Genomic DNA, 53,931 nt, shown 5'->3' with positions numbered 1-53,931 from the left:
CTATGGCGTCTGCGTCAACGGCGACAATGCCGGCAATTTCGACTATATCGCCGGCGTCGAAGTTTCGGATTTCTCGGACCTGCCGAAGGAGCTTTCGCGGGTGCGGGTGCCGGCGCAGAAATACGCCGTGTTCACCCATGCCGAGCACATCTCCACGATCCGCCGCACCGTCAACACGATCTGGAACAAATGGCTGCCGGCCTCGGGGCACGATATAGCCGACGGCCCCGAATTCGAACGCTACGGCCCGGAGTTCGATCCGCGCAGTGGCAATGGCGGGCTGGAGATATGGATTCCGGTTAGAGTGTGAGAGCGTTTGCGCGCGATCTTGCCTTCTTCCGGTGAAAAGGCGCTACAGCTCCAGCTTCCAGTTCTGGCCGACCAGATCCTTGCCGAAGGTGTGATGGCGCTCTTCGTCCACCAGCCTGAAGCCCGCACTCTCATAGATGTGCCGGGCGGCGGTCAAAATGTCGTTGGTCCACAGGGTCAGCGTCTTGTAGCCCCTGGCGCGGGCGAAGCCGATGCACTCCTCGACCAGCCGTTTGCCGATGCCGAGGCCGCGCGCCGAAGGCTCGACATAGAGCAGGCGCAATTTTGCCACCTCGTCGGACTTGCGCACGACGAAGACCGAGCCGACTACCTCCTCTTGCCGCTCGGCAATCCAGCTGCGTTCCCATTCTGGATCGAAGGATTTTACGAAGGCGCCGAGGATTTCGGCGACCAGCGCCTCGTAGGTTTCGTCCCAGCCATATTCCTGTGCGTAGATCTGTCCTTGGCGGCGCACGACCCAGCCGATGTCGCCGACCTGCAAGGGGCGCAGCACATACGGCACTTTGGGCTCGGCGTCCTCGCCCAGGAGCTGCTGCACCGTCTGCATGGCCTTGGCCAGCCGGTCCTGTTCGGCAGCGGGAAGCCGCGCCAGCAAGGCGGCGACCTGGTCGTGCGAAGCCCGGTTCAGCGGCACGAAGGCCTGCCGCCCCGCCGGCGTCAGCGTGATCGACGATTGCCGCGCATCCGACGCCAGCGCCGCGCGCGAAATCAGCTGCAGGTGCTCGAACTTCTTCAGGAGCCGGCTGACATAACCGGCATCGAGGCCGAGATCGCGAATGAGATCGCTGGCGGTCAGGCCATCGCGATGCGCCAGTTCGTAGAGCACCCGCGCCTCGGTCAGCGAGAAGGCGCTTTTCAGCAGGCCTTCGTCGAGCAGACCTATCTGGCGGGTGTAGAAGCGGTTGAAAGCCCGCACCGCGTCGATGCGCTCCTTGCCGGGCTGATGATGGATCGTCATGGGAAGCCTCCTGCCCATCAACGATCGGCCATTTATTTGACTTAGTCAAGTATGTACGAGATGCTCACGCGGTCGCTTCTCAGGCGATCGCGCGGCGGCGCCGCGCGATCAGGACGAACAGGCCGAGCAGCACGACGCTGGCCGCCGCACTGGCGGCGGCAAATTCCGGCACCGGGCGAAAATCCTTGCCGTCGATCAGCAGCGATGCCGCGACCGGGCCGATCGCCAGACCGAAAAGCTGGGCCGCCGGCACCAGAAGCACGGCCGTGCGCGTCTCGTCGGNGCGACCGGGCCGATCGCCAGACCGAAAAGCTGGGCCGCCGGCACCAGAAGCACGGCCGTGCGCGTCTCGTCGGCGGTGATCGCCAGCCGGATCTGATAGGGCACGATGAACAGAAGGATGAAGCCCATGATCAAGGCCGCGACCCAGAAAACCGTCAGGCCGGGGCTGCCGGCGAGCACCACGGAACTGGCGACGGCGACCACGCCGATCGCCACGATCGCGAAGCGGTAATCGATGCGCGCCTCGAAGACGGTAGCCGTCATTGCGCCCAGCACCTGCAATGCGAGGTTGGCCGAGACGATCAGGCCGACGGTGCGGCCATCGATGCCGTATTGTGCGCCAAGTGGCTCGAGAAACGCCCAGACCGAGCCGAAGAACATGAAGTAGCAGAAGACGCTCAGCAAAGCGGCAAGCGAAGGAACGGTCAGCACATTGCTGAACTGTTCCTCCTTGGGCAGGTCGGCATAGCTATCCGGGACGATGAAGGCGACGGCCACCGAGGCGATGCAGACGACGGCAAGAACGATGAAGCCGCCCGCCGATCCGGCGGCCGGGATGACGTAAAGCGCCAGCAGCAGGGCAAGGGCGCATTGCGCCAGGGTCTGAAGGGTGACGAAGAAGCCGCCGATGCGCTCGGCCCGGCGCGAACGGGCTATCAGTTCCGTGGCGACCGCCACCAGCCCACCCTCGGCGAGGCCCGCCACCGCGCGGGCGGCAATCAGCGAGGTCGAGGTCAGCGCATAGGCGGTCGCCCCGTTCGCCAGCGCCAGCAAGAGCAGAAGGACGGCACTTTTCAAGCGCATATTGTGGGCGGACAGCATCATGGCGATGGCCGCCGATCCGATGCCGATGGCGATCATCTCCGCCGTGGCGACCAGCGCGAGTTCGTCACCGCTGACATGCCCTTCGGTGTAGAGCGCGCCGAGAAGCACCGGCTGCAGCCCGAGAATGAGCAGGCCGACCGAGCCGATCCACAATGCCGAGGCGAGCTGCGCCCCAGTCGGGTTGCCGACCAGCCAGTCGCCGTTCCCGGCATCCGCGTTACCAGCAGAAGTCACGGTCGCCTCCCAACGTCCTTGCCTGTCGGCAAAAAAACTGACAGTCTGTCAGCATTTAGAAACTGATACTCGATCATATTCGTTTGTCAATCAGTAGCGGGACTTGGCACCAACAAGGCTGGGGATGGTCTTGGCGATCGAATGGTCTGGGCGATCGAGAGGATGGCGGCATGAACGAAGCAGTGCAGATGACGACCGAACCGAGGCGCAGGCCCAAACAGGAGCGCAGCCGCGAGCGCATCGACGCCATCCTGTCGACGACCATGCGGCTGATCGGCGAGAAAGGCATCGACGCCGTCACCATGAAGGAAGTCGGCGCACAGGCCGGCGGGCCGATCGCCACCGTCTATCATTACTTCCCCAACAAGTCGGCGATCCTGGCGATGCTCTACGAGCGATTCTCCGAAGTGAGCCGCGCCCGGCTTGCCGCGATCGTTGCCGAGGTCGGCGGGCTGAGCGACGTTATCGCTGCGGCCGACCGGCTGCTCGACGACTACTATGAGCGCGTCGCCGGCGACCCCGCCATTCAGGACCTGCAAAACGCCATCCAGGCTGACAAGGCGCTGAAGAATCTCGACATCGCCGAAACCCGGCACCAGGCGACGATGTTCTGCGACCATGTCGGCCCCTTTCTCGCGCCAGAGCGACGCAATGAGTTCGGCCGTATGGTTTTCCTGATCTTCCAGCTGGCCGGCGGCGTCGTGCGCATGGCGCTGACCCAGGACCAGGAGGAAAGCCGCCACACCATCGAGGACTACCGGTCGATCATCCATACGCAGTTGGGACTGTTTCTCTAGCGCCCGATTCGACCCCGTCCGGTCTGGTGGATGAGGTTTTCGAAGCCGTCGGCCAGGTTGGCGGCGCCGGCGGCGACGATCTTCGACAGGTTTCTGGCGCGACCCGGGGTCTTGTTGGCATCGAGCAGCACGGCCCTGCCCTCATGCACGACAAAGTCGAATTTGCCATAGTCGAAGCCCAGCTTCCGACGCAGGGCGCGCAATTCGTCGGGAACCGCAACCGGCTCCCGGCGGATGGTGTCGTCGCCCTTGACCAGGCGCTGTGGCGAGACATAGCGGGTGCAGCGCTCCCGATCGCCGCAGAATATCCAGAACCGCGCCGCAAACCCGTCGGGCTCGATTTCGGGAATGAATTTTTCCACGATCAGGTCGGCACGCCTGAAAATCTCCGGCGCCACATCGGCCAGCGAGGCATGCACCTGATAACGGTCGAAGGTCTGCGCGCCCGGGAAAGGCACTGCCTTGCCGGCGCGAACGGATTTTCGGTTGAGCTGCTCCTCGGGCGTCCCCCAATGATTGAGGTTGCTCTTGACGATGACCTGGCCGCTCCAGTTGGCACCCTCCTCGAGGATCGCACCGCTGATGCGGCGCTTGGAAATGTCGGTCGCACCAAGATTGAGACAAATCGGAAATCCGCGCGCGTAGTCGACATAGTCCGATGGCGTCACTGTCGCGTCGACATGCAGGACGGCAATATCGGCGTTATGACTTGCCGAGGGTCCACGCATGATCTGCACGGAGTGACCGCGCCGTTTCAGCTCCGCCAGGACGTCGAACAGCATGTAGGGGCTGTCCTGGCGCAGCAGGAGGCCCCGCCGGCTCTGGAAGCGGTCAAATTCATGCGTTATGACGGCAATGCGGGCCATGGCCTTTCCATGCATGAGGTAACTCGCAAGGCAACCAACAGCCTGGAAGGAAATATGTCCAGCCTTTCCCCAAACCGTTCCGCATGACTGAGCATTGGGACGCAATTCGCCGTCACTGGCGGCTTCTCGGGTCGCCGCTGTGTCCGCCCCCGGAAGCTGTCGCCGCCTATGAGCGCGAACTTAGCCTGCAATCGGTCGATGTGGTGCTGCTCGGGGTCACGCCGGAGCTTGCCGGCCTCGGAAGGACCATGCTCGCGATCGACGAGTCCACTGCCATGATATCGGGCATCTGGCCGGGCGATACCGCCTCACGCAAGGCGGTGATCGGCAACTGGCTGGAGTTGCCGCTGGGCGACGAAAGCGCCGGGGCGGTGATCGGCGACGGCTGCCTGTCGGCGCTGGACTCCTCGGTTGCACGGCAGGCGCTGCTTGCCGAGATCGCGCGTGTGCTGAAGTCCGATGGGCGGGCTGCATTGCGCGCCTATGCAAGCCCTCAGGTGCCGGACGATCTGCAGGAGGTCCGGGCGCTGACGCTGTCCGGTGGTGTCGCGACCTTCCACGAACTCAAATGGCGCATTGCCATGGCTTGTGCCGGCGGCGATCCCGACCGCGCCATTCCGGTGCGGGCGATCCTCGACGCCTTCGATGCGCTGTTTGCCGACCGGGAGGCCCTTGCCGCGACGACCGGATGGGAGATGCCGGTCATCGGCACCATCGATGTCTATGCGAATTCGCAGACTGTCTACAGTTTCGCCCCGGCGGCGACGCTGGTCGAAGAGGCGAGCCGGTTTTTTGACAGGGTCCGCCTCGCGCCGACAGGGACCTATGGGCTGGCTGAACGCTGTCCGCTTCTGGTGCTTAAATCGCCGCGGCGCCGGTAGGGTCTGCCGTCGGATCGCGGCACGGCTCCAATTGGCACAATTGTGCTCACCGTTCGCCTTGACTCTCGAAAGCCACGCGCTTATTTCAGCGCACGTTAGCACTCTCCCCAGGCGAGTGCTAACGCACATCCGGCACCGCCGGATCGAGGAACAGCTCTCACCGTTCTCATTCGAGGAAGAAAAAATGGCAAAGTCGAAGTTCCGCCCGCTTCATGACCGCGTGGTCGTACGCCGGGTCGAATCCGAATCCAAGACCGCCGGCGGGATCATCATCCCGGATACGNTCATGACCGCGTGGTCGTACGCCGGGTCGAATCCGAATCCAAGACCGCCGGCGGGATCATCATCCCGGATACGGCAAAGGAAAAGCCGCAGGAAGGCGAGATCATCGCCGTCGGCTCCGGCGCTCGCGACGAAGCCGGCAAGCTGGTCCCGCTGGACGTCAAGGCCGGCGACCGCATCCTGTTCGGCAAGTGGTCGGGCACCGAAGTCAAGCTCAATGGCGAAGACCTTCTGATCATGAAGGAATCCGACATTATGGGCATCATCGGCTGATCATCGGCCTCACCGTCAACTAATTTCGGGCTTGATCGCAAGCCCCCTGCCAGGAGCTAAAAAATGGCTGCTAAAGACGTAAAATTCTCCCGCGACGCCCGCGAGCGCATGCTGCGCGGGGTCAACATCCTCGCCGACGCAGTGAAGGTCACGCTCGGCCCCAAGGGCCGCAACGTCGTCATCGACAAGTCGTTCGGCGCACCGCGCATCACCAAGGACGGCGTCACCGTCGCCAAGGAAATCGAGCTTGAAGACAAGTTCGAAAACATGGGCGCGCAGATGGTCCGCGAAGTTGCTTCGAAGACCAACGACATCGCCGGCGACGGCACCACGACCGCGACCGTTCTGGCGCAGTCGATCGTCCAGGAAGGCCACAAGGCCGTTGCCGCCGGCATGAACCCGATGGATCTGAAGCGCGGCATCGACCTGGCCGTGACCGAAGTCGTCGCGGCTCTCGGCAAGGCTGCCAAGAAGATCAAGACCTCCGAGGAAGTTGCCCAGGTCGGCACGATCTCGGCCAATGGCGACGAGTCGGTCGGCGCCATGATCGCCGAAGCGATGCAGAAGGTCGGCAATGAAGGCGTCATCACGGTTGAAGAAGCCAAGACCGCCGAGACCGAGCTGGAAGTCGTCGAAGGCATGCAGTTCGACCGCGGCTATCTCTCGCCCTACTTCGTCACCAACGCCGACAAGATGGTTGCCGAGCTCGAGGACGTCTACATCCTNGATCAAGCAGCAGATCGAAGAGACCACGTCGGACTACGACAAGGAGAAGCTGCAGGAACGTCTGGCGAAGCTCGCCGGCGGCGTTGCGGTGATCCGTGTCGGCGGCGCGACGGAAGTCGAAGTCAAGGAAAAGAAGGACCGCGTCGATGACGCCCTCAACGCGACCCGTGCGGCCGTGGAAGAAGGCATCGTTGCAGGCGGCGGCGTCGCTCTCCTGCGCGCTTCGGCCAACATCAAGNGTCGGCCTCAACATGCTCGGCCGCGCCAAGAAGGTGTCGATCTCCAAGGAGAACACCACCATCGTCGACGGCGCCGGCAAGAAGGCCGAGATCCAGGGCCGCGTTGCCCAGATCAAGCAGCAGATCGAAGAGACCACGTCGGACTACGACAAGGAGAAGCTGCAGGAACGTCTGGCGAAGCTCGCGGGCGGCGTCGCGGTGATCCGTGTCGGCGGCGCGACGGAAGTCGAAGTCAAGGAAAAGAAGGACCGCGTCGACGACGCCCTCAACGCGACCCGCGCGGCCGTGGAAGAAGGCATCGTTGCAGGCGGCGGCGTCGCTCTCCTGCGCGCTTCGGCCAACATCAAGGTCACCGGCGTCAATGCCGACCAGGCTGCCGGCATCAACATCGTTCGTCGTGCACTGCAGGCTCCGGCCCGTCAGATCGCTTCGAACGCAGGTGCTGAAGCTTCGATCGTCGCCGGCAAGATCCTCGACAACAAGGGCGCGACCTACGGCTACAACGCCCAGACCGGCGAGTATGGCGACATGATCGCCATGGGCATCGTCGACCCGGTCAAGGTCGTTCGCACCGCTCTCCAGGACGCGGCTTCGGTCGCCGGCCTGCTCGTCACCACCGAAGCCATGATCGCGGAGGCTCCCAAGAAGGAGTCGGCNACCCGTGCGGCCGTGGAAGAAGGCATCGTTGCAGGCGGCGGCGTCGCTCTCCTGCGCGCTTCGGCCAACATCAAGGTCACCGGCGTCAATGCCGACCAGGCTGCCGGAATCAACATCGTTCGCCGTGCACTGCAGGCTCCGGCCCGTCAGATCGCTTCGAACGCAGGTGCTGAAGCTTCGATCGTTGCCGGCAAGATCCTCGACAACAAGGGCGCGACCTACGGCTACAACGCCCAGACCGGCGAGTATGGCGACATGATCGCCATGGGCATCGTCGACCCGGTCAAGGTCGTTCGTACCGCTCTCCAGGACGCGGCTTCGGTCGCCGGCCTGCTCGTCACCACCGAAGCCATGATCGCGGAGGCTCCCAAGAAGGAGTCGGCTGGCGGCGGCATGCCTGGCGGCATGGGCGGCGGCGGCATGGGCGGCATGGGCGGCATGGATTTCTAATCCAAGCTATCTGGCTTATGCATACGGAAAGGGCGCCGAGAGGCGCCCTTTTTATTTTGGAAAGCGGATGGTTAGGCGGCGCTGTCCGCCTGCCGCGCAACCTTGCCTGCAAGCACCGCCTGCTCGACAAGCGCCGCCACCTCGTCGGCCACCACCAGCACCGGTGCACGGTCGCGGGTGGCCCGCGCAATCACCATAAGCCCTTCCAGCGACGATTCGATCAGCAGCGCCAAAGCGTGCGCGCGGCGTTCGGGCACCCCTGCCCTGACGAAGGCCTGTCGCAGCAAGCCGATCCATTGCTCGAAAGCCGATCGGCAGAGTTCCGCCAGTTCCGGCACATCGGTGGGTGAATCCAGCACCACCGGCGCGATGGGGCAACCCAGCGAAAAATCATTGTCCTCCAGCATGCGCCCGACCGACTGGTAGATGTGATGGACGGCCACTGCAGGATCGCTCTCGGCTGCCAGTGCTTCGCCCAGCTTTTTCGTGACGTCGGCAACGCTGTTGCGCGTCACCTCGATGACCAGTTGGTCCTTGCCGCCCGGGAAATGAAAATAGAGCGAGCCGCGCGGCGCCCCGCTGGCGCCCAGAATGTCGTTGAGCGAGGTGCCGTGATAGCCGCGCTGCCTGAGCAACAGGCCTGTGGTCTCGAGTATGCGGGTGCGGGTGTCGTTGGCCATGTCAACCTCTGTCAGCAGTGACGCATTATAGGCCTTGCCAAGAATATGACAATCGGTCTATATAATATGTAGATCAGTCTATATATTATTAAGGAGAGTGACATGCGCAGCTACCGTCTTGGAGGGTTTGGTGGAACCGAATCCCTGGCGATGCGCGAGGAGGCGCGGACGGAACCGAAACCGCATGAGATCGTGGTGCGAGTCCGCGCCGCCTCGCTCAATCGGCGCGACACGATGATCCTTGGCGGCACCTATCCGTTGCCGCCGCGGCAAGGCATCGTGCCGCTGAGCGACGGCGCCGGTGACGTCGTCGCAATCGGCGATGCCGTTACCCGTTTTGCCGTCGGCGACCGCGTCACCGGCAGCTACTTCGCCCGCTGGATCGATGGCCGCATCAATGCCGGTCTGATCGACCAGCTCGGCTGTACGCTGGACGGCATGCTGACTGAGTTTGCCGTGCTCGACGAACAATGGGCGGCGCGACTGCCCGATCATCTGAGCTGGCACGAAGCGGCGACGCTGACCTGCGCCGGCGTGACGGCCTGGAACGCGGTGACCCGGACCCGGATTCCGAAGCCCGGTCAATGGGTTCTCACCATCGGTTCGGGTGGCGTTTCGCTGTTTGCTCTGCAGTTCGCCAAGTTGCTCGGCTGCCGGGTTGTCGCCATCACATCGCGCGCGGAGAAGGCCGACAGGCTGCGGGCGCTGGGCGCCGACCTCGTTGTCTCCAGCACCGACATACCGGAATGGGGCGGCTGGGCGCGCGAGCAGACAGGCGGAGTCGACCTCGTCGTCGAAACCGGCGGCCCGGCCACCTTCGCGCAGTCGCTGATTGCCAGCACGCTTTATGGACACATCGTGCTGCTGACGCTGCAGGACGCCAGTGGCAGATCGATCGAGATGCCGGCAGCGCTTTATCAGCGCAGCCTCGCCACCATCAGCCGCCTGTTCGTCGGCAGCCGCAGCAATCTTGAGGCCATGCTGCGCGCCGTGTCGCAGCATCGCCTCAAGCCCGTTATCGACAGGGTCTTCCCCTTTGCCGAAGCCCCCGAAGCGTACCGCCACTTCCAGCAGGGCGACGTGTTCGGGAAGGTTGTCATCGACTGCGCCTGACCCAATTGCCCGCTTTTCAACCCCGAATCAGGAGAACGACCATGACCATCCGTGAAGCTTCCGCAGAATGGCAAGGCACGCTGAAGGAAGGCGGCGGCCGTCTGCGGCTTGGCAGCGGCGTCTTCGAAGGCGCCTATTCCTTTCCGTCGCGGTTCGAGAACGGTCCGGGCACCAATCCCGAAGAGCTGATCGGGGCAGCACATGCCGGCTGCTTCTCGATGGCGCTGACCTTCATCCTCGGCCAGGAAGGCCACGTCGCCCGCACCATCCGCACCGTCGCCAAGGTGCATCTCGGCGCGACCGCCGCCGGGCCGACGATCACCCACATCGAGCTCGAAACGGAAGCAGAGATTCCCGGCCTTCAGCCTGCCGAATTCCAGCGTATGGCGGAGACGGCGAAGACGACCTGCCTTGTCTCTCGCGCTTTGGCCGGCGTTACAACCATCACCCTCAAGGCCGAGCTGGCCGCCACCACTGCCACGGAACAATGAAAACCAGGAGATATGAGATGAGCCAGGACAGCATCACGAGCATTCATCCGGGCGACCACTCTAGCCAGACGGCCGAGATCATGCGTCGCTTCAACGATGTGTTCCAGTTGCACGATCCGTCCGCGCTTGCCGAGTTGGTGGCGCAGGATTGCGTTATCGAAAACACCGTGCCGGCGCCGGACGGCGCCCGCCATGCCGGCAAAGAGGCATGCATTGACCTATGGTCGGCGACCGCCACCCAGCCCGGCACGCGCTTCGACCTCGAGGAAACCTTCGTCGCCGGTGAACGGGCGACGATCCGCTGGCGCTACTTCATGGCCGACGGCAACTCCATCCGCGGCGTCAACCTGATGCGTGTCGCGGACGAGCTGATCGTCGAGGCGATGGGTTACGTCAAAGGATAGAAGCGTTGCCCGGCACTCCCGTTCCCAGCCCGGAATCTCGCTCAAGTCGAGTTTCCGGGCCTGTTTTCTGGTCACTGGATGACGCGGTGCAGCTTCACCGTGGTGCTGGGACTATTCTGGATGGTCTGGAAGATCACGCAATAGCGATCCGTGAGTTCGAGCAGTTGGTCGAGCTGACTTTGGGGAGCGTCGGTGTCGATGTCGAACCGCAAGCGGATTTCCTTGAAGCCGACTGGAACACCCGCAGTGACGCCGAGCGTGCCGCGAAGATCGACGTCACCTTCCGCGGAAACTTCGGCGGACCTGATCGGAATTTCGAGCACGGCCGCCGCCGCGCGCATCGAGACACCGGCGCATGCGATCAGCGCCTCCAGCAGCATGTCGCCGGAGCACAGTTCCTGGCCGCTGCCCCCGGCCATCGGATGGATGCCGGCAAGCGCCAGCCCGCGTCCGGTCTCGACCTTGCAGGTCACGGTGGACGCGTCGGCGACGCCTTTGGCCTTCAAGGTGAGGAACGCGGCCTTCGCATCCCTGCGATAGAGATCCTTGATCGGCTCCTGCGTGGCGCGAAATGTTGCGATTTCCATGAACAATCTCCTGTCTTGAATTGTCGTTGTCAAAAATGGCGAGCAGTGGCCGGGCCTTATTCCGGCACCGCGATGCCGGAGCCGCCGAGCTCAGCCGGAAAGTCCCTGAGCTTGGGCAGCCCGTCCTTCATCGGCAGCACGGTCTCAGCGTAGTTGACGTGAACTCCAGGCGTGAATTTCACGCCTGGTATCGTTGCCGCATAGACATCGACCAGGCCGAGCGGCGGATGAACGGTCATCAGATGACCACCGCATTTCGTGCAGAACTGGCGATCGCTCATTTCGGTCTTCTCGAACCCGGACAGGAACTCCGCGCCCCCGGTGACCTTGACGTTCTGAGGCTTCCACAGCGTGAATGCGTTCACGGGAGACGCCGACCACGATCGACACGAACCGCAATGGCAATAGCCCATTGCCTCGGCGGCTCCGTGCACTTCGATTTCCACAGCGCCGCAAAAACACCCGCCCTTATGTACCGTCATGATATTTGTCCCTGGTTGGTTTCGACAGCACTCAGCGCCCACTCTCGGCAGCGCTTGAGCACCGGTGCAGGTTTAGGAGTTCTGGCCGCGAACTGAATGATACGGCGTCCGCCTCGCTTGACAGCGCGTCCGGAACTCGAAAGGGATGGCTGGCCGGCTAGCCGGGTGCGGGACGAAACGGAATGGCCGGGGATGCTCTGTCTGACCTGTTGAGGACGGTACGCCTTACCGGCGCGACGTTTTTTGACATTGAGGGCCACGAGCCGTGGGCCGTCTGCTCGCCGGCGCCATCGTCCATCCTGCCGAAGATCCTGCCCGGTGCGGACCATCTGATCTCCTACCATGTGGTAACGGCCGGTCGCTGCTTCGCGCGCATCGTCGGCCAGGAAGCGATCGCGCTGGAGGCAGGCGAAGTCGTCGTCTTCACCAGGAGCGACCCGCATATTATGTCCAGCAATCCGGCGCTGCGCGCCGATCCGCCGACAGCCGACGTTCTCGACATCGCAACATCCAGCCGGATGCCGTTTTACATCAACTGCGCCGGCGACGGCGCGACCTCGGCCAGGCTGGTTTGCGGCTATCTCGCCTGTGATGCACAGCCATTCAATCCCCTGCTCGAGGCTTTGCCGCCGGTGATCAAGGCCGGAGATGCCAAAGGCGATGGCGGCTGGCTCAGCCAGTTCATCAACCTGGCTGTCACGGAGGTGGCGCAAAAGCGCGCAGGCAGTGAAACGGTGCTCACCAAACTGAGCGAACTGATGTTTGTCGACGTGTTGCGCCGTTACTTGGAATCGCTGCCGCCACAAACCACGGGATGGCTGGCTGGCCTGCGCGATCCAAACCTGGCGAGGGCACTGGCGCTGATCCACGACCGGCCGGCGCATAACTGGACGGTGGAGGCGCTGGCGAAGGACTCCGCGCTGTCGCGCAGCGTGCTCGCCGAACGCTTCACCAGGCTGGTCGGCATGCCGCCAATGCATTATCTCGCCAAATGGCGCATGCAGATCGCCTCGGAGCTGCTCAGCGCCGGCACCAGTAACATGGCCAGCATTGCCGCTGAAATCGGCTACGAATCCGAGGCAGCGTTCAGCCGCGCCTTCAAGAAGATGATCGGCCTTCCGCCCTCGGCCTGGCGTCTAGGCATCCGGACCGGATCCGGAACCGACGAAGAGTAGGCCGAGGCCTGGCAGCTCCTGTTCTATCGATCAGCCAGCGCCAGCTTGGCGCCAAGCATGACAAAGGCGCCGGCGAAGGTGCGGCGCATCCAGGTCAGCACCATCGGCCGCGACACGACATGGCTGCGGATCGAGGCCGCAAAGATGCCGTAAGCGACGAAGACGACGAAGGTCAGTAGCATGAAGACGCTCGAGAGTTCGAGCATCTTGGCAAATGCGTTCGGTTCGGTCGTGCTGACGAATTGCGGCAGGAAGGCAAAGAAGAAGATCGACAGCTTCGGGTTCAGGATGTTGATCAGGATACCGGAGGTGATGACCTTGGCTGCCGAGCGGGGTGCCGCGTTTTCATCGACGCTCAGGCCGCCCTTCTCGTTCAGCGTGTTCCAGGCCATGTAGAGGAGATAGGCGACGCCGAGATATTTCAGCGTCTCGAAGGCGACAGCACTTGTGTGCAGCAGCGCCGCCAAGCCGGTGATGGCGGCGGCCATATGCGGGATGATGCCAAGCGTGCAGCCGAATGCAGCAGTGATCGAGGCGCGCGCGCCTCGCGAAAGCCCGGCGCTCAGCGTGTAGAGAACGCCGGTGCCGGGCGAAGCCACGACGATCAGCGACGTCAACAGGAATTCGATGCTCATGGTTCCTCCAACGCCCTGCCCGTAGTGGAAGCTATCGGGGGATGTGGGATGAGGCAAGGTGGGCGTCGGCTAGATCGTTGGCATCCCGTGCGCCTTGCGCGCCATCAGGCAATCGTCGCCGCCAGGCATGCAGGCGTGGCAGACGTCCGGGCGGATCTCGTAGATGCCGCAGGCCGTGTGCTTGCCGATCTCGCCCGTAAGCGCCGAACAGCGCACGCCCTCGCAGCGCATCCCGGACAGGTCGGCGGACACGAACTTTTCCGGAATCCGGTCAAGTTGCGCATCGTCCTCGGTCGAAAAGCGCGGCCATTCGGCCGAGTAGGAGCAGCAGGCGCCGCAGCTCTGGCAATCGAAAACCGGCTGGTCGTCCTGTTTTGACGACCGGATATCCCTGGCGGCCAACGCGACCAGCCCAGGCGCTGCGAGATTGCGATCGGCTTGGTGCGGCAAGGCGCTATTTCTTCTTGCCTGCCTTGCCCTTGGGCGTGGCGGCTGGCGCCTCGAACAGATCGGTCGCCGACGGTTCGGCGGCCTTCGGCGCGGCAGCGGGCTTGGCCTGCTTTGCAGTGGCAGCAGCCGGCGCTGCCGGCTGGTCCTTGGTGGAAAACTTTATGGCCATGTCAGTCCTCGTCGGAAAAGCGGGATGATGGTGCGCGCGGATTGCGCAAGCGGCCGATCAGCGCCGAGACCGCTGTGATGTTCATTTCCTCGGGCGACCAGTTCCTCGCCTCGGCAATGTGGTGCGCCGCCAGTTCGCGATGCGTGCTGCCGCTATAGGCGGCATCCTGGTAGGTCACGCGCTCCTGGGTCTTTTTGTCCTCGCGGACATATTCGACCAGATAGTTCGGGGCTTCGGCACGGCCGCGCACGCCGACGCGCACCTGGGCATCGCCATGCGCGCGCTTGCAGCGCTCGAGCTTTTCCAGCACACGGCGGACATATTCGACCGGCTTGTCCAGGCCCGGGACCATGGACGCTATGGTCGCATCGGCATCGATCGGCGTCGGCGGTACGCGCTTGGTGGCCATCAGCGTTTGCCTGCCCGCTTCGGCAGCGCCGCAAGGGCTGCGGCCGCTGCCATGTCGTCGGCTTCCTTTTCCTTGCGCAGTTCGCGCAAGCGCGCGGTCTTGGCTTCGCGCGCCTCGCTGACGGCATCACGCTCGGACAGGATGCGGTTGAGTGACATCGACTGGGTTTGCGTCTTGCTGAACAGCGAGCCGGCCTGGTCGGCGGTCTTGGATTGAGTGGTCAAAACTTTCTCCTGTCGGGAGCCTGGTGCCGATAGAGCGAGAGCGGTCTTCGATTACGACCAAAGCAATACGGCAGCGGGGCAGTATGGGCGGTTCAGATTGCTGGAGCGTCCCTTAGCACGTTCCGGCCGGCGTGCGGCGCACTTTTAGCGGCACGACGCACAAAATGAAAAAGGCCAGGCACCGCCTGACCTTCCATGAAAGCGCCGCGCATCCAGTTGGATGCGCAAGGCGCTCCTTTCAGCCTTTCATCGGTGCCAGTACATCCGTGGTCACCGGAAGGCCGAATTCCTTATCAGGCCGCCTTCAACTGGTCGGCGGACATCTTGCCCGACTTGTTGTCGCGGGTCATCTCGTAGCCGAGCTTCTGACCCTCGACGATGTCACGCATGCCGGCGCGCTCTACGGCCGAGATGTGGACGAAAACGTCGGCGGAGCCGTCGTCAGGCTGAATAAAACCAAAACCTTTGGTGGCGTTGAACCATTTCACTGTGCCGGTGGCCATGAAGAACCCTTTCCCTGGCAAATATTCGTTCACCATCGTGCGACTGCACAACAGCGTTTTGTCTCGATTTTTGATGGGGAAGTTCGTCAAAGGCGCGCATCATGCGCGGATAACAAAAGTCGGTCAAACAAATATCGACATGTTTCTTATAGACTTCTTTTAGCGCCGAGTCAATTTCTGGTTTGCCCGCAGCCTAAATTCAACCTGAGGATGCCCGAGGCATAAGCCTCAACTGACGAGGTGGCGGAGCTCAAGGCGTTCCAAAAAATATTCCACGCCCCGGAACCAATCGCAAGCCGGCGCATTTCCGTGGTGTCAGCAATTCAGAGAGCAATCTCGGTAATGCTGGCAAAAGAACGCCTCCCGCACATTGAACGGTGCGAGAGGCGTTCTTGTATGTGCCGTTGTCTGACACAATTCCCAAGGGAAAACCGTTTCACACTTTTCCTTAAACTTACGCTCGCCTACAGGATCGCGCTGATCAGCGGCAGGATCTCGTAGCGGAAACCGCGGCCGGAGCTCGACACCGGATCGCCGTCGGTGACCGCTCTTGCCTCGGCTTCGCTGCCGACACGCAGGATCAGCAGACCCCAAGGGCCGGCCGGGTCGGCGACCGGCCCGGCGAGGATCATGGTGCCCTCGGCAAGCTTGCCGCGCAGATAGTCGGCATGCCGGCCCATCAACTCCCTCTCCTCCTCAATCAGGGTGAAGGCGAAGTCCGGCCGAGGCGGGATCAGCCGGCAGTGGAAGATTGTTGGCGCGGTAGTCTCACGCGGTCCATCATTGCTGGCCATCGGTCACTCACCGTGATGTCATTAGTGGTCCTATTCGTCCGGGCCGGGTTCCGGCCAAGTCTCCTTCGCTGCTTCCGCATACCAGTGCCGCATCGCCGGCGTTGCCAACACGGCGTCGACGTAGGCGCGCGTGTCGGGCGCGAGCTTGCCGCCATAGGTGTCGAAGCGGGTGACGACAGGTGCATACATGGCATCGGCCGCGGTGAAATGACCGAACAGGAAGGGGCCGCCCTTGCCGTATTGTTCCCGGCACTGGCGCCAGATCGTTTCGATGCGCGCGCGCTGCATTTCGCCTTCGGCGTCGAGCGGCTTGTGGGCCTTCGGCCGGCGCAAATTCATCGGCCAGCCATAGCGCACCTCGCGAAAGCCGGAATGCATCTCGGTCGCCACCGAGCGAGCCAAGGCGCGGGCGCCGATATCCTGCGGCCAAAGTTTTTTCTCCGGAAACAGGTCGGCCAGATATTCAAGGATGGCAAGGGTTTCCCAGACGATCCTGCCATTGTGATTCAACACTGGCACAAGGCCGGTGGGCGAGACTTTCGCCAGAGCGGCAAAGGTCTCGGGCGTGCGCAGGCGCACGAAACCTTCCTCGAACGGGATCTCCAGATGCTTCATCGCCACCCATGGCCTCAGCGACCAGGACGAAAAGCACTTGTTGGCGATGATGAGCGTAAATTCAGCCAAGGCGGTCTCCCCAAAATTTCGTCACACTAGTCACACGATACGACGCGGCAAAGCGTTTCGGCGACCATATAAGCGACCAGATGCGACGATGATCGCCGCCCAGGGAACCTAAGCCAAGCCGGCCCGTTTGCCTCCTGCGAATGAATCCCCGGAATCCCAGGAGATGCAAAGATGGTGAACAAGGATCAGGTTGCCGGCGTGGCCAAGCAGGTCAAGGGCTCGGTCAAGGAGGCCGGCGGCAAGGCGACCGGCAACAGGCAGACCCAGGCCGAAGGCACGGCCGACAAGACCGCCGGCAAGGTGCAGAAGGTCTATGGCGACGTGAAGGACAAGATCAAAAAGGCGCTCTGACCCGATCTTGCAGGCAATGAGGAAGGCGGCTCAAGGCCGCCTTTTTCTTGTCAGAGGCTGAGGCTCTTGCTGAAGGCGCTGGTGAACTTGACCCCGCCCCGGTCGCCCGCCGCCTCGCCCAGCACCACGTCCATGCCGTCCCCGGTTACCCTCACCAGCGCGAAGCCACCCATATAGGCAGCCTTCGGCTTGAACAGGTCGAGGCCATCGCTTTTGTAGATCATAGGCACTTCGTGCTGATGGCCATGGAAGATGGCGATGACATTGTAGCCCTTCAGCGCCGCCAGCAGCGCCTGGCGGTCGGCCTCGCTCCACCAATGCGGCGCGCCTGCGCCGTCATCGTCATAGGTGCGCTTGGCCGGGTCCCAGCGCTCGACCGAGAAAGTGTCCCAGCCATAGTGCTGGAACAGGATGACGGGACGGCCATCCGCAGCGTAGGTCGTCAGATCCTGCTTCAGCCACGGCAGGCTGCTCACCGCGCCGTGGCCGGTGTCGCCGGCAAACCGGTGGGTCTGGACGAGATGCAGGCCGCCCCAGTCCCAGGAATAGCAGTCGGTGTCGACATCGTATTCGGTGGCCGGCACCGGGGGCTTGAAGAACACGCCGGGGCGATGGTTGACCTCGACATAGTCGCGCAATTCGCGCCGGTACCAGTCGACGTGCGGCGGCGAGCCGTTCTGGTCGAGATCGTGATTGCCGAGGCCGACATAGACCGGCATGTGCACGCGATCGGGACCGACGCCCTGTTGATAGCGCTGGCTGAACTGCAACAGTTGCGTGCCTTCGCTGGGCTCGGTGATCTGGCCGCCGCCATCGTCGGTGATGTCGCCGCCGACAACGAGGCCGAGCGGCGCATCGATGCGGCCGCCGGCCGAACGCAGGCGGGTTGCAACGCCATCGATCTCGACTGGCCATTGCCGGCCGGCCAAGCCATTGAGGACAGCGACATTGCGCAACAGCGCGGCATCGGTCTTGCCTTCCTCCAGGCAGTTGGGGCTGAGGCCGCTCGACATGCGGCAGGCATGGACATCGGCGATGAACAGAAAGGTGGCGTCGATGGGCTGGATGCGCTTGCCGGTCTGGCCAAGCGCGGCGCGCGGCAGCATGCCAGCCATGGCAAGGCCGGCTGCCTGTGCGAGGAAATTGCGACGGGAGAGGACGAGCTTGCGATTCATGACCTGAAATTCAGCACAGCCGGCGCCCCACCGTCCAGTTGCCAGGAATGGCAGGTCGACACGGCACTGAGGCTCTGGCATTTCTTGGGTCATGCTGGCGCGCAGCAAATACAAGCAGAGGGGAGGATTTCATGAGAGCCGTTTCGATAGGCGTGGTGCTGGCTGGGTTGCTGCCGGCGGCTGCGGTGCATGCCGCCGATTGTGTCGACGCAAAATCGGCCAAGGCCGGCTTCGTTCTGGAAATGCCCGGCGTCCGCAGCGAGTTTCGGCCGGTGGCCGGCGGCATGGTCTCCGTTGCCAACACCTACGAATCGCAATCGCCGCAGACACAGTTCCTGTTTGCCGGCCTGGTCGAAGTGTTTCGCGACAGCGATACCGGACGGGTGGCGACGATCCCGTTTTCCGATCTGCGAAAACTGTTTCCGCTGAAGACGGGAGCCAAGAGCACGATCGAATTCGTCGAGCTGTCGCCGAACAAGCAGCCGAAGAGCACCAAGACGCTGAGCCTGGTCGTCAAGGGCAAGGAGACGTTCAGTGTCGGCGGCTGCAAATACAACGTGCTGGCGGTCACGGAGACCTTCAAGAACGGCGCCGGCGAAACGCTGGACACATTTACCGCGCTTTATGCGCCTGATCTGCAAGCGTCCCTCGCCCGGCGCTACGACGAAGGGACCAGCGCGGAATCGGTGAACGGTTACGAGACGATCAAGCCGCTTTCCAACTAGAACAGCGCAGTTCCGGCCTCAAGGTTTTCCCGGCCGCAGCAGGATCCTGCTACGCCGCTTCGCTCTGCTCAGGAATGGCGGCGTTGAGCTACCCTGAAGTTCGGCCAGGCAATCGCGCAGCACGCTGGCATCCTGTGCCGCCTTGGCCATCGACATGGCGCCGGAATAGGCGGCGATGGCGAGTGCCGCAAAGCGCTCGGGGTCGGTGCCCTGCTCCCTCCCCGACTGCTGGTCGGCTCGCACCTTGTCGGCAACCGCCTGACGCCATCCGGCAAAGATATCGTCCAGAGCGGCGCGGAAATCCGGGTCAGCGAGCGACAGTTCATGCGCCAGATTGTTGAGCGGACAGCCGCGCACGAAGCCTTGCTGCTCAAGCTCGGTCGCCACCGCCTCGAACACCGCGCGCACGCCTTCGCGCGCCGAGCCTGCCGCCCGTACAGGGTTGATCCAGGTTTCATCGAGGGCCGCTGCCACGCGCTCCTCGATCACCGCCAGAGCGAGCGCCTTCTTCGTCGGGAAATGATGATGCAGCGCGCCGCCGCTGACGCCTGCGGTCGTCATCAGCTCGCCAAGGGCGGATGCATGATAGCCACGCGCCTGGAACGACGCTTCGGCGATATCGAGCACCTTGTTGCGCAGCCCTTCGGGATCGTTGGTGCGTTTTCGCGGCGGCCCTTTCGGAGCCCGAGCAATCTCTGCTGACATTTGCCAACGATAGCAGATTGACAAAACAGGACAACCGGTCTGTTTTATAAACCGGATGATCATCCTGTTTTTTGGAGACGACACAATGACCGTACCCCTGAATGCGCCTGCGGCGGCAAAACTGCTCGCTTCGCCTGTCGTCGAGTTGCGGCAGTACACGCTGAAGCCGGGCCGGCGCGAGACGCTGATCGACATCTTCGACAGTCGGTTCATCGAAGGCCAGGAACACGCCGGCATGACCATCATCGGACAGTTCCGCGACCTCGACCGCCCCGACATGTTCGTCTGGCTGCGCGGCTTCGATGGCATGGAAGCGCGGAAGCAGGCGCTCACCGCCTTCTATGACGGGCCGGTGTGGACGGCGCACCGCGACGCCGCCAATGCGACGATGATCGATTCCGACGATGTACTGCTCTTGAAGCCGGCATGGCCAGGCGCCGGCTTCGATCTGTCAGGCGCGCAGCGAGGCGCCATGCCGCCGGATGGAAAGCTGAGCGCAGACAACCGCTTGACCGCTATCGTTGCCATCCAGATTCATCATCTGCGGTCTGGCGCCGAAGCCGATTTCGCCGGCAATTTCGAAACGGATGCCGTTCCGGTCCTTATCGGCGTCGGCGGACGGTTGCTTGGCGCCTTCATCACCGAGCACGCCGAAAACAGCTTTCCCCGCCTGCCGGTGCGCTTGAGCGAAAACGTCTTTATCGCGGTGACGGGTTTCAACAGTCCCGAGGCGCATGCCAATTACGAAGCCGCAGTTGCCGCTTCGCCCCAATGGCAAGCGGCCGATGTGACCTGGCGGACCGAAACCTTGCGCCTGACGCCGACGTCGCAGTCGCTGCTGCGGTAACCGGATCGGCACGCGGCCAACCGAAGTTCATACTGAGCGATAGGCCGGCGGCTTGACCGCCCTCGCCGATCGGCATTGCCTTCGTGACGCGGGCAACAGCGAGAGCATTCGATGCGACTTGGCCTTCAATGAGACTTTCTGGCAAGCGAGCACTGGTGACCGGCGGCTCGGACGGCATCGGCCTGGCGATATCGGAAGCTTTCTTGCGCGAGGGCGCCGACGTGCTGATCGTCGGTCGCGACACCAGCAAGCTCGAGACCGCCCGCGAGACACTTGCGGCGGCGGGCAACGTCGGCACCCAGTCGGCCGATCTCTCGACCTCTTCCGGCATCGATGCCGTGGTCGATCGCGCGAAAGCAACCGGCCCACTCGACATCCTCGTCAACAATGCCGGCGTCGCTTATCTGGTGCCTTTCGAGACCGTCACCGAGCACCAATTCCAGCAATCCTTCGCGCTCAATGTGACGGCGGCGTTCTTCCTTACCCAGCGGCTGCTGCCGCATCTCGGCGCCAACGCCTCCGTCATCAACATCTCGTCCTACTTCGCCGACAAAATGATCCCGAAGCGGCCGTCGAGCCTGTATTCCTTGTCCAAGGGCGCGCTGAATTCGCTGACCAAGTCGCTGGCCTTCGAGCTTGGTCCGGGCGGCATCAGGGTCAATGCGATTGCGCCCGGCACGGTCGACACCGCCATGCGGCGCAAGTCGATCGACAACCTGCCGGCGGCAGCGCAGGCCGAGCTGAAAACCTATGTCGAGCGCAGCTACCCGCTCGGCCGCATCGGCCAGACCAGCGATCTTGCCGGCATCGCCGTCTATCTCGCCAGCGACGAGGCGGCGTGGACCAGCGGCGGCATTTTCGCGATCGATGGCGGGTATACGGCGGGGTGACCGTTTGGACGGCCCTCTGCCTCGAACAAGCGGAGCACTTGACCAAACTTCCGATACCGCGTCTGTCTGCAGATTGAGCAATGCTTCAGACATTCGTGGTGCCATGCTGTCTATCGATCCACTGATCCTCTTCTACACAACGTTCTTCAGCAAACCCGTCGATATCGCGTCGATACAGTGCGAAATGCCCGGGCGGTGGACACTGGACAAACGACGGATTTCCGAGGCCGCGGCAGTCGTCTTCCATATTCCGAACTTTCGCGAAGTTGGCGATGCCTACAAATACCCTGGTCAATATTGGGTCGCCTGGTCGATGGAATGCGGCCAAAACTACAAGCGACTTGCCGACCCCAAAATCATGCGGCACTTCGATATCATCATGACGCATGAATCCCGGTCTGATGTCTGGGTACCCTACCTTCCGCGTGCGGTGTGGTGGAAAGATGCGCTGGCCAGACCAATCGTACCGAAAACGGAAGAAGCGCCGGTCGCACTCTTCCAGTCGGCCGGCCTGAATTATAGCGGCCGTGTCGATTTGGCGAACGAACTGGCGCGCCACATCAAGATCGATTCTTATGGCCGATATCGCAACAACCGATCGGTCTCTGGCCCCGATCTGGGCTCGAAGACCAAGATCGAAACCATTGCGCGGCACAAATTCTGCCTGGCCATGGAGAACTCGACCGAGGCCGACTATGTCACCGAGAAAATCTATGACGCGTTCATGGCGGGCACGGTGCCGATCTACCTTGGCGCTCCCAATGTGGACGAGTTCGTTCCGGAGCACTCCTTTATTGACGCCAGTGCCTTCGCCAGCGCCAGCGATCTTGCAGCCTATCTCCAGCACCTGATCGCAACGCCGCAAGACTACGAGGCTTATTTCGACTGGCGCTCAAAGCCATTGCCCGACAACCTCGTCAAACGGGTGCAATCATTGGAAACACCCGCGTTCTGCAGACTGATGAGCGTCGTGCGCCAGCGTCTGGAGGCGCGGACAAGCACGCCTTCCGGACGGCGAACACTTCCGTTCGGCTATAGATCCTATCTCAGGACAAAGCTGCGCCGTTGGAGGAAAAAGGTTCCGAGCTGACGGTCCGCGATCAGGCGCGCTTTCAGCAAAATACGGAGGACAAAGAGCGTCTCTTGCGACGTCGAGACGGCTTCGACCTTGCCGCCATGCATCTTGGAAATCTCCGAGGCTATGTGGAGGCGCTCCCAGGGTGGACTTGAAATTCTCGGTTTCGCGATCCGAAGCTCGATCCAGATGCGATGCCGGATTTTGGTCGGGAAACTGAACAGAAGGACAAGTGCATAAGCTACCTCATTGCTGCTGTTGCCAGTGAGACGCCGGCACGGATGGTAGTTTGTGTGGCAGCGTCGCTCGTAGGTAGAGTAGGTAGACATGAATTGCGCATTGCTGATCCTCGGGGAAGTTTGCGTAGAGCAATCCGCCAGCTCGACATGATCTTATCGAGCTAAATCCGCAAGTTTCCGTCCACTTCATGGGATCAAGCCGCACTGAGGAGCAATTTCCTTCACACGAAAGTGGAGGGTGCAGGATCCCGAAGGGCGGCGCTACTGCTTCAACCGATTTACTGCCTGCCGGCCGCAATCTCTGCTTGAAGGCCATTGTGCAACGCGATACGCCGTTGCCGAATTCGATCGTCGGAGAGACAAGTGACCGCTGCCAGGACCAGAACCGAAACCGACACGTTCGGCCCCATCGAGGTTGCCGCCGACCGTTACTGGGGCGCGCAGGCGCAGCGTTCCCTCGGCAATTTCAGGATAGGCTGGGAAAAGCAGCCGGCCTCGATCGTGCGTGCGCTCGGCATCGTCAAGCGAGCGGCGGCGGAAGCCAATATGGAGCTGAAGCGGCTCGATCCGGAAGTCGGCAAGGCGATCATCGAGGCGGCGCAAGAGGTGATCGACGGCAAGCTCAACGACCATTTCCCGCTGGTCGTGTGGCAGACCGGCTCGGGCACGCAGTCCAACATGAACGCCAACGAGGTGATCTCCAACCGGGCGATCGAACTTCTGGGCGGCGTCATGGGCTCGAAGAAGCCGGTGCACCCCAACGACCACGTCAATATGAGCCAGTCGTCGAACGACACCTACCCGACAGCCATGCACATCGCTTGCGCCGAGCGCATCGTGCACGATCTGCTGCCGGCGCTTAGGCATCTGCACGCCGCGCTCGAGGTCAAGACAAAGGCTTTCGCCCACATCATCAAGATCGGCCGCACCCATACGCAGGATGCCACCCCTCTCACGCTGGGCCAGGAATTTTCCGGCTATGCCGCACAGGTGGCCTCTTCGATCAAGCGCATCGAGATGACGCTGCCCGGCCTGCAGGAACTGGCGCAGGGCGGCACCGCAGTCGGCACCGGCCTCAATGCGCCGGTCGGCTTTGCGGAAAAGGTGGCGGCGCGCATCGCCGACATTACCGGCATTGCCTTCGTCACCGCGCCGAACAAGTTCGAGGCGCTCGCCGCGCACGATTCCATGGTGTTCTCGCATGGCGCCATCAACGCGGCGGCCGCCGCCCTCTTCAAGATCGCCAACGACATCCGCTTCCTCGGCTCCGGCCCGCGCTCGGGCCTCGGCGAACTGTCGCTGCCGGAAAACGAGCCGGGTTCCTCGATCATGCCTGGCAAGGTCAACCCGACGCAGTGCGAGGCTCTGACGCAGGTCTGCGTGCAGGTGTTCGGCAACAACGCCTCGCTGACCTTCGCCGGCAGCCAGGGCCATTTCGAGCTCAACGTCTACAACCCGCTGATGGCCTACAACTTCCTGCAGTCGGTGCAGCTGTTGGCCGACGCTTCGATCTCCTTCACCGACAATTGCGTCGTCGGCATCGAGGCGCGCGAAGACAACATCAAGGCCGCGCTCGACCGCTCGCTGATGCTGGTGACGGCGCTGGCGCCGACGATCGGGTACGACAATGCCGCCAAGATCGCCAAGACCGCGCACAAGAAGGGCACCACCTTGCGCGAGGAAGCACTGGCCACCGGGCTGGTCAGCGAGGCAGACTACGACCGGCTGGTGCGGCCGGAGGACATGACGCATCCGGGTTAAGCGATTCCAGGGGAAGTGCCTTCCTCGAAGCGCGCAGCCCTTCCTCTTTGGAATTGCGTCAACTAGAAATCCGAATTGTGTGGCGGGACAATTTGCTCCCGCCGCTGCTGGCCGCGACAAGAATTTTGCGTCGGTCGAACGATCCCGAAATGTACGTCCTGTGAACAATGTGTCGCCGGACTGGCGGCTTTGGTGAACAGTCGGCTTGGTCTATCTGACGGGACATCAACCCTTTTCGGAGAGCCACCATGTCCATCAACACTTCCGCTGCCGGCGCCGGCATCGCGTCCAACAGCTCCACCACCATCCTGCTCGGCCGCATCCTGCTCGCCGCCATCTTCCTGCTTTCCGGCTTCGGCAAGCTCACCGCCATTTCCGGCACCGCCGGCTATTTCGGCGCCATGGGCCTGCCGGTGCCGACCATAACGGCCATTGTCGTCGGCCTGATCGAATTGCTCGGCGGCCTTGCCGTGCTCGTTGGCTTTCAGACCCGCATCGCCGCCTGGGTGCTCGCGGTCTTCACCATCGCCTCGGCCTTTGTCGCCCATACCGGCTGGGCCGACCAGAACCAGATGATCCATTTCCTGAAGAACGTCGCCATCACCGGCGGTTTCCTGCTGCTGGCTTCCTCGGGCCCTGGCGCCTACTCGATCGACGCCAAGCGCGGCTGAGCTTTCCCTCCCAAGCCTGAAAAAAGCGGCGTGGAATTTCCACGCCGCTTTTTCGTTGTCTGCCCAAGCGCACGCTCGCCCCATCCCTGCTAGGATCGGTCTCGAAACAGCCTGCGGACAGACAACGGAGATGACCATGCCCCGCGATGCATTGCTTCTGATTTCCCGGCTGCTGCTCGCCGCCCTGCTCGTTCCCTCCGGCTACCACGCGCTCGCCGACATTGCCGGGACGACCGGCTATTTCGCCGGCCTCGGCATGCCATTGCCGACGCTTGCCGCCTGGGGCACCGGGCTGTTCGAGTTGATTGCCGGTCTCTTGATACTGGTCGGCTTTCAGACGCCGGTCGTTGCGATACTTCTTGCCGCTTTCTGCATCGTTGCAGGCTCCATCGGCCACTACGGCCAGGGCGGCGATGACCCGATGCTCACCTTCCTGCACCAGCAGATGCTGATGAAGGATATTGCCATCGCCGGTGGATTCCTGGCGCTAGCCATGGCCGGCGCCGGGGCCTGGTCGATCGACGGGCGCCGCGCCGCGGTCTGATATCGTCAAATATCGTCCCGGTTGAACCATCGACGCCCGTGCCAGGTCGACCCCCACTCCGTCTCGGCTTCGTCGAGCCACCTCTCCCCCGATCGACGGGGTAGAGGAAGGGCGCGAGCCTATTGCCGCCAACGCTTTCCAACGAGGCTCCCTTCCCTTTCCCTCCGGAGGGGGAGGTGGCGCTGGCGAAGCAGCGACGGATTGAGGAAGCCGGTGCTCGAACGCGAGGCCGACGACGACATGGTTTTGCTGTCAGGCCGCGCCTACTTCACCGACACGCTCTGCCCACCCTCGACCGCCAGCACCAGCCGGCGGTTGGTGATCCGCGCCAGTTGCGCCAGCCGTCCGGCCGGGCGTTCGCCGTAAAGATCGGAAAGTGAGGCCGGCAGCACCAGCGCCAACGTGCCATTGCCGCGGTTTTCCCATTTCAGCCGCGGCATGACGCCGGGCATGGCCGCCGTCAGCAGATAGACGACGCGCAGCACCGCCGCCAGGATGCGGGCGCGCTCGAGATAGCGCGGCGTCGCCAGGCCGCGGATTTCCGGCGCCGCATCGTTTAACACGCCTTCGTGGCGGAACAGGCCGACCAGCGCCAGGAAGGCACGGCCGGGGTGATCGACGCCAATGAAGGAGGCGTGGGCAATGATGTTGAGCGACTGCTTGCCGCGATATTCCGGGTGTGCGCGCCAGCCTATATCGGCCAGCAGACAGGCAGCGTGGCGATAGCGCGCCTCATCCTCCGTCTCGTCGATGCCGAAGGCGGCAAAGGTCTTGTCCGTCCATTCGACAAGCTCATGCGCATGGGTGACCGAGCGCGACCGCAGCCGCGCCAGTTCCTCCGAAGCGGAGACCAGCGGATCGGCCTTCTGCTCGGCAGGGTCGAGCAGCGAATAGAGAAACCCTTCGCGCACGCCCAATGCCGAGACGATGATCTTCGACGGCTGCATCGCCGCCATGATCTCGTGCAGCACGACCGCGCCATAGGGCAGCAGCGAACGGCGGTTCTTCGACACGCCTTCGATGCCCTTGACCTTCTCGATCTCGCCTTTCGCCACCTGCTTCAGGAAATTGGCGGCGCTTTCGACACCGATCTCATAGTGGTGCATGACGCCAAGCGGGTAGTTGGTCATTTCCATGTGCAGCCGGGCAAGGTTTCGCCAGGTGCCGCCAACGGCGTAAAAGGGCCGTCCCGGCCCGCCCTTCAACAATTTGGCGCGCGCCAGTTCGTCGCGGGTGATCTTTGCCGCCTGGGCGAGCGAATTCCTGGCCATGTCCTGCAGCCGCAGGCCACCCAGCGGCAGCGTGATGCCGTCGCCGATCGCCTCGCCATTGATGTCGATAAGCTCCAGGCTGCCGCCGCCAAGATCGCCGGCAATGCCATTGGCGGGGTGGAAGCCCGAAATGACGCCAAGCGCCGAATAATGCGCCTCCTGCCGGCCAGTGAGCACGCGGATCTCGGTCTTGAGCACATCCTGGGCCCGGTGGATGAAATCGGGGCCGTTGATCGCTTCGCGGGCCGCGGCCGTTGCCAGCACAAACATGTGCTCCGCACCCGCCTGGTCGGAGAGCGCGCGGAAACGGCGGAACTCCTCCATCGAGCGCGTCACCGCCTCGGGATCGAGCTTGCCGGTCGAAACGATGCCGCGGCCGAGACCGGCCAGCATCTTTTCGTTAAACAGCAAGGTCGGCGAGCGCGCCAGCCCTTCATAGACGACAAGGCGGATCGAGTTCGAGCCGATGTCGATGATGGACAGCGGCCGGCGATCCTGCAGCCGGCCTTGGGACGTTGAAATCATCAGCCGGTGTTCTTCTTGCGACGCTTGAACTGCGCGATGCGCTTGGGCGCATGCGACTTCAGCGCGTCACCCCGTCCCGACAGGCTCGGATTGGTCATGAAATATTCCTGCGCGTTGAACGGTTCCTCACCCTCCTCCAGCACGACGCGCCGGGAGGTTCCGTCAGCCAATACGTCGAAACTTTGCTGGTTGTCCATGATGTTGCCCAGCATGATCTGGCCAAGGATCTGTTCATGCACCGTCGGATTGGTGATCGGCACCATGGTCTCGACGCGGCGGTCGAGATTGCGTGGCATCAAGTCGGCCGAGGCGATGTAGACGATCGCCTCGTCCGACGGCAGGCCATGGCCGTTGCCGAAGCAATAGATGCGGCTGTGTTCGAGGAAGCGGCCGACGATCGACTTGACCCTGATGTTTTCCGACAGGCCGGGCACCTGCGGCCGCAGGCAGCAGATGCCGCGCACGACGAGATCGATCTCGACGCCGGCACGGCTGGCGTCATAGAGCGCGTCGATGATGTTGGGATCGACGAGCGCGTTCATCTTCATCCAGATGCGCGCCGGACGGCCAGCCAGCGCGTAGGCGACCTCGTCGGCAATGTGCTTGAGGATACGGCTGCGCAGCGTAAACGGCGAGATGGCGATCCGCATCTCATCGGTCGGCTCGGCATAGCCGGTGATGAAGTTGAACAGCTGGGCGACATCGCGCGCGATCGTCGGATCGGTGGTGAAGAAGGACAGGTCGGTGTAGATGCGCGCGGTCACCGGATGGTAGTTGCCGGTGCCGAGATGGACATAGTTGCGCAGCTTGCCGTCCTCGCGCCGCACTACTAGCGACATTTTCGCATGGGTTTTGAGTTCGAGGAAGCCGAACACGACCTGGACGCCGGCGCGTTCGAGGTCGCGCGCCCAGCGGATGTTGGCTTCCTCGTCGAAGCGCGCCTTGAGCTCGACCAGGGCGGTTACCGACTTGCCGGCCTCGGCCGCGTCGACCAAGGCGCGCACGATCGGGCTGTCGTTGGAGGTGCGGTAGAGCGTCTGCTTGATCGCCACCACCTCGGGGTCGGCCATCGCCTGGCGCAGGAATTGGACCACCACGTCGAAGGACTCATAGGGGTGGTGGACGACGATGTCCTTCTCGCGGATGGCCGCGAAACAGTCGCCGCCATGCTCGCGGATGCGCTCGGGAAAGCGTGGATTGTAGGGGGTGAACTTCAGGTCGTCGCGTGGCACGGCGACGATCTCGGAAATCTGGCTGAGCGCCAGCGGGCCGGTCAGAACGCTGATGCGGCTCGAAGAGACGCCAAGCTCGCCGGCGACGAACTCGCGCAATTCGCCGGGCATCGACTTGTCGAATTCGATGCGGATGACCGAACCGCGGCGGCGCCGCTTCAGCGCCGTCTCGAACAGGCGCACGAGATCTTCCGACTCTTCCTCGACCTCGATATCGCTGTCCCGGATGATGCGGAAGGTGCCGGAACCCTTGACCTCATAGCCGGGGAACAGCTTCCCGATATAGAGGCCGACAGCCTCCTCCAGTGGAATGAAGCGAACGTGCTGCTTGCGGTCGGGCAGGCGGATGAAGCGCTTCAGCGCCACCGGCAGGCGCAGAAGCGCGCTCATCTCCTCGCCATTCTTGCGGTGGCGCAATTGCAGCGCCATCGAGAAGCCGAGATTGGGAATGAACGGAAACGGATGCGCCGGGTCGATCGACAGTGGAGTCAGGACCGGGAAGACCTGGTCCTGGAAATGGTCTTCCAGCCAGACTTTCTCATCCTTGGTCAGTGCATCGCGGGTGATGCTCTCAATGCCTTCCTTGTTGAGCAGCAGCATCAGCGCCGAAAGGCTGTTCTGCTGGTCCTCCTGCAGCCGCTCGACCTCGCGCAGCAATTGTTCCAGCTGCTGCTCCGGCGTGCGGCCGTCGGGGCTCTTGAGCGCAATGCCTTCGCGCACCTGGCCGGCAAGGCCGGCGACGCGGACCATGAAGAATTCGTCGAGATTGGCGGCTGAAATCGACAGGAAACGGACGCGTTCGAGCAGCGGATGGTGCTGGTTCTGGGATTCCTCGAGCACACGCCGGTTGAACTGCAGCCAGGAGAACTCACGGTTGACGAACCGATCGGGGTTGCCGCCCTCGGGGCTCGCCACCTCGACATTGATGAATTCGCTCTGCACCGGCTTCAGTTCGTTCATGGTTCCTGCTCTTCCCCCGCCAACCGTCCCTTGGAGCGCCGCTGGACGTGCCATGCCTCTAACACGCTTTTGTGGCGCATGACCCTTCGGCGAAAACCGTTCCGATTTCAGGGACATGCACTTAACCGGCTCAACGTATCCTCTGACAGGCTTTTGCGACAGTTTCATTTCATCGATCTTGCAAACAGGCCTGTTATGTTCCAGATGCTTTTCGACGAGATCAAGGAGACGACGATGGCAGGCGGTTCCATTCCCCATTTCCAGAACGATGCGGGCCATCCGGCAATCGACATCGGCGTCAAGGAATTCATGTGCACCGGCGCCAACCCGCCCTTCGACCACCCGCATGTGTTCCTCGACATGGGCGACGACAATGAAAAGGTCTGTCCCTACTGCTCGACGCTCTACCGCTATTCGGCGAAGCTGAGGGCGACGGAAACGCTGCCGGCTGGTTGCCTTTATATCGACCAGGCCGCCTGATCCTTCCGCGACAAGCCCGATGGAAGACATCAGGTCCCGGCAGGTCATAATCGCCGGGGCCGGCATCGCCGGGCTGACCGCTGCCCTTGCCTTCGCCGGACGGGGTTATCCGGTAAAGCTTATCGAACAGGCACAGCACCTCGAAGCGGCCGGCGCCGGCATCCAGCTTTCGCCCAACGCAACACGCATTCTTAGAAAACTCGGCGTGCTCGACCGACTGCTGCCCGCAGCGTTGCGGCCGGAAGCGGTCGTGCTTAAGGACGCCGGGACGCTGCGCGAACTGGCGCGGGTACAGCTCGGGCACGCCGCCGAAGCGCGCTGGCAGTCGCCTTATCTCGTTGCTCACCGCGCAGATCTGCAGGCAGCGCTGTTGGCGCAAATGGCTGAACGGCCGGAGATTGAGTTCATCACTGGCGCCCGCGTGACCGGCATCGTCAAAGACGCGCAATATGTCGCCGTGACCGCCGAAGTGGACGGCCGCGAGATCGAGGCACGCGGCAAACTGCTGGTCGGCGCCGACGGCGTCTGGTCGGCGGTCCGGGCGCAACTCGCAGGCGAGGACTTCGTCAAAAGCCGTTTTTCGGGCGAACTCGCCTGGCGGGCTACAATCGCAGCCGACGGTGCGGCCGGCGAAGCCTTTGTCGCGATCGGCGCCGCCGACTGCGTCACCACGTTCCTGCATCCAGGCTTCCACATGGTCGCCTATCCCGTCAGCAAAGGCCGGGCCTTCAATCTCGCCGCCTTCACCAAGGGCGAGCGCATGGCCGAAGGTTGGTCGGGCCATGCCGATCCCGCGATCCTCACGGCTGCCCTGCGCGGCACCGCGCCGGGCCTGACGAAGCTTGTGGCACTGGCCGGCCCATGGACGGCCTTTCCGATCCACACCGTCGAACAACAGCGGTGGACGAGCCCGCAGGGCATCGCGCTGATCGGCGACGCCGCGCACGCGATGACGCCGTTTGCGGCGCAAGGTGCCGCGATGGCGATCGAAGATGCCATCACGCTTGCCGACGCTATCGCCGATTTCCCTGGCGATCTGCCCAGAAGTTTTCGAATCTGGGAAAATCTTCGGCGGCCGCGTGTCGCCAAGGCCGCGCGTCGTGGGGCCGTAAACCGCCTCGCCTGGCATGCTGCCGGCCCGGTGGCGATCGCCCGCAATCTGTTCCTGGCCATGCGCTCGCCCGACAAGCTCGCCGCCGACCTCGACTGGCTCTATGGATGGCGAGCGGACACTCGGCAGTCTAGATCGTCGACGTAGCGATCCTTCCCACTCCCCTCTGTCCTGCCGGACATCTCCCACGCAAGGGGGGAGATTGGATATCGCCGTCGCCTTCGCCAAAATCGCCGGCGTTGCAGCAGGAGCGCGGGCAAAACGGCTGATCTCCCTCTTGCGGGGGAGATGGCCGGCAGGCCAGAGGGGAGTGCTGTCCCGCTGACTTCAAAAGATCCAACACTGTCGCGGTGCGATGAAGGACTGCTAGTTATAAAACCGCATCGACAAGCCCAGCGAGGCCGGCAGCGGGTTCCACCAGCCGGTGCGCAGGCCGGCGGTGCGCAGCCCGGCGGCTGTCCAGGTGTTGCAGCCGACAAGCGCGTTGAAATGGCCGTTCGCCTCGAAGAAGCGGTCGAAGCTGGAATGGGCGGCGTTCTCGATGACGACCGGACCATGCGGCCCTTGCTGGAAACTCGCGTCGATATAGTTGAGCAGCGCTGCAAAACGTTCCTCATCGATGTCGAAACCGGTGACAGCAGGGTGCGGCTCGGCGATGGCCCCGGCGATATCGACATGCATGACCGAGGCGTCCAGTGTCAGCGCCTTGAGGACGGGCACTGTCTTCAGCTGCGACCAGCTCGGCGTCTCCAGATAGAAGGCCCGGCCGCCCCAGCCAAAGACGATGTAGCGCACTTCCGGGGCGTCGACAGGGATGCCGGCAGCGACCAGGAAATGGAAGCGACGGCGCACCTCGTCATCGACGGGAATGCGATGTCGGTGTGGATCGGATTCTCCAGCACCAGAATATGGCGCGTGCCCTCACCCGCCGCTGACGCCGGCCACAGCGGACGCGGCACCAGCGTGCCGAGCGTGGCAGCGAGCGCGACCACGATAATCAGCATGGCCACGAAACGCAGGGCTTTTCTCATGCGGCGGCGGCTTTGTGTTTCAATGGAGAAGATCAACCCCGACCCCAGATAGCAAAAGAGCCCGGCCGCATTACGGCCGGGCTCTTTTGGTTCGCATGAAAATGCTCAGTGCAGGATCTGCGACAGAAACAGCTTCGTGCGCTCGTGGCGCGGATGGTCGAAGAACTCGGCCGGCGTGTTCTGTTCGACGATCTGGCCCTGATCCATGAAGATCACCCGGTTGGCGACCTTGCGGGCAAAGCCCATTTCGTGAGTGACGCACAGCATGGTCATGCCTTCCTCGGCCAGGCCCACCATCGTCTCCAGCACTTCCTTGATCATTTCGGGATCGAGCGCCGAGGTCGGCTCATCGAACAGCATGATGCGCGGGTTCATGCACAGCGAACGCGCGATCGCTACGCGCTGCTGCTGGCCGCCCGACAGCTGGCCCGGATATTTGTTGGCCTGTTCGGGGATCTTGACGCGCTTGAGGAAGTGCATGGCGATTTCCTCGGCCTGCTTCTTCGGCGTCTTGCGCACCCAGATCGGCGCCAGCGTGCAGTTCTCCAGGATGGTCAGATGCGGGAACAGGTTGAAGTGCTGGAACACCATGCCGACCTCGCGGCGCACCTCGTCGATCTTCTTGAGATCGTTTGTGAGTTCCTTGCCGTCGACGATGATCTTGCCCTTCTGGTGCTCTTCCAGCCGGTTGATGCAGCGGATCATGGTCGACTTGCCCGAGCCCGAAGGACCGCAGATGACGATGCGCTCGCCGCGCATCACCTTGAGGTTGATGTCCTTCAGCACATGGAACTCGCCATACCATTTGTGCATGCCGATGATGTCGATTGCGACATCGGTGGTCGAGATGTGCATCTTCTTGGCATCGACCTTGATCTCTTCGGCGCTGACGGCGTTTTCTATGACCATGGCAGGTTCCCCTTTTTGTTCTGTCTTTTAGCTATGATGCATGTCGTTGTCCCAAAACCGCTAAACACTTTTGGGCGACATGCATCAACGTTTGTGGCCGGTGTCGAGCCGGCGTTCCGTGTACATCGAATACCGCGACATGCCGAAGCAGAACAGCCAGAAGACGAAGGCTGCAAAGATGAGACCGGATCTCGCGGTCTGTGGGGTCGCCCAATTGGCGTCCGAGAAGTTCTGCTTGACGACGCCAAGCAGGTCAAACATCGAGATGATGATGACGAGGCTTGTGTCCTTGAACATACCGATGAAGGTATTGACGATGCCGGGGATGACCAGCTTCAGTGCCTGCGGCAGCACGATCAGCACCATCTTCTGCCAGTAGCCCAGGCCAAGCGAATCCGCACCCTCATACTGGCCCTTGGGGATCGCCTGCAGGCCCCCGCGCACCACTTCGGCCATATAGGCGGCGGCAAACAGCGAGACGCCGATCAGCGCCCTGAGATATTTGTCGAACGAAACCCCGGCGGGCAGAAACAGCGGCAGCATGACGCTGGCAAAGAACAGAACGGTGATCAGCGGGATGCCGCGAACGAACTCGATGAAGACCACGCACAGTGTCTTGACGATCGGCATCTTGGAGCGCCGGCCGAGCGCCAGCACGATGCCCATCGGCAGCGACACGGCAATGCCGACAAAGGACAGGCTCAGCGTCACCAGCAGCCCGCCCCATAGCTGGGTCTCCACATGCGGCAGGCCGAAGATGCCGCCGACCAGGAGCACGAACGCGATGATCGGCAGTGCCAGGAATAGAAGAATGGCGTTCAACCCCTTCCGCGGCACACGTGGCATCAGCAACGGCACCAGCAGCGCCACGAACAGGACGGCGACCAGGATCGGCCGCCAGCGCTCTTCCAGGGGATAGCGGCCAAGCATCAACTGGCCGAACTTCGCGTTGACGAAGGCCCAGCAGGCGCCTGACCAGCCGTCCGGCTGGATGCCGCCTTGCGCCACCGTGGCGCATACAGTCCGGTCCGGCCCCGTCCACTGGGCGTTGATGAAGGCCCAGTTGACGACGGGCGGCACGATCATCACCACCAGCGCAATAGCCACTACAGTCAGGATGACGTCGCCCACCGAACCGATCAGGTTCTTGCGAACCCAGGCCAAAGGCCCCCGCACGCCGGCCGGGGCTTGTTGAGCGAGTGCCATTTCGGTCCGCACCCAGGAGGTATCATGTTCCTGCATGGTCTTACCTCTCCACCAGCGCCATCCTGGCGTTGACCACATTCATCACCGCCGACGTCACCAGGCTGATGATGAGATAGACGACCATCATGATCAGCACACCCTCGACCGCTTGACCGGTCTGATTCAGCACTGTGCCGGCGATCGCCGTCAGGTCGGGGTAACCGATGGCAATGGCCAGCGACGAGTTCTTTGTCAGGTTGAGATACTGGCTGGTCAGCGGCGGGATGACGATCCGCATGGCTTGGGGAACGACGACAAGCCGCAGGATAGATCCCGGCCGCAGCCCCAGGGCGCCAGCCGCTTCGGTCTGACCCTTGCTGACGCCGAGAATGCCGGCGCGCACGATCTCGGCGATGAAGGAGGCCGTGTAACAGGACAGCGCCAAATAGAGAGACAGGAACTCCGGCCCGATCTGAAAGCCTCCGGTCAGGTTGAAGGTCGATTGCTTTGGAAAGTCGAAGCTCAAGGGAAAGCCGCTCAGCGCATAGGCCAGGAGCGGAAGGCCGACGATCAGCGCCGCCGAAGTCCAGAATACGGGAAACTGCTGGCCGGTTGCCATTTGCCGCTGGCGTGCCGTGCGCGCGACAAAAAAAGCCATGGCGATGCCGACAAGCAAGGCGACAAACATCAGCCAGGAGCCGTCGCCCCAGATAGCGCGCGGAAAATAGAATCCGCGTTGGTTGAGGAAAGAGCCGAACGGCAAATTGAAACTGTCGCGAGGCGCCGGCAGTACCGCGAGCACGCCTGAATACCAGAAGAAGATCACCAGCAGGGGCGGAATGTTGCGGAACACCTCGACATAGACCGTGCAAATCTTGCGAACCAGCCAGTTGCGCGATAACCGGCCGACGCCGACAATGAAGCCAATGATGGTCGCGGTGATAATGCCGGCAACGGCGACGATAATGGTGTTGATAAGCCCGACGACAATGGCCTGGCCATAGGTCGAATCAGAATCATAAGCGATGGGCCTGACTGGAATGTCAAAGCCTGCTCGGTTGTTCAGGAAGCCAAAACCGGAAGTAATATGCAGGCGCTGCAGGTTGACGATGACGTTGTGGACGATCCACCAGACGCCCGCCACCAGCAAGATGACAACCACCGCCTGGAAGAAAAACCCGCGGACTTTCGGATCGTTGATGAAGGAACCGCGGCTCGGCTCCTCGCGAAGAACTTCCTGCGATGCCATTGCTCATCCCCTGGAAAGAGAAACCGGAAGGCAGATGATCTGCCTTCCGGATCACATTTCGATCAGCGGATCGGCGGTGCGTATTGCAGGCCGCCCTTGGTCCACAGCGCATTGATGCCGCGCGCGATCTTCAGCGGGCTGCCGGTGCCGACATTGCGCTCGAACATCTCACCGTAATTGCCGACTGCCTTGACGATGTTGACGACCCAGTCATTGCTCACGCCAAGGTCGGTTCCGATCTTGGTTTCGGCTTCCTGACCGAGCACGCGCTTGATCTCCGGATTATCCGAGGTCTTCATCTCTTCGACATTGGCCTGGGTGATGCCCAGTTCCTCTGCCTGCAACAGGGCGAAGTAGGTCCACTTGACGATGTGGTACCACTGGTCGTCCCCCTGGCGTACGGCGGGGCCGAGCGGCTCTTTGGAGATGATCTCGGGCAGCACGACATGGTCGGCCGGCGCACTCAGCGTCAGGCGGATGCCATAGAGGCCGGATTGGTCGGTGGTGTAGACGTCGCAGCGGCCGGCGTCATAGGCAGCGTTGACCTCTTCCAGCTTTTCGAAGACGACCGGGTTGTACTCCATCTTGTTCGCCTTGAAGTAATCGGCGAGGTTGAGCTCGGTGGTGGTGCCGCTCTGCACGCAGACTGCCGCACCTGAAAGCTGCAGCGCCGAATTGACGCCAGGCAGTTTCTTGGCGTTGATCATGAAACCCTGGCCGTCATAATAGGTGACGCCGATGAAGTTCAGGCCAAGCGCGGTATCGCGATTGATGGTCCATGTGGTGTTGCGCGACAGGAGATCGATCTCGCCCGACTGCAACGCGGTGAAGCGCTCCTTGGCGCTGAGCGGCGTGAACTTGACCTTGGAGGCATCGCCGAAGACTGCGCCAGCGACAGCGCGGCAGAAATCCGCGTCGATGCCTTTCCAATCGCCTTTGTCGTCAGGCGCCGAGAAGCCGGCCAGGCCCGTCGAGACACCGCACTGGATGAAGCCCTTCGCCTTGACGGTATCGAGCGTTGTCGCCGACGCGGCCGAAGCCATCCATCCAAGCGCAGCGGCACCGAGAATGCCAATTGCAATATGTTTCATAACCCACAGACCCTTTTCTGTTTTCAGGTAAACCCTGATCCTCAGGCAAATCCTGATCTTTTCCCGCGTGAACCCGGCTCCCATCCGGCTCATTCCGGAACCTCGCGTCGTAATCGACGCCCGGCCCCTCCCATTCACGAACTGCATCGAAGGCGATTATCTCTGTGAGGTCAAGGGAAATGACCGTTTCACGACAGCTTTGAAAACCAATTGCCGCAAATGCCTGAATTGCGGACAACACCCTCAGGAAAGCAGCAAGCCCCGCAAATAAAAACGGCAAAGTCCGTCGACGCTAATCCACATCCACTCATGAAATCCGCGGCTCTGGATTGCCACGCGTTCCAGACTATTCATGGGGGAATTGGCCTATGCAAAGGGCACCGCGTGGCGGGCGCCCGCTGTTGCACGGCCAATGCCGCCGCTCTATGGCTAGCGCTTTCACCACGAGGCGAAGAGCAATGGCGACTGACTGCAACGAGATGGGTATCAACACGCGGCTTGCCCATTCGGGCAACAATCCGCACGACTATTTCGGCTTCGTCAATCCGCCGATCGTGCATGCCTCGACCGTGCTCTATCCCAATGCGTCGGCGATGGCGGCGCGCAGCCAGAAATACACCTATGGCACACGCGGCACGCCGACCACCGATGCGTTGGCGCATGCGATCGACGCGCTGGAAGGCTCCGCCGGCACCATAATCGTGCCGTCGGGCCTGGCGGCGGTGACCGTTCCGTTGCTGGCGTTTCTCTCGGCAGGCGATCACATCCTGATTGTCGATTCCGTTTACCATCCGACCCGCAATTTCGCCGACACGATGCTGAAGCGGCTGGGTGTCGAGGTCGAGTATTACGATCCGCATGCCGGCGCCGGCATCGCCAGCTTGATCAAGCCGAACACCAAAGTCGTGTTTACGGAATCACCGGCCTCCAACACCTTCGAGGTGCAGGACGTTCCGGCGATCGCCAAGGCGGCGCATGAAACGGGCGCCATCGTCATGATGGACAACACCTGGGCAACGCCGCTCTATTTCCGTCCGCTCGACCACGGCGTCGATATCTCGATCCATGCGGCGACGAAATATCCGGCCGGGCATTCGGACGTGCTGCTGGGCACAGTGTCTGCCAATGCCAACTGCTGGAAGCAGCTTTGCGAGACGTTCTACACGATGGGCTGCTGCGCCGGCCCCGACGACGTCTATCAAGTCCTGCGCGGCCTGCGCACGATGGGCGTTCGGCTGGATCACCATCAAAAGAGCGCGCTTGCCATTGCCGTCTGGCTTGAAGGCCAGCCCGGCGTGGCCCGCGTGCTGCACCCGGCGCTCCCCAGCCACCCCGACCACGCGGTGTGGAAGCGTGATTTTTCCGGCTCGAGCGGCATCTTTTCCATCGTGCTCAAAGGCGGCGGCCAGAGACAGCAGCATGCCTTCCTCGATGCCTTGAAAATCTTCGGTCTCGGCTATTCCTGGGGCGGCTATGAGAGCCTTGCCGTGCCGGTCTTCCTCGGCGACCGTACCGTCGCCAAGGGCCCCTATGACGGCCCGCTGATCCGGCTGCAGATCGGGCTCGAGGATGTCGAGGACCTCAAGGCCGATATCCTGCGCGGGCTGGAAGCGGCCGCTGCGGCATGACACCAGCAAACTTGCGAAGCTGATTCCGCTAGCCCGCTTAACCCGTTGAAAGGATTGGCGAGCGACTTTCGTAGGACGATCGACGTCGCAAAGCCGCTCATGGGTAGACCAAGCGCAATGTTATTTCCCCAACGCGCGCTTTTTCGGATCGGTTTGACTTTCAAAATCGTCGGCCCAACGCCATTGCAGGCGCTGCGCCCACAATTCCAGCCGGACTGAGCTTACCATGGCCTTTCGTCTCTTTGTCCCCATTCTCGCCGGCGCGACGCTGCGCGAGCGCCTCATCGCCTGCATCGGGGCGATGATCGGCATTGCGCTGACCGGCGCGATCGGCGCGCTGGTGCTTGGCAACGGCCCGCATGTGCCGCTGCTGGTGGCGCCGATGGGGGCTTCGGCGGTGCTGCTGTTTGCGGTGCCTGCAAGCCCGCTGGCGCAGCCATGGTCGATCATCGGCGGCAATACAATATCGGCGCTGGTCGGCGTGATCGTGGCCCATTTCGTCCATCAGCCCGTTCTCGCCACGGGCATTGCCGTGGCGATGGCGATCGCCGCCATGTCGTTCTCACGCTGCCTGCATCCGCCGGGCGGAGCCGCCGCACTGACCGCCGTGCTCGGCGGGCCGGCCGTGATCGGTGCCGGCTTCCTGTTTCCGTTCGTGCCGGTGGCGCTGAACTCCATGATGCTGGTCGCGCTCGGCTATGCTTTCCACAGGCTGTCGCGACGCAGCTACCCGCATGTGCCGGCCCCTGCCCCGAAAAGCACGCACGGAACCATCGATCCGCCGGCTCAGGAGCGCATCGGCTTCCGGGCCGAGGACATCGATGCCGCGCTGGCTGCGCTCGACGAGACCTTCGACATCGACCGCAACGATCTCGAACAACTGCTGCGACAGGTCGAACTGCAAGCGACGATGCGCGCACACCGAACCATGTTGTGCGAGGACATCATGTCGTGCGACGTGATTTCGGTCGATGAACACGCGTCCGCCGATCGGGCGCGTCATCTGCTGCTCGACCACAATATCCGCACGCTGCCGGTTGTAGACAAGGACGCCAGACTGGTCGGCACCGTTGGATTGAGGGAATTGGCGCGAGCCGACGAAGCCGTCGGAAGCGTTACGTCGACAGCGTCGACCGCCGCCGCCGGTACGCCCGCCATGGCCCTGCTACCGGTGCTCACCGACGGCCGCACCCATGCAGTCATCATCGTGGACGGGGACAGCCGCATCCTTGGCCTGATCACGCAGACCGACCTGCTTGCGGCAACGGCACGAGCGCAGGCTGCTGACAAGCCGCTGGCGGAAGCAGTATTCTAGGCGCCGTCGGAGCCGGGCGAAAATGGCCGGGAACCTTTTGCCGGCGGTGTCATCCAATGTCTTGATCGAGGTTTCGGACGGGGATTGGATCGAGGAACTGGCCATGCCTGCTATGTCTGTACCAATGCCCACGGCTGCTTCAAGCGAGATGCTTCTCGTGCGCCGCGCGCTGGCACGCGAAGGCAACGCCTTCTGCATCATCATGAAGACCCATAATCAGCGGCTCTATCGCATCGCTCGCGGGGTGGTGCGCAACGATGCCGAAGCCGAGGACATCGTCCAGGAGGCCTATGTCAGAGCCTTTGCCCATCTCGATGCCTTTCGCGGGGAGTCCTCATTGGCCACCTGGCTGTCGCGCATCGTCATCAACGAGGCGCTCGGTCGTCTGCGCAAAAGGTGGCGGACGGTGGCGAAAAACCCGCAAGCCGAAATCATCCAGTTCCCCCTCAATCCCAGCGACGACCCGGAGCGGACGATGGCGCAGCGGCAGATCCTCGAGTTGGTGGAACGGGCGACCGACAGCCTACCCGATGTTTATCGGACGGTGTTCGTGGCGCGGGTTATCGAGGGGCTCAGTATCGAGGAGACCGCCGAGCTGCTTGGCGTGCGGCCGGAAACCGTCAAGACAAGGCTACACCGCGCCCGCGCCCTGGTACGCAAGGCACTCGACGACCAGATCGGGCCGGTGCTGCTCGACGCCTTCCCGTTTGCCGGCCGGCGCTGCGACAGGCTGACCAGCGCCGTCATGCAGCGGCTCGGCCTGGAGAGCTGATCATCGGCTGATTTGGCCGATTTCCCCGGGAACGTTTGCCGCCGCTGCGCATCCAATGACCGTCAACTGAAAAACACGGCCCGGCGCGATCCTGCGTCCGGGCGAAGGAGATGCCATGGTTACCCGACACACCGCCGCCCTCGCTGCCTTGCTGCTGCTTGGCGCTGCCCCGCTCGCGCAAGCCGCCGACAAGCCGACGGACCCGCAGATCGCCCACATCGCCTACACGGCAGGCGTCATCGATGTGGAAGCCGCCAAGCAGGCGATCAAGAAATCGAAGACCAAGGAGGTCGTGGATTTCGCCAACGACATGGTGCGCGACCACGAAGCGGTCAACGCGCAGGCACTGGAACTGGTAAAGAAGCTGAAGGTGACGCCGGAAGACAACGCAACCAGCCAGGCGCTGACCAAGGCTGCGGCCGAGGAGCGGGCGAAGCTCGCCAAACTCGACGGCGCAGCCTTTGACAAAGCCTATGTCGACAACGAGATCGCCTACCACAAACAGGTCGACGGCGCGCTTGAAACCCTTTCGATCCCATCGGCCAGCAATGCCGAGTTGAAGAGCCTGCTGCAGACCGGCCTGAAGATTTTCCGGGGCCATGAACAGCACGCCGAGCATGTTGCAGGTATGCTGAAGTAAGGACCAGGCCATGTCAAAACGGCTGCTATGGATTGCACTGGCGCTGGTCTTCGGGACCTCACCCGTGCAGGCCGAAACCATCCAGGTCACCATCGACAAGCTTGTCTTTTCGCCGGCCACCGTCGAGGCGAAGGTCGGCGACACGATCAAGTGGGTGAACAAGGACGTGTTCGCACATACGGCTACCGTCAAGGGTGGCTGGGAAGTGATGATCCCGCCGAAGGCAACAGCGAGCCTGACCCTGCGGAAGGCGGAAGCGGTCGAATATTTCTGCCGCTTCCACCCCAACATGAAAGGTCATGTGGCCGTGACGGCGCCTTGATCCCGGTCCGCAAGCCCGTCCTGCTGCGTTGAGGCTCGCCTGGCTTCATCCGGCCGGGTGATGTGCGTCCACGAGCCGTGACAGCCCGGCTGGCGGCGTGCGATCCAGGCATCCAGCCCTTCGCGCAGATCGGCGGTCGGAGCCATGCGGGCGAACTGCTCGGCCTCGACAGCCAAGCCATCCGCGATGCTCTGGTTCAGGCCGCGCGCCACTGCTGTGAGGATCGAGGCAATTGCTGCAGGAGAATGCCTGGTCATGCGCCGGGCGAGATCAATTGCGGCGGGCATCAGCTCCTCATGCGGCACCACCTGATTGACGAGGCCGAGTTCGAGGGCGCGCGGCGGCGGGAACCAATCGCCGGTCAACAGCAGCTCGAGCGCCCGCTTGCGCCCTGCCAGTCTCGGAAGCCGCTGCGTGCCGCCGAAAGCAGGCGGCATTGCAAGGTTGATCTCAGGCTTGGCGAACAAGGCGCGGTCGCTGGCGATAGCGAGCGGCACGGCTTCGGTGATCTCGCAGCCGCCGCCGAAGGCGATGCCGTTGACGGCGGCGATGACGGGCTTGCGGAATGCCTCCAGCCTTGCCGTCAGCCGCTGTCCGCGCATGACGAAGTCGCGCAGGGCAACGTCGACGCCGATGGCCACGCTGCCTGAGAATTCATGGATGTCGCCGCCGGCGGAGAAGGCGCGCTCTCCTGCTCCAGTGAGGATGACGGCGCGGATGGCATCGTCGGTCTCGGCGGCATCGAGGAGCGCAAGCAGGCGATCAATCAGCGCATAGTTCAAGGCGTTGAGCTTCTCCGGCCGATTAAGTGTGAGGATGGCGATCCCGTTGCGGGCCTCGGTGAGCACAAGCTCGGTCATGTCTTTTCCTTCCCTGTGTTTGTCGACGGAGAGGATCAGGCTTTCGGTTGTATGTATATTCACTAGTCGGTATACTTGCGTATGAGCGAAGCACCAAGCCCTACCCGCAAACGCATTGTCGATGCCGCAACGAAGCTGTTCTATGCCGAGGGGATCGGCCGCGTCAGCGTCGATGCAGTGGCGGAAAAAGCCGGGCTGACCAAGCGCACGCTCTACTATCATTTCAAGAGCAAGGACGATTTGATCGCGGCCTATCTCGACGGTCGCGACCAGCCGAACCTCAAGCAGATGGCCGGCTGGTTCGAGATGGCCGAAGGCGATGTCGAGCGCAAGGTCGAGGCGATTTTCACCAATCTGGCGCGCGTGGCGAAGCACCCGAAATGGAGAGGCTGCGGCTTCCTGCGCACGGCAGCCGAACTCGCTTCCATGCCCGGACACCCCGCCGTTAAAGCGGGGGCGCGGCATAAGCAGAATTTCGAGACCTGGCTGGCCGGCGAACTCACAGGCCACGGCGTCGACGAGCCGCGGACCCTGGCGCGCGAAATCGTGCTTTTGATGGACGGCGCGTTCTCGATCATGCTGATCCACCGCAACCCCGACTATGTCGAGGCCGCCGGACAGGCCGCTGCAACGCTGGTTCGGGCAAGGTCAGGATCGGCGACTATCCGCTAGAGCGTTCACCGTTTAGTGGAGACGGCGAAACACGCTATCTCTTTGTTTTGACGCAATTCCGGACGGAGAACCGCTTCACATTTTTCGTGGAGTTGCTCTAGAATCCACCCGCCAGCCATGCCGTGCCGACGGCAAGGGTGAGCAGCGTCAGTGGCAGGCCGACCTTGAAGAAGGCTGAGAAGGACAGCTGCGTGCCGGCCGCCCGCGCCTGTTCGGCGACGATCAGGTTGGCGACCGAGCCAAGCAAGGTGAAGTTGCCGGCCAGCGTCGAGCTCATCGCCACCACCAGCCAGGCACGCCCCGGATTTTCAAGGCCGGGTATGAATGGCCGCAGCGCCAGCACGGCCGGAACATTGCTCATGATGTTGGAGAGCACCGCGGCGAGGCCCGATAGGCGCCAGACGTCGTCCAGCCCGAGGTTCTTGGCCGAGGCGATGATGTCGGGCGTCAGCAGCGTCTTTTCGGCGCCGGCGACAACGATGAACAGGCCGGCGAACATGAACAGCAGCGGGCCGTCGATCTCGCGGTAGATGCGTGCCGGCTTGATGGCGCGGGTGAGCAACAGGATGGCGCCGCCGATGAGCGCTGCCTTGGCAACCGGAACGCCGGCGAAGAAGGCGATGGCCAGGCCGATGCAGACAACCACCGCCTTCAGCACCTGTCCCGGCAGCATGCGGCCGCGATAGACCTCCGGGTTGAGATCGGCGGTGCGGGCGAATTCGGCGCGGTAGACGATGCGCACGATTACGATGACCGCGACGAGGCCGAAGAGGGCAACCGGCGCCAGGGCGGCCGAAAAGGCTGGGTAGGAAATTCCCGACAGCGCGCCGATGACCATGTTCTGCGGGTTGCCGGTGATGGTGGCGACGCTGCCGCAGTTGGACGCGGTGGCGGTGGCGATCAGATAGGGAATGGGATTGCGATTGATGACACGGGTGACGTGGACGACGATCGGCGCCATGACCAGGCAGATGGCGTCGTTGACCAGGAACGCCGACAACACGCCGGTCAACAGCGTCACCATCACCAGCAGCACGAAAGGCGCGTGCGCATGCTCGATAGCGTAGGCGCCAAGCGCCCGGAAGGCGCCCGACACCTTCAGATGCGCCACCACGATCATCATGCCGAGCAGCAGCGTAATGGTGTCGAAATTGATGGCGCGATAGGCATCTTCCATACTGAGTGCGCCGATGGCGATCATCGCCGCCCCCCCCAGCAAGGCGATCCCTGCCCGGTCGAGACGGAGGCCTGGAATACGCCCGATTGCGACGCCGGCATAAGTCAGGACAAGGATCAAAAGTGCCGCTGCGCCCATCAATGTCATTGGCAGACATCCTTGTCCAAACGAACCGACGCAGGAACGGACTGTTCCCGCCCAGGCATTTGCCGGGCAGCTTTAACGCCGCTCCAGCAAAGCGAAAGCCTATAACGATCCGAATGCGAAAATCGGTGGGCAAAATCGCGGGTCGACCGATGCCGGGAGCAACCGGAGCTTGACCTTGAGACGGCCGAAATTGGGAACGAGACACGCGCGGCGGACTGCCGGTGGCCTGAGATTGCCATCCGCGAAACTTCCCCCTCGGTAGGCTCGTGGCTTATGTAATTAAATTCTAATTTAGGCTTTCCGGGTATGGATAGCTTAGCCATATTTCGGCCTTGGGGTTTCAGATGGTCCAGGTTCTTGAGAGGGAATGCCGTGTCTCGGAGAACGAGGCTCTGCTGGCCCGCCCGATGGAATGTCCACAATGCCACGGAACCCGCAAGGTGTTTGTCTGTGCCCGGTGGGCGAGCTCGAACGGCCATTGCTGCCCCGGAGGAACACACCAGCTCAGTTGCCCCGGTCACAGCGTCGCGTGCATGGAGTGCGAAGAGAACCTTGAGCGTATCTGAAAGCGATCGCGACTATTTCCTGTCGGGAAAACGCAAAAAGCCCGCTCCGGCGGACCGGAGCGGGCTTTGCAACCACACGCCAAGAGTACCCTGCTGAGAGCCAGTACCCTGCCGAGAGCCGACCCGCTTTGCGTTTCCGCCACTGCAATAAATTGGTAGCGGCACTTCAGAAAAGCGATTGTTAGCTAACCGCCGTCGGATTACTCGCCCGACTGGCCGTCGCCAGTCACACTGCTGCCCAGAATTCCAAAGTCCTGAGACTTTGTTCCTTGTCCCGCAGTCAGGAATCCATCCGCATCCAGGCCGCGCCGCAGCAGTTCCCGCACTGCCGCGGACCGGCTTGGCATGCGCTTTTCGAAGCGCCAGTTTTCCAAGGCAGCCAATTCCTCGGCTGTCAGCATGATCTGCAGTCGCTCGGGTCGTTCCAGCTCGGCCATTCGCGCCTCCAACCGTCAAGACCAAAAATATGGTGAGTTAGTTTGTGTCTCAATTGCAGTATAGCTAGGGGTCCCCGTGCAGCGCGTCAAGAGAGGCTGATGGGTGACTCACATACAAGACCAACGATGAGGAAGACACGCCGATAGCACAACCCTCGCAGTCTGCTAACTACTTGGTTTACTTGAGAATATTTTATATTCTTCTTGCCATCTGAAGGTCGTTGGCGCATCTTGATCACGACGGGACAACCGGCTCCTGAAAGGAAGGTTTCCATGCGCTACGGATATTCGGCTCGGCTACGGGAGGATCTCAATTCACGGGTCCTGGGCGCGCTGCGCTCGCGCGGAATGGTCAATATTGCGGTGGTTGCCGAGGAGATACGATTGCGTAACCTGGACGAGAACGTCGCCCTTGAAGACGTCGAGCGGCTTGTGATGCAGACGGCCCAACTCTACGGCGCGGTGATGGAATTGGACGGACTGACCTCCGTCGAGGCGGGGAGATTGACTTCGCTTGCCGACGATAAGCACGAACTGTCTGGCATCGGCAATTCCGACACCACAGGCGGCCAAACCGCTCCCCTGCTGGGATTGTCCTAAGCGCGACCCTCTCTTTCAATCGACAAAATCCGCGAGAGAGATTTGGACCGAACTCGGCGGCGCTTGAGCGTCCAGACGACGCCTTGTCCCCAAATTCCAGTTGTCCGGTGCCGCTAAGCGCTTGTGGCGCAACCCGCTTGAGCACGACGGAGCCAAAACCGCGGCGCGTCGTCCCACTCAGGTTCGGCGGCCTCGTTGTAGAACGTGATGCGGCCCCGTGTGTCGATGGTGTAGGCTGCAACGGGCAACGCTCCCAACAAACTGGCGGGCCCGACACCTGGGATTCCAATCCCCGCATGTTGAATGACGTATTTCCCTACCCCAAATTCCCCACCTGCTCGATTTGCCCGTTCCGCGGTAGCTGAGATGCACGTGCGAGGTTTCGGTTCCCGTCGTCCCCTTGGGACGGCAATTGTTCTCCTGCGAAAAGGCGATCACCCGCCGGGCGGCGCCGGATCTCAGGGCTCGCGCAAATGTCGACAACGAAGCGCAACTCAGGCCGTCTTTGTCGGAAGCTCGTCAACCCGAGGCGGTTCTCCCGTTAGCCCCGCCTGACGCCAGCAACAAGTTGCCTGGGACTGTGTCGCCGATGGCAAACGACAACCATTGCGGCAAACAGGCCCTGATCGGCATCCAGCTTCAAAGGCTGCGGAACGTTGTTTCGCGGCCTTTACGCTGCGCCGATGGCTTCGCATCGACAGGAACCAATCAAGGGCCAGAGCGTTTGCCGCTGCGTACTCTCTCAGACGTAGCCAGACGGAGTGAGGGACATGGCTTCATCGGTACTTATCGGCATTCTAATCACTTTCCTGGTGATCATCCTGGTGCTCTATCTCATCCAGCGTCTGCCGCTCGATGGCCGCACGAGGCAGATCGCGCAGATCGTTGTCATCATTATCGGCATCATTTCGCTGTTGAAATACCTGGCCGTATTTTAGGATAAGGATCGCCATGACATCCCAAACAATCGCATGGATCATTGGAACGGCCTTGTTTGCAGCAACAAGCACGGCCTACGCCCGACCCGACACGCGTTCGATGACCTGCGAGGAGACGCAGCGCCTGATCCAGAGCCATCACTCGGCGGTGTTGACGACCGGCCGGAATACTTACGATCGCTATGTCAGCCAATACGGCAACGGGTGCGACTGGCCGGAGGTGCCGGTCGCTGCCTCCGTTCCGACACGTGATCGCCAGTGCCGTGTCTATTGGTGCCGGGAACCGGTGTTCGATTTCCCGAACTGACATATCCAGCAGCCTTGCGGCGGTCGTTGCCATGGCGCTCCCGGGTTCAGACGATGCATTGCGCGAGGCGACATGGAACCCTTGCGCCGCGCGTGAATTGATTGTGCGCATGGCGCTGCAAGATGTAGCGGTGTGATGCCCAACCAGATGGAGGAGCGGTCATGCCCAATGATACAAGGCGGAGCGGCAGCTGCCTGTGCGGCGGCATCCAGTTTTCGGTGACGGGAGATCCCTTTCGGATTGGCCTTTGCCATTGCAAGGACTGCCGCAAGGCTAGCGGGTCGGCTTTTTCGGCGTTTGCAGTGTGGCCGCTCGAGGCGTTCGAAACGACGGGTATCGTCAGCAGCTACGGCGACAGAAGTTTTTGTCCCACCTGCGGCGGCCGGGTCCCTTTGGTTCGTGAGAATGAGGTGGAAGTGACGATTGGCAGCCTCGATGAGGTGCCCACCGAAGGGCTGGAGCCCAGCTATGAACTCTGGGTCAACCGCCGTGAGCACTGGTTGCAACGCTTGCCTGCCGCCCGGCAATTCGAGCACGACCGGGTCGATGACGAGCCGACAAACCGGACAGCCGAACCGATTTCTGAAGGTGTCGAGACGCCGTCTAGCTTGCCGCAACGCAAGTCGGCCTAGCGCGAACGGCGCAGACAGTCGGCAGGCAGGAAATTCATTCTCGAAACCGCCCGATGCCGACAGGACCGGGTCCGACAACATTTCACCCGGCAGAAGCCAAACGCAAAAAGCCCGCCTTGGCGTCAATCCAAGGCGGGCGGTAGATCATCCGGCCTGCGCTGCCGTGGAACGATGGGTTGGCCAAAGCCCTGGGCTGAGACCCATGCCGTTTGTAACCGGCGATTGACTACGGAGCGGCCCCGGTCAGCTGGAATTCGTCTTGTGGTTGCAACGATGCTACGTTTTGTTTGGAAACGAGAGCTTAAGACCACGCAATATCGTTACGTCAACTATGCTGTCCAAGTATCTCGTGGTGTGAACTGAAGGAATCTTCCTGTCTTGTACAAAAGAACGCTTTGTTTATTTTCTTTCCGTCACATAGTGTAGCGAATCTTGAAGCCGGATGGGGCGGCTTTCATGCAGCCAGCGCCTTCGCAGGATCGCGGTCCGCACGTGCAATATCCACTTCACGGCAATCTTCATGCAAGCATAGTCAGCGCAAAGTTCATGCGCAGACATTGGGGGGCACCAATGGACCAGCCGAGCAAAATGGAGAACCTGCAGTTCGCGCAAGGGATGCTGCGGGAGCTTCGGCAGAAAGCCGAAGCCGACGGCGAGAAGCTTCTGACCTACCTCATCGACATGGCCTACCTTGAAGCCAGCGACCGCATCCGTGCACATTGGGTCGGCAATCACGAGCCCGAAAACCGCAGGGCCAAGGGGTAACCGAAACGCGGCGACGGTTGCCCCCCCGGGGCGTTTTTAACCAGACGCCTGGGGCCGGCGAGACCATTGGTCAGTTGGCGATACCGGCTGAGAGGTCAGCCAGAACCTCCCTCACCCGAGTTTCGCTGACGCCGCGCGTGTCCTTGACCCAGCTGGGCGTCGAAAGCGGCGGTTCGATAAAGCGAACATGGTTGTTTACGGGCCCATGCACATAGGGGCGATTCAGCCCGTAGATGAGCGCGCATGGGACGTTCAGGGCAGCGGCGGCGTGGGAAATCCCGCCATCAACCCCGAGGAACATGGTCGACGCAGCGATTTGGCACATCGCGTCAGCAATCGACGGGGTCGAGGTGAAGTCGATTGCCTCAGGAATGGCGGCGCGGATTTTTGCGGCACCGGCGTGCTCGCGCGGTCCGCCTACAATCCAGATTGCCCAGCCGCGATCATGATGGTCTCTGGCGATCGAAATGAAGCGCTCGACGGGCCATGAGCGGAAATTCTCAATGTCGGCAGTATAGAGCGCCAGTGCCGGTCGGTCGGCATCGATCTTCTTGTGCTGGCGCCATTCGTCCAGTTCGGCCGGATCGACCACAAGCCGGGGCGCCGGCCACTCTGCGCCCGCAGCCGGCTTTTCGCCAAGCGAGGCAATCGAGCAGACTTCCTCGAACAGCCGCGTCTTGCGGGGTCCGAAGGCCCATAGATGGGCCAACCAGCCGGCGGGGAAGCGATTGAGGAGGCCGAATTGCAACTCCTGCGGATAGCCGATGCGCTCCTCTATTCCGGCCATGAACGCCATCAGCGCCGCCTTGGTGCTGCTGGTCATCAGATAGGCCGTACGGTAATTTTCCTTGCGCAACTCGCCAACCAGGCGGCTGCGCTCGCCAAAACCGGGGCGCTGATGACGCTTGGCAAGCGCCCAGCCCTTCCTGACATGCGGCATCAGGCGCGCCAGCGGCGCTGCAACGGGCGAGGTGACGACATCTATGGGGCGATCAGGAAATCGCGCGGCAATGATCTGGATGGCGGAATGGCAACGGACGAAGTCGCCGACCGCGGGGAAGCCGACGAAGAGGATTGGATCGCCGGTCGTCAAGGAAGCGCTTCGCCGTCAAGGATGCGGGCATAGAGATCCAGATAGCCCCGCGCCGCTTTTTGGATGGGAAATCTCGTCGCGGCCGATTCGCGGCATTGCTGAGGCGTAAGGTCGGCGACGGCCTCGAAAGCGGCCGCAAATTCTTCATCGGTCTCAAAGAAGCGCCCGCTGTCGGCATCGACCGTCTCGGGCAATGCGCCTCGCGTCGTCGTCAGCACCGGAGTGCCGCACAACATGGCTTCGACCGGTGCGTTGCCGAATGGCTCCTCCCAGGCGATGGGGTTGAGGAAGGCTCGCGCTTCGCCGAGAAGGCGAAGCTTCGGCTCGCCGTCAACGATTCCGTGGAAACGGTATCGCCTGCCAAGGCTCTTGAAAAACAACCCTTCGCGGCGGGTCTGACTTCGGCCCAGCAGTTTCCAACGCGAGCCACCGGCGATATCGAGACCGAAATCGAATTTTTTGGCGAGATCCACGGCGCGGTTGAGGCCTTTGCTTGATCGTGCAATGCCGGCGAGAAATAGCAGGCGGTCGCCCTTTGCAGCCGACAAACGATAGGCGTCCACCGGAAAGCCATTGTAGACGAATGTCTCGCGCCCATGCTGGCGGGCATGATTGGCGCTGATAAAGCTCCAGTTCGCAACTGGCATGGGCTGGTCCGGCATAAAGCCGCGCTGCGTATTCAGCGTTGGAAATGGCACCTCGACGGGCCAACTATGGGTGTGGACGATTTGCGTGTCGCGCGGAATGGCTGCCCGGCATTCGGCATCGGTCGAAGCGTGCCGGACTTCGAAGAGCGGGTGGCTGGAGCCAGGGCCAGCGATCACCACGACTTCGTGTCCGAGACGAACCATCTCCGTGGCCAGCCATTCGACCTGACGCTGAATCCCACCGTAACCTCGGCAGGGTATTACGCCCTTCAAAACGAGCGTCACCCGCATTGACCTTGCCTCACAATGCTCTCAAAGACGGCCCAGTTGCGTCACGGGCTGGGCATTGTCAAGGTCGCGCCAGATACGCAAAAAGCCGCGGCGGCCTCGATCGGGTTACGGAATCGTTAATCAGCGCTTGCTACTATACCGGATGACCAAGAATCTCGGCAATGCACCCAGGACCATCTCCAGGCAACAGCCAAAGACCTCCGCTCTTGGTCGGCTGACGCCCGCCCTGTTTCCCCTTGTGGTCGTCGCGCTCGGATACATGATCGGTCGGCAATTCTTCGGCTTCTAGGGCGACTCGTCTAGGCGCGCACGGTAAAGGCTCGCGCCACGCGGGGGACGCCGTCAATGTCCACCCAACCTCCAAAACCAATCGGCGGCACCGTACGCCGCTACCCACTGCCCCGCACGTAAGCAAATTTTGTGCAATCACGGGAACGTGATATTCACTGATCACCGGACAAGGGGGCGCTGATGAGGTGTCTGGTGATCAATCTTGATCATTCTCGCGATCGGCTGGCGCATGTCGCGTCCGAGTTCGGCCGGATCGGAGTACCATTTGAGCGTGTCTCCGCCATCGATTGCCCCGATTGCTGCTCTGTCGCCAAAAGCCCGCTAAGCGCTGCTGAGGTTTGCTGTTTCCTGAGCCACCGCTCGTGTTGGGAGATCGTTGCGAACGGCGCGGATCAATATGGAGCGGTTTTCGAGGACGACGTCGTTTTCGGCGCGGGCGCCGGCTCGCTGCTTGCTTCCGATCGATGGGTGCCGCGCGATGCCGATGTGATCAAGCTGGAAACGCGTTTTGCCAAAGTGAGGGTCGGACGCAAGGAAGTCGCTCTCGATGATGGGTTTTCGCTTGCCAGACTTTATGGCCTGCACGCGGGCGCCGCAGGCTATGTCATCTCCAGATCGGCAGCGCAAAGATTGCTGCGCAGGACCATGCATCTGAGAGGAGAGGTCGACTTCGTTCTTTTTCACCCAGGATTCATGACCTGCTCGCTCAACCGAATCTATCAGATCATGCCGGCGCTTTGCGCACAGCACCATTTTGTTTCGGGACGAGAGCGCTTTCCAAGCCTCGTGCGACGGCCCGGGAGGCGGCCAAAACCGTTTCTCGATCGAATTGTCGGAGAAGCGGTGCGAACCTTCGCCTATCTTCGAAACCAGAGCCTGACCGGAACAAAGAAGATCGAGGCCGTCGCGTTCTCAGGCTCTGAGGTCGACGGCAAACCCGTCCACGGCGCGTTCATCTATGGGCAGCCCGAGCACGGCCACCTCAACAAGGCGGCCGGCATACCGATCGCGCGGAAGAATAGTTCGACCGCCAGATAAGCAGACGATAGCGGCTGCGTTACGAAACAGCCTTTTCGCGGACCGGAAGCTTCCAGCCCGGCCTGACAAAGTGGCAGGTATAGCCGTTGGGGTATTTCTCGAGATAGTCCTGATGCTCTGGCTCCGCCTCCCAGAAATCGCCCACCGGCGCAAGCTCGGTGACGACCTTGCCCGGCCACAGTCCAGAGGCATCGACATCGGCGATGGTGTCTTCGGCGACGCGCTTCTGCTCGTCGCTGGTGTAGAAGATCGCCGAGCGATAGCTCATTCCGACATCGTTGCCCTGGCGGTTCCTGGTGGTCGGATCGTGGATCTGGAAAAAGGATTCGAGCAATGTGCGAAAGCTGATCCTGGCCGGATCGAAAACGATCTCGATGGCTTCGGCATGGCTGCCGTGGTTGCGATACGTGGCGTTGGGCACATCGCCACCGCTATAGCCGACGCGGGTAGAGATCACGCCGGGATAGCGCCGGATCAAATCCTGCATGCCCCAGAAACAGCCGCCGGCAAGGACTGCACGTTCGGTGGACGTCGCCATATCATACCTCCATTGGATTGCTCCTTAGGTAGGCATTGTCGCTGGCTTCTTCCAGCATCTCAGTGCATCACTCGTTGCCGGCCGAGCCGAACCGCCGCACGATGACCTCGAAGACGATGTCGGAAATCCACATGGCCGAGACGCCGATCAAAAAGGCGGCGGCGAGCGTCGTGGTATCGTCGGCCGGATCGGGGATAGGCATGCCGGTTGCCCTGACCCAGGCGACGGCAGGCAGCGTCAGATACGCAGCCGCCAGCGCCCCGCAGATCGGCGAGGCAATCATCTCGCGCAGCTTGTAGCGATGGCGCGACAGTGCTCGCAGCACGCCGCCGGCTAGCCCGGCGGCGACGACCGGCCCCTTGATGCCGAGCATGTCGAAGAGGTCGTGCATCGGCTAAGGCCTCCATCCGCAGAGCTTTTGTCCCTTGCGGTTGTGCGCCAGGAGCGCTCTCGCCTCGGCGTCCGACAGGACGTCGACGGCTTCGGCCGACAGGCGCAGCGGGCTCGAAATCGCGCAGAAGCCGCCCGAAGCAGTCGTGCACCCGGCAAGCGCCACAAGCAGCGCAAGCATCAGTCCCTTGCCCATGATTTCAGCTCCTTTCGAACAGCGTCCGCCGGCAATGCGCCGACGTCGTTCTGCACCTGCTCAGCGACCGCGCGCGCCGCGGCCTCAGCGGCCGCCAGTTTGCCGCGCTCGGCCCTGGCGCCGGCCAGCCGCTGGTGAGCGCCCCAGCAAAGGGCGNCTCAGCGGCCGCCAGTTTGCCGCGCTCGGCCCTGGCGCCGGCCAGCCGCTGGTGAGCGCCCCAGCAAAGGGCGGCGATGACCGATGCCAGGAAGCCCAGCAGCGCTTTGTTGCCAAGCAGGACGGCGAGCACCGCGCTCACAGCAGCCACCCGGCGACAAGCCCGGCGGCAAAGCCGATAGCATAGGGTTTCGCGGCTTCGAGATAGGCGATGAGCAGTTGTTGAAACCCTTCCATGTCAGTGCTCCCAGCCGGATTTGCGGGCCAGCCAGTGCCAGGTCTCGGTGACCGAGGCGATGGCGAGACCGGCGGCGATCTCCAGACCAGCTTGAATGTCGGGGTCGGAAGAAAATGCCGCCGCGTCGTCGGCGCCGAGCAGGCCACGCGCGACCAGAACACCGGCGCCGTAACGCAAGCCGATGCGGATGAAGACGGCGATCATGTCGAACTCCTTGCGAAAATCGATTTCAGGATTTGAAGCAGCGCACGCCAGAACGGCAGGCGCTCGACGGAGCTGACGCGCCCGCCGGTAGACACCGGCGGCATCGCACTGCCGGGCTTCGGCGAGGACGAGCGCAAGCGCCCGCGCGAAGTGGTCCATGGCGGTTTTCCTTTCTGCCCGCGAAAGGCAGGTTGTCGATTTGCGAAGCTGCTTGCGGTTAGGCGTCGATCATCGAGACAACGTCGCTGGAGACCTTGGCGGGGCGGTATTTGGTGGCGTCCGCCGGAAAGGAAATCGGAACGACGAATCGAGCGATGGCACCATTGCCGTCGTCGCCGCTGCGATGGTGATCGACGATGCACCTCCGTATGCAGTTTTAGGAAGAATTCCGGCAAAGGTGATCAAGAAGCGCTTCGACGACAAAAATAGCCGAGGCTTATTGAG

At 62.3% G+C, this 53,931-nt stretch carries 63 protein-coding genes and 4 pseudogenes (2 of these 67 cut by a window edge); 34 read left to right on the top strand and 33 right to left on the bottom strand.

The genetic code is table 11. The features are described from left to right. Positions 1–310, top strand: the 3' portion of a protein-coding gene (locus tag X726_RS147630) for an AraC family transcriptional regulator (RefSeq protein WP_023671524.1). It extends 524 nt beyond the left edge of the window; only the last 310 of its 834 coding nucleotides appear in the window; the start codon falls outside the window, past its left edge; it ends in the stop codon at positions 308–310. Positions 311–352: 42 nt separating this feature from the next. Here the strand turns inward: X726_RS147630 and X726_RS147635 are convergent, their stop codons facing one another. The 3 genes from X726_RS147635 to X726_RS1000000172405 form a co-directional block, all read right to left on the bottom strand. Next, positions 353–1,288 (bottom strand): helix-turn-helix domain-containing GNAT family N-acetyltransferase, encoded by a 936-nt coding sequence (locus X726_RS147635; RefSeq protein ID WP_023671523.1) that lies wholly within the window; start codon positions 1,286–1,288, stop codon positions 353–355. A 79-nt stretch (positions 1,289–1,367) separates the two neighbouring features. Further along, a complete protein-coding gene (locus X726_RS1000000171800; RefSeq protein ID WP_245272138.1) occupies positions 1,368–1,550 on the bottom strand; it encodes a hypothetical protein in 183 nt (60 codons plus the stop codon). Then, positions 1,484–2,629, bottom strand: a complete 1,146-nt coding sequence (locus X726_RS1000000172405) for an MFS transporter (protein WP_023671521.1) — start codon at positions 2,627–2,629, stop codon at positions 1,484–1,486. The genes X726_RS1000000171800 and X726_RS1000000172405 overlap by 67 nt, the downstream gene beginning before the upstream one ends. Positions 2,630–2,799: 170 nt before the next feature. Between X726_RS1000000172405 and X726_RS147640 the strand changes: the two genes are divergently transcribed. Continuing rightward, a complete protein-coding gene (locus tag X726_RS147640; RefSeq protein ID WP_023671520.1) occupies positions 2,800–3,426 on the top strand; it encodes a TetR/AcrR family transcriptional regulator in 627 nt (208 codons plus the stop codon). Here X726_RS147640 and X726_RS147645 read toward each other — a convergent pair. Further along, positions 3,423–4,292, bottom strand: a complete 870-nt coding sequence (locus X726_RS147645; protein WP_027049677.1) for a hypothetical protein — start codon at positions 4,290–4,292, stop codon at positions 3,423–3,425. The genes X726_RS147640 and X726_RS147645 overlap by 4 nt on opposite strands. Positions 4,293–4,375: 83 nt before the next feature. On the opposite strand from X726_RS147645, the gene X726_RS147650 reads away from it, so the two are divergent. From X726_RS147650 to X726_RS1000000171795, 5 genes and pseudogenes are all read left to right on the top strand, one after another. Beyond that, on the top strand, positions 4,376–5,173 hold the full coding sequence (locus X726_RS147650; protein ID WP_023671518.1) for a methyltransferase domain-containing protein: 798 nt from the start codon (positions 4,376–4,378) through the stop codon (positions 5,171–5,173). 184 nt (positions 5,174–5,357) lie between these two features. Next, positions 5,358–5,456: pseudogene (locus X726_RS1000000169355) on the top strand (co-chaperone GroES); the annotation flags it as partial. Continuing rightward, positions 5,420–5,728 carry a co-chaperone GroES gene (locus X726_RS147655; protein ID WP_050588564.1) on the top strand — a complete coding sequence of 103 codons (309 nt, stop codon included), beginning with the start codon at positions 5,420–5,422 and terminating at the stop codon, positions 5,726–5,728. The pseudogene X726_RS1000000169355 and the gene X726_RS147655, both read left to right, overlap by 37 nt. 63 nt (positions 5,729–5,791) lie before the next feature. After that, positions 5,792–6,692 (top strand): annotated as a pseudogene (groEL, locus tag X726_RS01000000167180) (chaperonin GroEL); the annotation flags it as partial. A 7-nt stretch (positions 6,693–6,699) separates the two neighbouring features. Further along, a pseudogene (locus X726_RS1000000171795) lies at positions 6,700–7,800 on the top strand (TCP-1/cpn60 chaperonin family protein); the annotation flags it as partial. A 71-nt stretch (positions 7,801–7,871) separates the two neighbouring features. Here the strand turns inward: X726_RS1000000171795 and X726_RS147660 are convergent. Beyond that, positions 7,872–8,480 carry a TetR/AcrR family transcriptional regulator gene (locus X726_RS147660; RefSeq protein ID WP_023671514.1) on the bottom strand — a complete coding sequence of 203 codons (609 nt, stop codon included), beginning with the start codon at positions 8,478–8,480 and terminating at the stop codon, positions 7,872–7,874. Positions 8,481–8,582: 102 nt separating this feature from the next. On the opposite strand from X726_RS147660, the gene X726_RS147665 reads away from it, so the two are divergent. The 3 genes from X726_RS147665 to X726_RS147675 are packed head-to-tail and all read left to right on the top strand — an operon-like array spanning position 8,583 to position 10,488. Next, a complete protein-coding gene (locus X726_RS147665) occupies positions 8,583–9,593 on the top strand; it encodes an NAD(P)-dependent alcohol dehydrogenase (RefSeq protein WP_023715199.1) in 1,011 nt (336 codons plus the stop codon). Positions 9,594–9,634: 41 nt separating this feature from the next. Continuing rightward, on the top strand, positions 9,635–10,084 hold the full coding sequence (locus X726_RS147670) for an OsmC family peroxiredoxin (protein WP_023671512.1): 450 nt from the start codon (positions 9,635–9,637) through the stop codon (positions 10,082–10,084). A gap of 17 nt (positions 10,085–10,101) precedes the next feature. After that, positions 10,102–10,488 carry a nuclear transport factor 2 family protein gene (locus tag X726_RS147675; protein WP_023671511.1) on the top strand — a complete coding sequence of 129 codons (387 nt, stop codon included), beginning with the start codon at positions 10,102–10,104 and terminating at the stop codon, positions 10,486–10,488. Positions 10,489–10,559: 71 nt separating this feature from the next. Here the strand turns inward: X726_RS147675 and X726_RS147680 are convergent, their stop codons facing one another. Together X726_RS147680 and X726_RS0135735 are read right to left on the bottom strand one after the other, a co-directional pair. Continuing rightward, positions 10,560–11,075 carry an OsmC family protein gene (locus tag X726_RS147680; RefSeq protein ID WP_023671510.1) on the bottom strand — a complete coding sequence of 172 codons (516 nt, stop codon included), beginning with the start codon at positions 11,073–11,075 and terminating at the stop codon, positions 10,560–10,562. A gap of 56 nt (positions 11,076–11,131) precedes the next feature. Further along, the gene (locus tag X726_RS0135735) at positions 11,132–11,557 is read right to left on the bottom strand and encodes a GFA family protein (RefSeq protein ID WP_023715197.1); all 426 of its coding nucleotides are present in this window, start codon (positions 11,555–11,557) and stop codon (positions 11,132–11,134) included. 182 nt (positions 11,558–11,739) lie between these two features. Here X726_RS0135735 and X726_RS147685 point away from each other — a divergent pair, with 182 nt between their 5' ends. Next, positions 11,740–12,732 (top strand): AraC family transcriptional regulator, encoded by a 993-nt coding sequence (locus tag X726_RS147685; RefSeq protein ID WP_023671508.1) that lies wholly within the window; start codon positions 11,740–11,742, stop codon positions 12,730–12,732. A gap of 23 nt (positions 12,733–12,755) precedes the next feature. Here the strand turns inward: X726_RS147685 and X726_RS147690 are convergent, their stop codons facing one another. From X726_RS147690 to X726_RS147715, 8 genes are all read right to left on the bottom strand, one after another. After that, entirely contained in the window at positions 12,756–13,367 is a 612-nt protein-coding gene (locus X726_RS147690; protein ID WP_023671507.1) for a LysE family translocator, read from the bottom strand. Between the two features lie 69 nt (positions 13,368–13,436). Further along, the gene (locus X726_RS147695) at positions 13,437–13,817 is read right to left on the bottom strand and encodes a YkgJ family cysteine cluster protein (RefSeq protein ID WP_023715196.1); all 381 of its coding nucleotides are present in this window, start codon (positions 13,815–13,817) and stop codon (positions 13,437–13,439) included. Positions 13,818–13,821: 4 nt separating this feature from the next. After that, positions 13,822–13,986, bottom strand: a complete 165-nt coding sequence (locus X726_RS1000000171185; RefSeq protein WP_023671505.1) for a hypothetical protein — start codon at positions 13,984–13,986, stop codon at positions 13,822–13,824. A 1-nt stretch (position 13,987) separates the two neighbouring features. After that, positions 13,988–14,395, bottom strand: coding sequence for a hypothetical protein (locus tag X726_RS147700; RefSeq protein WP_023671504.1), 408 nt, complete (start codon positions 14,393–14,395; stop codon positions 13,988–13,990). Beyond that, complete coding sequence (locus X726_RS147705) at positions 14,395–14,619, bottom strand: hypothetical protein (RefSeq protein ID WP_023671503.1); 225 nt, start codon at positions 14,617–14,619, stop codon at positions 14,395–14,397. Before X726_RS147705 ends, X726_RS147700 begins: the two co-directional genes overlap by 1 nt. Positions 14,620–14,912: 293 nt before the next feature. Next, positions 14,913–15,122: a cold-shock protein gene (locus tag X726_RS147710; protein ID WP_023671502.1), complete on the bottom strand. Its 210-nt coding sequence runs from the start codon at positions 15,120–15,122 to the stop codon at positions 14,913–14,915. Positions 15,123–15,586: 464 nt separating this feature from the next. Then, positions 15,587–15,916 carry a YciI family protein gene (locus X726_RS0135730; protein ID WP_023756411.1) on the bottom strand — a complete coding sequence of 110 codons (330 nt, stop codon included), beginning with the start codon at positions 15,914–15,916 and terminating at the stop codon, positions 15,587–15,589. Between the two features lie 30 nt (positions 15,917–15,946). Then, positions 15,947–16,600 (bottom strand): glutathione S-transferase family protein, encoded by a 654-nt coding sequence (locus X726_RS147715; RefSeq protein WP_023671499.1) that lies wholly within the window; start codon positions 16,598–16,600, stop codon positions 15,947–15,949. 171 nt (positions 16,601–16,771) lie between these two features. On the opposite strand from X726_RS147715, the gene X726_RS147720 reads away from it, so the two are divergent. Continuing rightward, positions 16,772–16,951 (top strand): CsbD family protein, encoded by a 180-nt coding sequence (locus X726_RS147720; protein ID WP_023671498.1) that lies wholly within the window; start codon positions 16,772–16,774, stop codon positions 16,949–16,951. Positions 16,952–17,001: 50 nt separating this feature from the next. Here X726_RS147720 and X726_RS147725 read toward each other — a convergent pair whose 3' ends face one another. Further along, a complete protein-coding gene (locus tag X726_RS147725; protein ID WP_023671497.1) occupies positions 17,002–18,126 on the bottom strand; it encodes a metallophosphoesterase in 1,125 nt (374 codons plus the stop codon). 131 nt (positions 18,127–18,257) lie between these two features. Here X726_RS147725 and X726_RS147730 point away from each other — a divergent pair, with 131 nt between their 5' ends. Continuing rightward, positions 18,258–18,851, top strand: a complete 594-nt coding sequence (locus X726_RS147730) for a hypothetical protein (protein ID WP_023671496.1) — start codon at positions 18,258–18,260, stop codon at positions 18,849–18,851. Between the two features lie 18 nt (positions 18,852–18,869). On the opposite strand, the gene X726_RS147735 is transcribed toward X726_RS147730, so the two are convergent. Further along, positions 18,870–19,556: a TetR/AcrR family transcriptional regulator gene (locus tag X726_RS147735; RefSeq protein WP_023671495.1), complete on the bottom strand. Its 687-nt coding sequence runs from the start codon at positions 19,554–19,556 to the stop codon at positions 18,870–18,872. An 85-nt stretch (positions 19,557–19,641) separates the two neighbouring features. Here X726_RS147735 and X726_RS147740 point away from each other — a divergent pair, with 85 nt between their 5' ends. The 6 genes from X726_RS147740 to X726_RS147765 all read left to right on the top strand — a co-directional run bounded on the left by X726_RS147740 (position 19,642) and on the right by X726_RS147765 (position 25,583). Then, entirely contained in the window at positions 19,642–20,403 is a 762-nt protein-coding gene (locus X726_RS147740; protein WP_023835132.1) for an NIPSNAP family protein, read from the top strand. Between the two features lie 128 nt (positions 20,404–20,531). After that, positions 20,532–21,293 carry an SDR family oxidoreductase gene (locus X726_RS147745; RefSeq protein WP_023835131.1) on the top strand — a complete coding sequence of 254 codons (762 nt, stop codon included), beginning with the start codon at positions 20,532–20,534 and terminating at the stop codon, positions 21,291–21,293. 103 nt (positions 21,294–21,396) lie between these two features. Continuing rightward, entirely contained in the window at positions 21,397–22,383 is a 987-nt protein-coding gene (locus X726_RS147750; RefSeq protein ID WP_023671492.1) for a glycosyltransferase family 10, read from the top strand. Between the two features lie 587 nt (positions 22,384–22,970). Next, a complete protein-coding gene (gene fumC / locus X726_RS147755; RefSeq protein WP_023671491.1) occupies positions 22,971–24,368 on the top strand; it encodes a class II fumarate hydratase in 1,398 nt (465 codons plus the stop codon). 248 nt (positions 24,369–24,616) lie between these two features. Next, positions 24,617–25,039 carry a DoxX family protein gene (locus X726_RS147760; RefSeq protein WP_023671490.1) on the top strand — a complete coding sequence of 141 codons (423 nt, stop codon included), beginning with the start codon at positions 24,617–24,619 and terminating at the stop codon, positions 25,037–25,039. Between the two features lie 136 nt (positions 25,040–25,175). Next, positions 25,176–25,583, top strand: a complete 408-nt coding sequence (locus X726_RS147765; RefSeq protein WP_023712732.1) for a DoxX family protein — start codon at positions 25,176–25,178, stop codon at positions 25,581–25,583. 263 nt (positions 25,584–25,846) lie between these two features. Here X726_RS147765 and ppx read toward each other — a convergent pair whose 3' ends face one another. Next, the gene (gene ppx, locus X726_RS147770) at positions 25,847–27,379 is read right to left on the bottom strand and encodes an exopolyphosphatase (RefSeq protein WP_023671488.1); all 1,533 of its coding nucleotides are present in this window, start codon (positions 27,377–27,379) and stop codon (positions 25,847–25,849) included. Continuing rightward, on the bottom strand, positions 27,379–29,571 hold the full coding sequence (locus X726_RS147775; protein ID WP_023671487.1) for an RNA degradosome polyphosphate kinase: 2,193 nt from the start codon (positions 29,569–29,571) through the stop codon (positions 27,379–27,381). Before X726_RS147775 ends, ppx begins: the two co-directional genes overlap by 1 nt. A 234-nt stretch (positions 29,572–29,805) precedes the next feature. On the opposite strand from X726_RS147775, the gene X726_RS147780 reads away from it, so the two are divergent. Together X726_RS147780 and X726_RS147785 are read left to right on the top strand one after the other, a co-directional pair. Continuing rightward, positions 29,806–30,051 carry a zinc-finger domain-containing protein gene (locus X726_RS147780; protein ID WP_023705697.1) on the top strand — a complete coding sequence of 82 codons (246 nt, stop codon included), beginning with the start codon at positions 29,806–29,808 and terminating at the stop codon, positions 30,049–30,051. A gap of 19 nt (positions 30,052–30,070) precedes the next feature. Further along, a complete protein-coding gene (locus X726_RS147785; protein ID WP_023671485.1) occupies positions 30,071–31,309 on the top strand; it encodes an FAD-dependent monooxygenase in 1,239 nt (412 codons plus the stop codon). A 219-nt stretch (positions 31,310–31,528) separates the two neighbouring features. Here X726_RS147785 and X726_RS01000000167170 read toward each other — a convergent pair. The 5 genes and pseudogenes from X726_RS01000000167170 to X726_RS147805 all read right to left on the bottom strand — a co-directional run bounded on the left by X726_RS01000000167170 (position 31,529) and on the right by X726_RS147805 (position 36,627). Further along, a pseudogene (locus X726_RS01000000167170) lies at positions 31,529–32,193 on the bottom strand (TIGR02117 family protein). Between the two features lie 105 nt (positions 32,194–32,298). Then, complete coding sequence (locus tag X726_RS147790; RefSeq protein WP_023671483.1) at positions 32,299–33,102, bottom strand: amino acid ABC transporter ATP-binding protein; 804 nt, start codon at positions 33,100–33,102, stop codon at positions 32,299–32,301. Between the two features lie 84 nt (positions 33,103–33,186). Next, positions 33,187–34,344 carry an amino acid ABC transporter permease gene (locus tag X726_RS147795; RefSeq protein WP_023700666.1) on the bottom strand — a complete coding sequence of 386 codons (1,158 nt, stop codon included), beginning with the start codon at positions 34,342–34,344 and terminating at the stop codon, positions 33,187–33,189. Between the two features lie 4 nt (positions 34,345–34,348). Then, the gene (locus X726_RS147800; protein WP_023671481.1) at positions 34,349–35,536 is read right to left on the bottom strand and encodes an amino acid ABC transporter permease; all 1,188 of its coding nucleotides are present in this window, start codon (positions 35,534–35,536) and stop codon (positions 34,349–34,351) included. Between the two features lie 62 nt (positions 35,537–35,598). Further along, the gene (locus X726_RS147805) at positions 35,599–36,627 is read right to left on the bottom strand and encodes an amino acid ABC transporter substrate-binding protein (RefSeq protein WP_023671480.1); all 1,029 of its coding nucleotides are present in this window, start codon (positions 36,625–36,627) and stop codon (positions 35,599–35,601) included. Positions 36,628–37,085: 458 nt separating this feature from the next. Here X726_RS147805 and X726_RS147810 point away from each other — a divergent pair, with 458 nt between their 5' ends. The 5 genes from X726_RS147810 (at position 37,086) to X726_RS147830 (ending at position 41,304) form a co-directional block, all read left to right on the top strand. Further along, entirely contained in the window at positions 37,086–38,255 is a 1,170-nt protein-coding gene (locus X726_RS147810; RefSeq protein WP_023671479.1) for a cystathionine beta-lyase, read from the top strand. Positions 38,256–38,481: 226 nt separating this feature from the next. After that, positions 38,482–39,570: an HPP family protein gene (locus tag X726_RS147815; protein WP_023671478.1), complete on the top strand. Its 1,089-nt coding sequence runs from the start codon at positions 38,482–38,484 to the stop codon at positions 39,568–39,570. 103 nt (positions 39,571–39,673) lie between these two features. Continuing rightward, the gene (locus X726_RS147820; protein ID WP_031215148.1) at positions 39,674–40,342 is read left to right on the top strand and encodes an RNA polymerase sigma factor; all 669 of its coding nucleotides are present in this window, start codon (positions 39,674–39,676) and stop codon (positions 40,340–40,342) included. 115 nt (positions 40,343–40,457) lie between these two features. Then, positions 40,458–40,982 carry a DUF4142 domain-containing protein gene (locus X726_RS147825; RefSeq protein WP_023671476.1) on the top strand — a complete coding sequence of 175 codons (525 nt, stop codon included), beginning with the start codon at positions 40,458–40,460 and terminating at the stop codon, positions 40,980–40,982. A 10-nt stretch (positions 40,983–40,992) separates the two neighbouring features. Further along, the gene (locus X726_RS147830; RefSeq protein WP_023671475.1) at positions 40,993–41,304 is read left to right on the top strand and encodes a cupredoxin family copper-binding protein; all 312 of its coding nucleotides are present in this window, start codon (positions 40,993–40,995) and stop codon (positions 41,302–41,304) included. Here the strand turns inward: X726_RS147830 and X726_RS147835 are convergent. Then, positions 41,280–42,164, bottom strand: coding sequence for a crotonase/enoyl-CoA hydratase family protein (locus X726_RS147835; protein ID WP_031215146.1), 885 nt, complete (start codon positions 42,162–42,164; stop codon positions 41,280–41,282). The two genes, X726_RS147830 and X726_RS147835, sit on opposite strands and share 25 nt — an antisense overlap. Positions 42,165–42,245: 81 nt before the next feature. Here X726_RS147835 and X726_RS147840 point away from each other — a divergent pair, with 81 nt between their 5' ends. Beyond that, positions 42,246–42,836, top strand: coding sequence for a TetR/AcrR family transcriptional regulator (locus tag X726_RS147840; protein ID WP_023671473.1), 591 nt, complete (start codon positions 42,246–42,248; stop codon positions 42,834–42,836). A gap of 97 nt (positions 42,837–42,933) precedes the next feature. On the opposite strand, the gene X726_RS147845 is transcribed toward X726_RS147840, so the two are convergent. Next, positions 42,934–44,160, bottom strand: coding sequence for an anion transporter (locus X726_RS147845; RefSeq protein WP_031215144.1), 1,227 nt, complete (start codon positions 44,158–44,160; stop codon positions 42,934–42,936). 766 nt (positions 44,161–44,926) lie between these two features. Continuing rightward, a complete protein-coding gene (locus tag X726_RS147850; protein ID WP_023671471.1) occupies positions 44,927–45,163 on the bottom strand; it encodes a hypothetical protein in 237 nt (78 codons plus the stop codon). A 273-nt stretch (positions 45,164–45,436) separates the two neighbouring features. Between X726_RS147850 and X726_RS01000000167165 the strand changes: the two genes are divergently transcribed. The 5 genes from X726_RS01000000167165 to X726_RS147860 all read left to right on the top strand — a co-directional run bounded on the left by X726_RS01000000167165 (position 45,437) and on the right by X726_RS147860 (position 48,405). Further along, complete coding sequence (locus X726_RS01000000167165; RefSeq protein WP_050588563.1) at positions 45,437–45,763, top strand: hypothetical protein; 327 nt, start codon at positions 45,437–45,439, stop codon at positions 45,761–45,763. 770 nt (positions 45,764–46,533) lie between these two features. Further along, positions 46,534–46,701: a Thivi_2564 family membrane protein gene (locus X726_RS1000000169340; protein WP_023671469.1), complete on the top strand. Its 168-nt coding sequence runs from the start codon at positions 46,534–46,536 to the stop codon at positions 46,699–46,701. Between the two features lie 13 nt (positions 46,702–46,714). Beyond that, the gene (locus X726_RS147855) at positions 46,715–47,008 is read left to right on the top strand and encodes a hypothetical protein (RefSeq protein ID WP_023671468.1); all 294 of its coding nucleotides are present in this window, start codon (positions 46,715–46,717) and stop codon (positions 47,006–47,008) included. 161 nt (positions 47,009–47,169) lie between these two features. Beyond that, positions 47,170–47,640: a GFA family protein gene (locus X726_RS0135715; protein ID WP_050588562.1), complete on the top strand. Its 471-nt coding sequence runs from the start codon at positions 47,170–47,172 to the stop codon at positions 47,638–47,640. Positions 47,641–48,210: 570 nt separating this feature from the next. Continuing rightward, the gene (locus tag X726_RS147860) at positions 48,211–48,405 is read left to right on the top strand and encodes a hypothetical protein (RefSeq protein WP_023671466.1); all 195 of its coding nucleotides are present in this window, start codon (positions 48,211–48,213) and stop codon (positions 48,403–48,405) included. A 70-nt stretch (positions 48,406–48,475) separates the two neighbouring features. On the opposite strand, the gene waaF is transcribed toward X726_RS147860, so the two are convergent. After that, positions 48,476–49,498 carry a lipopolysaccharide heptosyltransferase II gene (gene waaF / locus X726_RS147865; protein WP_023671465.1) on the bottom strand — a complete coding sequence of 341 codons (1,023 nt, stop codon included), beginning with the start codon at positions 49,496–49,498 and terminating at the stop codon, positions 48,476–48,478. Next, positions 49,495–50,436 carry a glycosyltransferase gene (locus X726_RS147870; RefSeq protein ID WP_023808296.1) on the bottom strand — a complete coding sequence of 314 codons (942 nt, stop codon included), beginning with the start codon at positions 50,434–50,436 and terminating at the stop codon, positions 49,495–49,497. Before X726_RS147870 ends, waaF begins: the two co-directional genes overlap by 4 nt. A 483-nt stretch (positions 50,437–50,919) precedes the next feature. Here X726_RS147870 and X726_RS147875 point away from each other — a divergent pair, with 483 nt between their 5' ends. Next, the gene (locus tag X726_RS147875) at positions 50,920–51,765 is read left to right on the top strand and encodes a glycosyltransferase family 25 protein (RefSeq protein WP_198037354.1); all 846 of its coding nucleotides are present in this window, start codon (positions 50,920–50,922) and stop codon (positions 51,763–51,765) included. A gap of 19 nt (positions 51,766–51,784) precedes the next feature. Here the strand turns inward: X726_RS147875 and msrA are convergent, their stop codons facing one another. The 4 genes from msrA to X726_RS1000000168135 form a co-directional block, all read right to left on the bottom strand. Beyond that, positions 51,785–52,303: a peptide-methionine (S)-S-oxide reductase MsrA gene (msrA, locus tag X726_RS147880; RefSeq protein ID WP_023671461.1), complete on the bottom strand. Its 519-nt coding sequence runs from the start codon at positions 52,301–52,303 to the stop codon at positions 51,785–51,787. Between the two features lie 67 nt (positions 52,304–52,370). After that, on the bottom strand, positions 52,371–52,694 hold the full coding sequence (locus X726_RS147885) for a hypothetical protein (RefSeq protein WP_023671460.1): 324 nt from the start codon (positions 52,692–52,694) through the stop codon (positions 52,371–52,373). Between the two features lie 3 nt (positions 52,695–52,697). Further along, positions 52,698–52,889 (bottom strand): hypothetical protein, encoded by a 192-nt coding sequence (locus X726_RS147890; protein WP_023671459.1) that lies wholly within the window; start codon positions 52,887–52,889, stop codon positions 52,698–52,700. Positions 52,890–53,283: 394 nt separating this feature from the next. Beyond that, positions 53,284–53,646, bottom strand: coding sequence for a hypothetical protein (locus X726_RS1000000168135; RefSeq protein ID WP_023671456.1), 363 nt, complete (start codon positions 53,644–53,646; stop codon positions 53,284–53,286). Between X726_RS1000000168135 and X726_RS1000000170600 the strand changes: the two genes are divergently transcribed. Continuing rightward, positions 53,645–53,931, top strand: partial view of a hypothetical protein gene (locus X726_RS1000000170600; RefSeq protein ID WP_156940686.1) — the 5' portion only. Its footprint extends 139 nt past the window's final position; the window shows 287 of its 426 coding nt (coding positions 1–287); its start codon is at positions 53,645–53,647; the stop codon falls past the right edge of the window. The genes X726_RS1000000168135 and X726_RS1000000170600 overlap by 2 nt on opposite strands.

Source organism: Mesorhizobium sp. LSJC285A00 (assembly GCF_000503155.1).
In the GTDB taxonomy this organism is placed as follows: Bacteria; Pseudomonadota; Alphaproteobacteria; order Rhizobiales; family Rhizobiaceae; genus Mesorhizobium.
This window is presented reverse-complemented; position numbering and strand designations above follow the sequence as displayed.

Bases quoted from the DNA above. Each gene is read 5' to 3' on its own strand.
- X726_RS147635 (WP_023671523.1), bottom strand. From the start codon at position 1,288: ATGACGATCCATCATCAGCCCGGCAAGGAGCGCATCGACGCGGTGCGG.
- X726_RS147640 (WP_023671520.1), top strand. From the start codon at position 2,800: ATGAACGAAGCAGTGCAGATGACGACCGAACCGAGGCGCAGGCCCAAA.
- X726_RS147645 (WP_027049677.1), bottom strand. From the start codon at position 4,292: ATGGCCCGCATTGCCGTCATAACGCATGAATTTGACCGCTTCCAGAGC.
- X726_RS147650 (WP_023671518.1), top strand. From the start codon at position 4,376: ATGACTGAGCATTGGGACGCAATTCGCCGTCACTGGCGGCTTCTCGGG.
- X726_RS147660 (WP_023671514.1), bottom strand. From the start codon at position 8,480: ATGGCCAACGACACCCGCACCCGCATACTCGAGACCACAGGCCTGTTG.
- X726_RS147665 (WP_023715199.1), top strand. From the start codon at position 8,583: ATGCGCAGCTACCGTCTTGGAGGGTTTGGTGGAACCGAATCCCTGGCG.
- X726_RS147670 (WP_023671512.1), top strand. From the start codon at position 9,635: ATGACCATCCGTGAAGCTTCCGCAGAATGGCAAGGCACGCTGAAGGAA.
- X726_RS147675 (WP_023671511.1), top strand. From the start codon at position 10,102: ATGAGCCAGGACAGCATCACGAGCATTCATCCGGGCGACCACTCTAGC.
- X726_RS147680 (WP_023671510.1), bottom strand. From the start codon at position 11,075: ATGGAAATCGCAACATTTCGCGCCACGCAGGAGCCGATCAAGGATCTC.
- X726_RS0135735 (WP_023715197.1), bottom strand. From the start codon at position 11,557: ATGACGGTACATAAGGGCGGGTGTTTTTGCGGCGCTGTGGAAATCGAA.
- X726_RS147685 (WP_023671508.1), top strand. From the start codon at position 11,740: ATGGCCGGGGATGCTCTGTCTGACCTGTTGAGGACGGTACGCCTTACC.
- X726_RS147690 (WP_023671507.1), bottom strand. From the start codon at position 13,367: ATGAGCATCGAATTCCTGTTGACGTCGCTGATCGTCGTGGCTTCGCCC.
- X726_RS1000000171185 (WP_023671505.1), bottom strand. From the start codon at position 13,986: ATGGCCATAAAGTTTTCCACCAAGGACCAGCCGGCAGCGCCGGCTGCT.
- X726_RS147700 (WP_023671504.1), bottom strand. From the start codon at position 14,395: ATGGCCACCAAGCGCGTACCGCCGACGCCGATCGATGCCGATGCGACC.
- X726_RS147710 (WP_023671502.1), bottom strand. From the start codon at position 15,122: ATGGCCACCGGCACAGTGAAATGGTTCAACGCCACCAAAGGTTTTGGT.
- X726_RS0135730 (WP_023756411.1), bottom strand. From the start codon at position 15,916: ATGGCCAGCAATGATGGACCGCGTGAGACTACCGCGCCAACAATCTTC.
- X726_RS147720 (WP_023671498.1), top strand. From the start codon at position 16,772: ATGGTGAACAAGGATCAGGTTGCCGGCGTGGCCAAGCAGGTCAAGGGC.
- X726_RS147725 (WP_023671497.1), bottom strand. From the start codon at position 18,126: ATGAATCGCAAGCTCGTCCTCTCCCGTCGCAATTTCCTCGCACAGGCA.
- X726_RS147730 (WP_023671496.1), top strand. From the start codon at position 18,258: ATGAGAGCCGTTTCGATAGGCGTGGTGCTGGCTGGGTTGCTGCCGGCG.
- X726_RS147735 (WP_023671495.1), bottom strand. From the start codon at position 19,556: ATGTCAGCAGAGATTGCTCGGGCTCCGAAAGGGCCGCCGCGAAAACGC.
- X726_RS147740 (WP_023835132.1), top strand. From the start codon at position 19,642: ATGACCGTACCCCTGAATGCGCCTGCGGCGGCAAAACTGCTCGCTTCG.
- X726_RS147745 (WP_023835131.1), top strand. From the start codon at position 20,532: ATGAGACTTTCTGGCAAGCGAGCACTGGTGACCGGCGGCTCGGACGGC.
- X726_RS147750 (WP_023671492.1), top strand. From the start codon at position 21,397: ATGCTGTCTATCGATCCACTGATCCTCTTCTACACAACGTTCTTCAGC.
- X726_RS147760 (WP_023671490.1), top strand. From the start codon at position 24,617: ATGTCCATCAACACTTCCGCTGCCGGCGCCGGCATCGCGTCCAACAGC.
- X726_RS147765 (WP_023712732.1), top strand. From the start codon at position 25,176: ATGCCCCGCGATGCATTGCTTCTGATTTCCCGGCTGCTGCTCGCCGCC.
- ppx (WP_023671488.1), bottom strand. From the start codon at position 27,379: ATGATTTCAACGTCCCAAGGCCGGCTGCAGGATCGCCGGCCGCTGTCC.
- X726_RS147775 (WP_023671487.1), bottom strand. From the start codon at position 29,571: ATGAACGAACTGAAGCCGGTGCAGAGCGAATTCATCAATGTCGAGGTG.
- X726_RS147780 (WP_023705697.1), top strand. From the start codon at position 29,806: ATGGCAGGCGGTTCCATTCCCCATTTCCAGAACGATGCGGGCCATCCG.
- X726_RS147785 (WP_023671485.1), top strand. From the start codon at position 30,071: ATGGAAGACATCAGGTCCCGGCAGGTCATAATCGCCGGGGCCGGCATC.
- X726_RS147790 (WP_023671483.1), bottom strand. From the start codon at position 33,102: ATGGTCATAGAAAACGCCGTCAGCGCCGAAGAGATCAAGGTCGATGCC.
- X726_RS147795 (WP_023700666.1), bottom strand. From the start codon at position 34,344: ATGCAGGAACATGATACCTCCTGGGTGCGGACCGAAATGGCACTCGCT.
- X726_RS147800 (WP_023671481.1), bottom strand. From the start codon at position 35,536: ATGGCATCGCAGGAAGTTCTTCGCGAGGAGCCGAGCCGCGGTTCCTTC.
- X726_RS147805 (WP_023671480.1), bottom strand. From the start codon at position 36,627: ATGAAACATATTGCAATTGGCATTCTCGGTGCCGCTGCGCTTGGATGG.
- X726_RS147810 (WP_023671479.1), top strand. From the start codon at position 37,086: ATGGCGACTGACTGCAACGAGATGGGTATCAACACGCGGCTTGCCCAT.
- X726_RS147815 (WP_023671478.1), top strand. From the start codon at position 38,482: ATGGCCTTTCGTCTCTTTGTCCCCATTCTCGCCGGCGCGACGCTGCGC.
- X726_RS147820 (WP_031215148.1), top strand. From the start codon at position 39,674: ATGCCTGCTATGTCTGTACCAATGCCCACGGCTGCTTCAAGCGAGATG.
- X726_RS147825 (WP_023671476.1), top strand. From the start codon at position 40,458: ATGGTTACCCGACACACCGCCGCCCTCGCTGCCTTGCTGCTGCTTGGC.
- X726_RS147830 (WP_023671475.1), top strand. From the start codon at position 40,993: ATGTCAAAACGGCTGCTATGGATTGCACTGGCGCTGGTCTTCGGGACC.
- X726_RS147835 (WP_031215146.1), bottom strand. From the start codon at position 42,164: ATGACCGAGCTTGTGCTCACCGAGGCCCGCAACGGGATCGCCATCCTC.
- X726_RS147840 (WP_023671473.1), top strand. From the start codon at position 42,246: ATGAGCGAAGCACCAAGCCCTACCCGCAAACGCATTGTCGATGCCGCA.
- X726_RS147845 (WP_031215144.1), bottom strand. From the start codon at position 44,160: ATGACATTGATGGGCGCAGCGGCACTTTTGATCCTTGTCCTGACTTAT.
- X726_RS147850 (WP_023671471.1), bottom strand. From the start codon at position 45,163: ATGGCCGAGCTGGAACGACCCGAGCGACTGCAGATCATGCTGACAGCC.
- X726_RS01000000167165 (WP_050588563.1), top strand. From the start codon at position 45,437: ATGCGCTACGGATATTCGGCTCGGCTACGGGAGGATCTCAATTCACGG.
- X726_RS1000000169340 (WP_023671469.1), top strand. From the start codon at position 46,534: ATGGCTTCATCGGTACTTATCGGCATTCTAATCACTTTCCTGGTGATC.
- X726_RS147855 (WP_023671468.1), top strand. From the start codon at position 46,715: ATGACATCCCAAACAATCGCATGGATCATTGGAACGGCCTTGTTTGCA.
- X726_RS0135715 (WP_050588562.1), top strand. From the start codon at position 47,170: ATGCCCAATGATACAAGGCGGAGCGGCAGCTGCCTGTGCGGCGGCATC.
- X726_RS147860 (WP_023671466.1), top strand. From the start codon at position 48,211: ATGGACCAGCCGAGCAAAATGGAGAACCTGCAGTTCGCGCAAGGGATG.
- X726_RS147870 (WP_023808296.1), bottom strand. From the start codon at position 50,436: ATGCGGGTGACGCTCGTTTTGAAGGGCGTAATACCCTGCCGAGGTTAC.
- msrA (WP_023671461.1), bottom strand. From the start codon at position 52,303: ATGGCGACGTCCACCGAACGTGCAGTCCTTGCCGGCGGCTGTTTCTGG.
- X726_RS147885 (WP_023671460.1), bottom strand. From the start codon at position 52,694: ATGCACGACCTCTTCGACATGCTCGGCATCAAGGGGCCGGTCGTCGCC.
- X726_RS147890 (WP_023671459.1), bottom strand. From the start codon at position 52,889: ATGGGCAAGGGACTGATGCTTGCGCTGCTTGTGGCGCTTGCCGGGTGC.
- X726_RS1000000168135 (WP_023671456.1), bottom strand. From the start codon at position 53,646: ATGGACCACTTCGCGCGGGCGCTTGCGCTCGTCCTCGCCGAAGCCCGG.